The 57,671-nt window shown below is 32.0% G+C and carries 60 protein-coding genes, 2 rRNA genes, 1 pseudogene and 1 other annotated feature (1 of these 64 running past the window's edge); of the genes and pseudogenes, 12 read left to right on the top strand and 51 right to left on the bottom strand.

Annotated features, from left to right (window positions below; genetic code table 11):
• Positions 1–162, bottom strand: partial view of a cold-inducible protein YdjO-related protein gene (locus EV214_RS04545; protein WP_165916235.1) — the 5' portion only. 24 nt of this gene lie to the left of the window's left edge; 162 of the gene's 186 nt are visible here — the first part of the coding sequence; its start codon is at positions 160–162; its stop codon lies off the left edge, out of view.
• Between the two features lie 283 nt (positions 163–445).
• On the opposite strand from EV214_RS04545, the gene EV214_RS04540 reads away from it, so the two are divergent.
• Positions 446–616, top strand: a complete 171-nt coding sequence (locus tag EV214_RS04540; RefSeq protein ID WP_132243448.1) for an aspartyl-phosphate phosphatase Spo0E family protein — start codon at positions 446–448, stop codon at positions 614–616.
• Between the two features lie 54 nt (positions 617–670).
• On the opposite strand, the gene EV214_RS04535 is transcribed toward EV214_RS04540, so the two are convergent.
• The gene (locus EV214_RS04535) at positions 671–1,411 is read right to left on the bottom strand and encodes an SIMPL domain-containing protein (RefSeq protein WP_132243163.1); all 741 of its coding nucleotides are present in this window, start codon (positions 1,409–1,411) and stop codon (positions 671–673) included.
• 316 nt (positions 1,412–1,727) lie between these two features.
• Between EV214_RS04535 and EV214_RS04530 the strand changes: the two genes are divergently transcribed.
• On the top strand, positions 1,728–3,752 hold the full coding sequence (locus tag EV214_RS04530) for a methyl-accepting chemotaxis protein (RefSeq protein WP_132243161.1): 2,025 nt from the start codon (positions 1,728–1,730) through the stop codon (positions 3,750–3,752).
• Between the two features lie 376 nt (positions 3,753–4,128).
• Here the strand turns inward: EV214_RS04530 and EV214_RS04525 are convergent, their stop codons facing one another.
• From EV214_RS04525 to EV214_RS04505, 6 genes are all read right to left on the bottom strand, one after another.
• Entirely contained in the window at positions 4,129–5,658 is a 1,530-nt protein-coding gene (locus tag EV214_RS04525; protein WP_132243159.1) for a hypothetical protein, read from the bottom strand.
• Positions 5,659–5,889: 231 nt separating this feature from the next.
• Positions 5,890–7,014, bottom strand: coding sequence for a YibE/F family protein (locus EV214_RS04520; protein WP_132243157.1), 1,125 nt, complete (start codon positions 7,012–7,014; stop codon positions 5,890–5,892).
• Between the two features lie 103 nt (positions 7,015–7,117).
• On the bottom strand, positions 7,118–7,285 hold the full coding sequence (locus EV214_RS18660) for a hypothetical protein (protein WP_165916234.1): 168 nt from the start codon (positions 7,283–7,285) through the stop codon (positions 7,118–7,120).
• A 9-nt stretch (positions 7,286–7,294) separates the two neighbouring features.
• On the bottom strand, positions 7,295–9,295 hold the full coding sequence (gene feoB / locus EV214_RS04515) for a ferrous iron transport protein B (protein WP_132243155.1): 2,001 nt from the start codon (positions 9,293–9,295) through the stop codon (positions 7,295–7,297).
• Positions 9,296–9,447: 152 nt separating this feature from the next.
• Positions 9,448–9,732 (bottom strand): FeoA family protein, encoded by a 285-nt coding sequence (locus EV214_RS04510; RefSeq protein WP_330571253.1) that lies wholly within the window; start codon positions 9,730–9,732, stop codon positions 9,448–9,450.
• Between the two features lie 306 nt (positions 9,733–10,038).
• On the bottom strand, positions 10,039–10,338 hold the full coding sequence (locus tag EV214_RS04505; RefSeq protein ID WP_132243153.1) for a DUF2325 domain-containing protein: 300 nt from the start codon (positions 10,336–10,338) through the stop codon (positions 10,039–10,041).
• 256 nt (positions 10,339–10,594) lie between these two features.
• On the opposite strand from EV214_RS04505, the gene EV214_RS04500 reads away from it, so the two are divergent.
• Positions 10,595–11,758: a M20 family metallopeptidase gene (locus EV214_RS04500; RefSeq protein ID WP_132243151.1), complete on the top strand. Its 1,164-nt coding sequence runs from the start codon at positions 10,595–10,597 to the stop codon at positions 11,756–11,758.
• A 147-nt stretch (positions 11,759–11,905) separates the two neighbouring features.
• On the opposite strand, the gene EV214_RS18655 is transcribed toward EV214_RS04500, so the two are convergent.
• The 8 genes from EV214_RS18655 to EV214_RS04465 all read right to left on the bottom strand — a co-directional run bounded on the left by EV214_RS18655 (position 11,906) and on the right by EV214_RS04465 (position 19,953).
• The gene (locus EV214_RS18655) at positions 11,906–12,079 is read right to left on the bottom strand and encodes a hypothetical protein (RefSeq protein WP_165916225.1); all 174 of its coding nucleotides are present in this window, start codon (positions 12,077–12,079) and stop codon (positions 11,906–11,908) included.
• 207 nt (positions 12,080–12,286) lie between these two features.
• Positions 12,287–13,264, bottom strand: a complete 978-nt coding sequence (locus EV214_RS04495) for a YeiH family protein (RefSeq protein ID WP_132243149.1) — start codon at positions 13,262–13,264, stop codon at positions 12,287–12,289.
• 165 nt (positions 13,265–13,429) lie between these two features.
• Positions 13,430–14,320 (bottom strand): LysR family transcriptional regulator, encoded by an 891-nt coding sequence (locus tag EV214_RS04490; RefSeq protein ID WP_165916233.1) that lies wholly within the window; start codon positions 14,318–14,320, stop codon positions 13,430–13,432.
• A 2-nt stretch (positions 14,321–14,322) separates the two neighbouring features.
• Positions 14,323–15,789 (bottom strand): sensor histidine kinase, encoded by a 1,467-nt coding sequence (locus tag EV214_RS04485; RefSeq protein ID WP_132243145.1) that lies wholly within the window; start codon positions 15,787–15,789, stop codon positions 14,323–14,325.
• Positions 15,786–16,457, bottom strand: coding sequence for a response regulator transcription factor (locus EV214_RS04480; protein WP_132243143.1), 672 nt, complete (start codon positions 16,455–16,457; stop codon positions 15,786–15,788). Before EV214_RS04480 ends, EV214_RS04485 begins: the two co-directional genes overlap by 4 nt.
• Before the next feature lie 527 nt (positions 16,458–16,984).
• A complete protein-coding gene (locus tag EV214_RS04475; RefSeq protein ID WP_132243141.1) occupies positions 16,985–18,109 on the bottom strand; it encodes a 4Fe-4S binding protein in 1,125 nt (374 codons plus the stop codon).
• A gap of 196 nt (positions 18,110–18,305) precedes the next feature.
• On the bottom strand, positions 18,306–18,722 hold the full coding sequence (locus EV214_RS04470) for a hypothetical protein (protein ID WP_132243139.1): 417 nt from the start codon (positions 18,720–18,722) through the stop codon (positions 18,306–18,308).
• Between the two features lie 109 nt (positions 18,723–18,831).
• Entirely contained in the window at positions 18,832–19,953 is a 1,122-nt protein-coding gene (locus tag EV214_RS04465; RefSeq protein ID WP_165916232.1) for a TMEM165/GDT1 family protein, read from the bottom strand.
• A gap of 911 nt (positions 19,954–20,864) precedes the next feature.
• Between EV214_RS04465 and sstT the strand changes: the two genes are divergently transcribed.
• Positions 20,865–22,100, top strand: a complete 1,236-nt coding sequence (gene sstT, locus EV214_RS04460) for a serine/threonine transporter SstT (RefSeq protein WP_132243135.1) — start codon at positions 20,865–20,867, stop codon at positions 22,098–22,100.
• A 31-nt stretch (positions 22,101–22,131) separates the two neighbouring features.
• Here the strand turns inward: sstT and EV214_RS19620 are convergent.
• Positions 22,132–22,206 (bottom strand): annotated as a pseudogene (locus tag EV214_RS19620) (IS3 family transposase); the annotation flags it as partial.
• Between the two features lie 142 nt (positions 22,207–22,348).
• On the opposite strand from EV214_RS19620, the gene EV214_RS04455 reads away from it, so the two are divergent.
• Both EV214_RS04455 and EV214_RS04450 read left to right on the top strand, forming a co-directional pair.
• The gene (locus EV214_RS04455; protein ID WP_132243133.1) at positions 22,349–22,507 is read left to right on the top strand and encodes a DUF1540 domain-containing protein; all 159 of its coding nucleotides are present in this window, start codon (positions 22,349–22,351) and stop codon (positions 22,505–22,507) included.
• Positions 22,508–22,879: 372 nt separating this feature from the next.
• Positions 22,880–24,760, top strand: coding sequence for a PocR ligand-binding domain-containing protein (locus EV214_RS04450; RefSeq protein ID WP_132243131.1), 1,881 nt, complete (start codon positions 22,880–22,882; stop codon positions 24,758–24,760).
• A gap of 46 nt (positions 24,761–24,806) precedes the next feature.
• Here the strand turns inward: EV214_RS04450 and EV214_RS04445 are convergent, their stop codons facing one another.
• From EV214_RS04445 to EV214_RS04420, 6 genes are all read right to left on the bottom strand, one after another.
• The gene (locus EV214_RS04445) at positions 24,807–25,514 is read right to left on the bottom strand and encodes an ABC transporter ATP-binding protein (protein ID WP_132243129.1); all 708 of its coding nucleotides are present in this window, start codon (positions 25,512–25,514) and stop codon (positions 24,807–24,809) included.
• 1 nt (position 25,515) lies between these two features.
• Positions 25,516–26,274: an ABC transporter permease gene (locus EV214_RS04440; protein ID WP_165916231.1), complete on the bottom strand. Its 759-nt coding sequence runs from the start codon at positions 26,272–26,274 to the stop codon at positions 25,516–25,518.
• Entirely contained in the window at positions 26,246–27,253 is a 1,008-nt protein-coding gene (locus EV214_RS04435; RefSeq protein ID WP_132243125.1) for an ABC transporter substrate-binding protein, read from the bottom strand. The genes EV214_RS04440 and EV214_RS04435 overlap by 29 nt, the downstream gene beginning before the upstream one ends.
• 244 nt (positions 27,254–27,497) lie before the next feature.
• Positions 27,498–28,559 (bottom strand): ABC transporter ATP-binding protein, encoded by a 1,062-nt coding sequence (locus tag EV214_RS04430; RefSeq protein WP_132243123.1) that lies wholly within the window; start codon positions 28,557–28,559, stop codon positions 27,498–27,500.
• Complete coding sequence (locus EV214_RS04425; RefSeq protein ID WP_243116559.1) at positions 28,556–30,292, bottom strand: ABC transporter permease; 1,737 nt, start codon at positions 30,290–30,292, stop codon at positions 28,556–28,558. The genes EV214_RS04430 and EV214_RS04425 overlap by 4 nt, the downstream gene beginning before the upstream one ends.
• Entirely contained in the window at positions 30,243–31,358 is a 1,116-nt protein-coding gene (locus EV214_RS04420; protein WP_165916230.1) for an ABC transporter substrate-binding protein, read from the bottom strand. The genes EV214_RS04425 and EV214_RS04420 overlap by 50 nt, the downstream gene beginning before the upstream one ends.
• Before the next feature lie 375 nt (positions 31,359–31,733).
• On the opposite strand from EV214_RS04420, the gene EV214_RS04415 reads away from it, so the two are divergent.
• Together EV214_RS04415 and EV214_RS04410 are read left to right on the top strand one after the other, a co-directional pair.
• Positions 31,734–32,324, top strand: a complete 591-nt coding sequence (locus EV214_RS04415) for a DUF3793 family protein (RefSeq protein WP_132243117.1) — start codon at positions 31,734–31,736, stop codon at positions 32,322–32,324.
• Positions 32,325–32,449: 125 nt separating this feature from the next.
• Positions 32,450–32,866 carry a flavodoxin gene (locus tag EV214_RS04410; RefSeq protein WP_132243115.1) on the top strand — a complete coding sequence of 139 codons (417 nt, stop codon included), beginning with the start codon at positions 32,450–32,452 and terminating at the stop codon, positions 32,864–32,866.
• Positions 32,867–32,914: 48 nt separating this feature from the next.
• On the opposite strand, the gene EV214_RS04405 is transcribed toward EV214_RS04410, so the two are convergent.
• Positions 32,915–33,982, bottom strand: a complete 1,068-nt coding sequence (locus tag EV214_RS04405) for a YibE/F family protein (RefSeq protein WP_132243113.1) — start codon at positions 33,980–33,982, stop codon at positions 32,915–32,917.
• 202 nt (positions 33,983–34,184) lie between these two features.
• Here EV214_RS04405 and EV214_RS04400 point away from each other — a divergent pair, with 202 nt between their 5' ends.
• Entirely contained in the window at positions 34,185–34,652 is a 468-nt protein-coding gene (locus EV214_RS04400) for a DUF3189 family protein (protein WP_330571252.1), read from the top strand.
• 12 nt (positions 34,653–34,664) lie between these two features.
• Here EV214_RS04400 and EV214_RS04395 read toward each other — a convergent pair whose 3' ends face one another.
• The 4 genes from EV214_RS04395 to EV214_RS04380 all read right to left on the bottom strand — a co-directional run bounded on the left by EV214_RS04395 (position 34,665) and on the right by EV214_RS04380 (position 37,541).
• Positions 34,665–34,934 carry a metal-sensitive transcriptional regulator gene (locus EV214_RS04395; RefSeq protein WP_132243111.1) on the bottom strand — a complete coding sequence of 90 codons (270 nt, stop codon included), beginning with the start codon at positions 34,932–34,934 and terminating at the stop codon, positions 34,665–34,667.
• Positions 34,935–35,144: 210 nt separating this feature from the next.
• Positions 35,145–35,618: a DsrE/DsrF/DrsH-like family protein gene (locus EV214_RS04390; protein WP_132243109.1), complete on the bottom strand. Its 474-nt coding sequence runs from the start codon at positions 35,616–35,618 to the stop codon at positions 35,145–35,147.
• Positions 35,619–35,629: 11 nt separating this feature from the next.
• Positions 35,630–35,854, bottom strand: coding sequence for a sulfurtransferase TusA family protein (locus tag EV214_RS04385; protein WP_132243107.1), 225 nt, complete (start codon positions 35,852–35,854; stop codon positions 35,630–35,632).
• Between the two features lie 37 nt (positions 35,855–35,891).
• A complete protein-coding gene (locus EV214_RS04380; protein WP_132243105.1) occupies positions 35,892–37,541 on the bottom strand; it encodes an FAD-dependent oxidoreductase in 1,650 nt (549 codons plus the stop codon).
• Between the two features lie 246 nt (positions 37,542–37,787).
• Between EV214_RS04380 and EV214_RS04375 the strand changes: the two genes are divergently transcribed.
• Positions 37,788–38,219 carry a rhodanese-like domain-containing protein gene (locus tag EV214_RS04375; RefSeq protein WP_132243103.1) on the top strand — a complete coding sequence of 144 codons (432 nt, stop codon included), beginning with the start codon at positions 37,788–37,790 and terminating at the stop codon, positions 38,217–38,219.
• 61 nt (positions 38,220–38,280) lie between these two features.
• On the opposite strand, the gene EV214_RS04370 is transcribed toward EV214_RS04375, so the two are convergent.
• The 11 genes from EV214_RS04370 to EV214_RS04320 all read right to left on the bottom strand — a co-directional run bounded on the left by EV214_RS04370 (position 38,281) and on the right by EV214_RS04320 (position 49,793).
• On the bottom strand, positions 38,281–39,663 hold the full coding sequence (locus EV214_RS04370; protein ID WP_132243101.1) for a DUF7922 domain-containing protein: 1,383 nt from the start codon (positions 39,661–39,663) through the stop codon (positions 38,281–38,283).
• Between the two features lie 269 nt (positions 39,664–39,932).
• Positions 39,933–40,796 (bottom strand): 16S rRNA (adenine(1518)-N(6)/adenine(1519)-N(6))-dimethyltransferase RsmA, encoded by an 864-nt coding sequence (gene rsmA, locus EV214_RS04365; RefSeq protein WP_132243099.1) that lies wholly within the window; start codon positions 40,794–40,796, stop codon positions 39,933–39,935.
• A 16-nt stretch (positions 40,797–40,812) separates the two neighbouring features.
• Positions 40,813–41,343 (bottom strand): ribonuclease M5, encoded by a 531-nt coding sequence (gene rnmV, locus EV214_RS04360; protein WP_132243097.1) that lies wholly within the window; start codon positions 41,341–41,343, stop codon positions 40,813–40,815.
• Positions 41,344–41,528: 185 nt separating this feature from the next.
• On the bottom strand, positions 41,529–41,939 hold the full coding sequence (locus EV214_RS04355; RefSeq protein ID WP_132243095.1) for a DUF3842 family protein: 411 nt from the start codon (positions 41,937–41,939) through the stop codon (positions 41,529–41,531).
• 111 nt (positions 41,940–42,050) lie between these two features.
• Positions 42,051–43,082 (bottom strand): 3D domain-containing protein, encoded by a 1,032-nt coding sequence (locus EV214_RS04350; RefSeq protein WP_165916229.1) that lies wholly within the window; start codon positions 43,080–43,082, stop codon positions 42,051–42,053.
• A 579-nt stretch (positions 43,083–43,661) separates the two neighbouring features.
• The gene (locus EV214_RS04345; protein WP_165916228.1) at positions 43,662–45,212 is read right to left on the bottom strand and encodes a glycosyl hydrolase family 18 protein; all 1,551 of its coding nucleotides are present in this window, start codon (positions 45,210–45,212) and stop codon (positions 43,662–43,664) included.
• 119 nt (positions 45,213–45,331) lie between these two features.
• Positions 45,332–46,099: a TatD family hydrolase gene (locus EV214_RS04340; protein WP_132243089.1), complete on the bottom strand. Its 768-nt coding sequence runs from the start codon at positions 46,097–46,099 to the stop codon at positions 45,332–45,334.
• A gap of 16 nt (positions 46,100–46,115) precedes the next feature.
• Positions 46,116–48,053, bottom strand: coding sequence for a methionine--tRNA ligase (gene metG / locus EV214_RS04335; RefSeq protein WP_132243087.1), 1,938 nt, complete (start codon positions 48,051–48,053; stop codon positions 46,116–46,118).
• Entirely contained in the window at positions 48,046–48,339 is a 294-nt protein-coding gene (locus EV214_RS04330) for a biotin transporter BioY (protein WP_165916227.1), read from the bottom strand. The genes metG and EV214_RS04330 overlap by 8 nt, the downstream gene beginning before the upstream one ends.
• Positions 48,340–48,381: 42 nt before the next feature.
• Positions 48,382–48,623, bottom strand: a binding site (T-box leader).
• Between the two features lie 62 nt (positions 48,624–48,685).
• Positions 48,686–49,216: a spore maturation protein gene (locus tag EV214_RS04325; protein ID WP_132243083.1), complete on the bottom strand. Its 531-nt coding sequence runs from the start codon at positions 49,214–49,216 to the stop codon at positions 48,686–48,688.
• Position 49,217: 1 nt separating this feature from the next.
• Entirely contained in the window at positions 49,218–49,793 is a 576-nt protein-coding gene (locus EV214_RS04320) for a nucleoside recognition domain-containing protein (RefSeq protein ID WP_132243081.1), read from the bottom strand.
• Between the two features lie 284 nt (positions 49,794–50,077).
• Here EV214_RS04320 and EV214_RS04315 point away from each other — a divergent pair, with 284 nt between their 5' ends.
• A complete protein-coding gene (locus tag EV214_RS04315; RefSeq protein WP_132243079.1) occupies positions 50,078–50,473 on the top strand; it encodes a DUF948 domain-containing protein in 396 nt (131 codons plus the stop codon).
• 202 nt (positions 50,474–50,675) lie between these two features.
• The gene (locus EV214_RS04310) at positions 50,676–50,915 is read left to right on the top strand and encodes an AbrB/MazE/SpoVT family DNA-binding domain-containing protein (protein WP_132243077.1); all 240 of its coding nucleotides are present in this window, start codon (positions 50,676–50,678) and stop codon (positions 50,913–50,915) included.
• 37 nt (positions 50,916–50,952) lie between these two features.
• Here EV214_RS04310 and EV214_RS04305 read toward each other — a convergent pair whose 3' ends face one another.
• The 12 genes from EV214_RS04305 to EV214_RS04255 all read right to left on the bottom strand — a co-directional run.
• Positions 50,953–51,708 carry a tRNA1(Val) (adenine(37)-N6)-methyltransferase gene (locus EV214_RS04305; protein ID WP_132243075.1) on the bottom strand — a complete coding sequence of 252 codons (756 nt, stop codon included), beginning with the start codon at positions 51,706–51,708 and terminating at the stop codon, positions 50,953–50,955.
• 25 nt (positions 51,709–51,733) lie between these two features.
• Positions 51,734–52,348, bottom strand: coding sequence for a TlpA disulfide reductase family protein (locus EV214_RS04300; RefSeq protein WP_132243073.1), 615 nt, complete (start codon positions 52,346–52,348; stop codon positions 51,734–51,736).
• A 145-nt stretch (positions 52,349–52,493) separates the two neighbouring features.
• Complete coding sequence (locus EV214_RS04295) at positions 52,494–52,664, bottom strand: DUF362 domain-containing protein (RefSeq protein WP_132243071.1); 171 nt, start codon at positions 52,662–52,664, stop codon at positions 52,494–52,496.
• 95 nt (positions 52,665–52,759) lie between these two features.
• Positions 52,760–53,656, bottom strand: a complete 897-nt coding sequence (locus EV214_RS04290; protein ID WP_132243069.1) for a PSP1 domain-containing protein — start codon at positions 53,654–53,656, stop codon at positions 52,760–52,762.
• 1 nt (position 53,657) lies between these two features.
• Entirely contained in the window at positions 53,658–54,638 is a 981-nt protein-coding gene (gene holB, locus EV214_RS04285; RefSeq protein ID WP_132243067.1) for a DNA polymerase III subunit delta', read from the bottom strand.
• 19 nt (positions 54,639–54,657) lie between these two features.
• The gene (locus EV214_RS04280; RefSeq protein ID WP_132243065.1) at positions 54,658–54,987 is read right to left on the bottom strand and encodes a cyclic-di-AMP receptor; all 330 of its coding nucleotides are present in this window, start codon (positions 54,985–54,987) and stop codon (positions 54,658–54,660) included.
• Between the two features lie 49 nt (positions 54,988–55,036).
• Positions 55,037–55,714 carry a dTMP kinase gene (locus EV214_RS04275; RefSeq protein ID WP_132243063.1) on the bottom strand — a complete coding sequence of 226 codons (678 nt, stop codon included), beginning with the start codon at positions 55,712–55,714 and terminating at the stop codon, positions 55,037–55,039.
• A gap of 144 nt (positions 55,715–55,858) precedes the next feature.
• Positions 55,859–56,050, bottom strand: coding sequence for a sigma factor G inhibitor Gin (locus tag EV214_RS04270; RefSeq protein ID WP_132243061.1), 192 nt, complete (start codon positions 56,048–56,050; stop codon positions 55,859–55,861).
• A 122-nt stretch (positions 56,051–56,172) separates the two neighbouring features.
• Positions 56,173–56,694 (bottom strand): hypothetical protein, encoded by a 522-nt coding sequence (locus tag EV214_RS04265; RefSeq protein ID WP_132243059.1) that lies wholly within the window; start codon positions 56,692–56,694, stop codon positions 56,173–56,175.
• A 122-nt stretch (positions 56,695–56,816) separates the two neighbouring features.
• Positions 56,817–56,993, bottom strand: coding sequence for a hypothetical protein (locus EV214_RS18650; protein ID WP_165916226.1), 177 nt, complete (start codon positions 56,991–56,993; stop codon positions 56,817–56,819).
• Positions 56,994–57,273: 280 nt separating this feature from the next.
• Positions 57,274–57,390: ribosomal RNA gene (gene rrf / locus EV214_RS04260) — 5S ribosomal RNA — on the bottom strand.
• 82 nt (positions 57,391–57,472) lie between these two features.
• Positions 57,473–57,671: ribosomal RNA gene (locus tag EV214_RS04255) — 23S ribosomal RNA — on the bottom strand; the annotation flags it as partial.

Raw genomic sequence — 57,671 nt, 5'->3', positions numbered from 1 at the left:
TGATGCTGACTGCATATTACTTGCACAAAAAGGACATATTGGCGTTTCTGAAAAGCTAAATTCTTTTTGCATCCATCCAACGCATTGTGTGCATTTCCATATTTCTACATTCTTTACTTCATAAATCTTTTCTTCCAGTTCTTTTTTTTTGTTAAAAAACATAATATTACTCCCCTCCATATGTATGCTAAAAATATGAATTTATTATGTCCATAAAGCAAGAAATGCTATACAGGAAATTTTTTCAACACGTTTCCCTATAGCATTTCACAAATATATTTTTATCCAGCAATCAACAGTTTAAATATCCATAATAAAATATTTTTTAGAAAATATTTACAAATTTCTATTTTTGTAGTATCATATATATAGTAGATAAAAAGAGAATTTGTTTGATTATGCACTATATTTAGTGCCATATATTTTAAAGGAAAGAGATGAGAATATGGTAGAATCAAAAGAGATTAGCACGAAAATAGAAAATTTAAGAGGATATTTGTATCAATTAATCGGACAAAATACAAGTCTCATTGAAAAAGAAGTCGTAATGGTCAGTCAAGAACTAGATAAAATATTAAATGAATATAATGTTATTATTAATAAAAAGATAGCATAAAAGCTATCTTTTTTTTCGCTCTTTTTCATTCAACTACATATGCATATGCTTTAACTATTTTACTTCAAACTCACAAGACACCACTGCTGTAATTTCTTTCTCTAGCGAACTTGTATCATTAATACCATAGTCAGATATTTCATTAGAATATAGTGGTGTTATTTGAAATACACCTACTCTAGCCGAATACAATCTGCCTACTGAATTTCCTGTTGTCTCAAGCATTTTTTCTGCTCTTACTTTCGCATCTTTTGTAGCCAATACAATCATATCTATTTTTAAATCTGAAAGCTTTGTGTAAAAATATTGTGGTGGATTTGATTGAAATTCTACCCCTTCATTTATAAGATCCGTAACACTACGTGAAATACTTGTAATTTTATCTACATCATTAGACCTTATTTCAACATTTTGATAAAGCTTATAGCTTTCAATTTCATTTGTATAATTCCCATTCGGTAAAACGCGATTGTATGTCATTGTATTAATAGAAGATAATATAAGGTCTTCCTCTTTCATCCCTTTATTGACTAAATAAGCTTTTACTTTGTTTGAGCTTTCTTTTAATCTTGTATACGCATCCGATAAGTCAGTAGATTGTATACTAAACGATCCATTCCATACCACAAAATCTGATTTTATCTCCTTTTTTGCTGAACCTTTGACTTCTAAAGTATTCTGTGCACCTTTTGCTTTTACAATGCCATTTGTAACAACCATAGAAGATCCAACCATTCCTACTACTAAAATGAACGCCACCAAAACCCAAGTAACATTTTTGATATTCTTTTCCATTTAGCTTTCCCCTTTCTTTTTTATCTAATATAAAGATATCATATTTCAATATCCAAATGTTTACAAAATTATTACAAATACATTATACTAATTTTGGATTTTGATTGTTTCTATAGTAAATCTTATTTTCCATATTTTTTCGTACTTTAAAGAGTTTATATAGAAATAGGTACAATAATAATCACTTTTTCTATATACTAATGAGATTTTTTGCAGGAAAATCGCAATTAATGTAGAATTTATTAAGTAATACCGCAAACATTTTTTTCTGTTATTTTACATTTTTCGACATTTTCCCAATACAAGGAGGTTTCTCATGAAAACAAAAGGTATGTTTCGCAGGATCATGATATTGGTCACATTTTCTCTAAGTCTAGCAATTTTTACTACATCTTTTATTGCAATCAAAGTATCTACGAATACTTTATCCCAACAAATGGAACAAGCTGGAGATGAAACAGCTAGACTCATTTTATCTCAAATAAAAGTAACCAATCGTATGAATCAAGATGTCGATAATATATTAAATAATTATTTATATGATATTGCTGCTATAATAGACACGCAAACAGATTTTAGTAATAAAATTCTTGTAGATTTGGCAGAAAAAACAAATTTGGCAGAAATTAATATTATTGATGAGAATGGAAAAATCATTTTTTCAAATCTATCTGCAAATATAGACTATATATATGGAGAAAACCATCCCATGCAACAAGTTTTTAAAGGAAATACAGATAAATTTGCTGAACCCTCTATCCGAAAAAGCGAAGTAGATGGACGTTTTTACAAATATGGAGGATTCAAACTGCAAAAGGTCTATACGCAAATTGGTCTTTTAGCAGATACTGTAGCAAATATGAAACAATCTATGGGCTTACAAGATTATTTAGAAAAAATTGTAACCTCTGATAGTATTGTCTATGCATCTATCTTAAATGAAAATTATGAAGCAATTGCTCATAGTAATGTTGAAGAAATTGGAAAATCCTTTGATGATGAAAAATTGCAAATAGCTATCAAATCTGGAAAAAACTATTCATCCATTATCGATAGTGCAGATTATCCATTCAAAATATATACGGTTAGTATTCCTCTAACAAATGCTAAAAATGAAATTTCAGGTGCTATACAAGTAGGGTTATCCATGGAGCAATTGCAAATAGCAGGCAGTCATTTGCTTAAGTTTTCTGCATTTGCATCAATCATTATACTTGCTATTATTGCGCTATTTGTATATTTATTCGTAAAAGTTTCTATTACCAATCCAATTCAAAAATTATTAATTCTAATTGATAAAACAGCAAACTTTGACTTAGTAGATGATGATTCTTTAAAAGACTTGCTAAAAAACAAAGATGAAACTGCAATCATGGCAAAATCACTAGATCATATGCGAAAAGTCTTAAGAGAAATTGTAAATAATATAAAAGGGGTATCCAATGAAATCTCTAATGACGCTACGGCTCTATCTCAAGGAATGCATCAAACTGTTCTGTCTATTGAAGGTGTAGCCTCGGCTACTGATGAAGTGGCTCAAGGAGCTACTGAGCAGAGCAAAAACATGCAAGTAGGCATTGAAAAATTAAATAGTCTTGGTGAAAAAATAAATATTGTCGTAAATCATTCTGAACAAATCAATGAAAATATTCAAAGGGTTATCACTGTAAATCAAGAGGGTAATGCATCTATCAAAGAACTTAAAAATACCTTTAAAGAAAATAATGTAATTACACAAAAAGTTGCATCTCAAATAGCCATTCTCGATGCAAAATCAAATTCTATTGGTGCAATCAGCAATACCATTGCATCTATTGCAGAGCAGACCAATCTTTTAGCATTAAATGCAGCCATCGAAGCCGCACGGGCAGGAGAGGCAGGAAGAGGCTTTGCTGTAGTTGCAGACGAAATCCTAAAATTAGCAGAACAAGTTACTTCAAACGCGAAAGAGATAGACATCACAATCAATGACATGGAAAAAGAAGTAAGTAATACAAAAATACAAATAAGTACTTCAAGTACAATGGTAGATAAAAGTAATCAAGAACTAAAAAACACAGAAGAAAGTTTCAAACAAATTCATAAAGCTATTGAAGATACTGTTGATAAAGTAAAACTATTAATCGTAAATATTGAGGAAGTTCATGAGGATAAAAATCATGTAACATCATCTATTGAAGAGATATCAGCTATTACACAACAATCCACTGCTTCCGCTCAAGAAGTTGCAGCCTCTATAGAAGAACAGACTGCAATGATTGACGACATCTCTAGCAAGGCAGATGATTTACAGACCATATCAGAAAAATTAAAAAAAATTATAAATCAATTTCATATATAAATAAGAATCCTCTCTTGCATGGATACAAGAGAGGATTTCTTATTAAAACTTATTTTTCATGTACCCGATAAAACACTTTGGCATATTATGAATATATAAGCATATAACCAAAATCATCTATTTTGCTCAAGATTCATTTTTTGTATGGAAGGAGGGCTCAATCTATGGGACCTATCCGTAATGATAACTGCTTTACAGACAATCTTTTGTTTTTCTTTTTATTATTGATCATCCTATTAAAAGACACCCCTTATTGTTATGAAAATCCTAGCGTTTTTCTTTTGTTTTTTCTCAATTTGGTAGCGCTCTTTGGTGTATTTTATATATAAACCCTTTAAATATAAATAACCGCCTCTTGGATACAGTCCATAGGCGGTTATTTATATACATCAAATACTAAATCGTCTAGCCAAATTGTAGATTTTCTATTATACATCATGATTTTTATCCCATCAATTTCTTCAATATTTTCATCAATATTTATTAACTCCCAGTTATTTGCGTTACGCGGCTTATATGTCATTGATTTTGTAAAACGTATATTTTCATTTTTATATCCTTCTATTTTTATGTCTATATCCTCTATAGCATCAGCCATCACCCACATAGATATGAAAGTATGTTTATCTAGATTTAGATCCTTTATAGAAAGACTATTGGCAGTTTTTAGATTATTTATAAACTTTATGGCATACTCTCCACTTCTATATATCTCATAATCCTTTATCATGGTTTCTTTATTTTCATATAAAATAGTAAAATGTTTAAGACTTTCATAAGAATGCGTATCTATATCAGCTATCTCCTGTTTTCCTTCTGTGATATTCACTTTTTTTACATATTCCTTACTCCACTGTTCCTTTTGATCTGCTACCTTCAACACAATATCATATTCCCCTGGTTCATAAAAATCTACAATTAAATCTTTTGCATAGGAAATCTGCCGAATTTCATTTTCTTTCTTAACTTCCCAAACAACCTTTTTAATCGTATTATCCTTTCCATATGCTTCGCTTTCGTTAATGAATTGCCATTGATCCTTTATCTGTATTTTTTTGAAAGATGCAGTAGGCATCTTATTAGATGCTTGTTTCTGAATAATGAACAAATTATTTTTATTTTGTAGCATATTCACACATGCAAAAGAAATAGCCCCAAAAACCACTGCACCAATCATGATCTTAGATACTTGCTTTCTCCAACTTTGCTTATTCTTATTTTTTCCTCTACTCATTGATTCATTCATTCTATTCTCATCATATAAATATAAATTTTTAAAATCATCATGAATCTGTTTTAAATTTTTATACGCTTTTGGATTGTTCTCTAGTTCATGAATAAACTGCAGTATTGATGTGGGCACATGTTCTTCAGAATCTCCATCGAACATAGGATAGAAAATTATTTTTTTTACTACTGTACTGATTTTTTTTATGATGGGATCAAGATGATCTACCCTTGTAGCAGTTTCTCCAATAATAATCAATTCATTCAATGCTAATTTCCCTTTTTCTATAACAATTTGAGATTCATTTATTAAAATATTTTTTATAGAATGCTCTAAGTCATCATATCTTTTAATATTTTTAAAATACTGGAATACCATGCTCAATCTTCTATCTATCGTTGGTTTTTCTTTTTCAAGATAATCCTGTAGGGATACTCCTTTTTCCATTTTTGTAACCACAACAAATTTCCCATCTAATCTTTCTGAATACATTAGGTTGATCAATGCTTTTCTTAATTTCGCTTTAGGGTTTCTTCCTAGATTTTTTATATTATGCAATATATTGATAATAACAAGATCATTTGGATTCTCTTTGGTCGATCCAATTAAAATATTTTGATGTACATTGGTCTCCAATGTTTGAAGAATATTAAATTTTCCAATATATGAATTGCTCATTGGCATGACCTTCCTTATGTACATACTTTTGCATTACATGATTAAAATATAAACCCCTTATAAATGATTTTTGTAAAAGTTTCACTCATATTAATATTTTACCATATTCGACAATAATATTAAATCATCTTCCTTACCTATATATACTTTATATATTTTAAAAAATTTTTCTGCAATTCTGTTCCAATTTTTTATTATTCATTAAAGTAAAAATAAGGATGCTTAGCACCCTTATTTTTCATGTTTTTTCATTAATATACTTGCAACAAAAGCTGTCAATGGAATGGTTAAGACTAAACCAATGCTTCCTGCTAGAGAACGAATCACTTCCGTTGCAATAATATCTAGATTCAATATCTTAATGATTGATGTTTCATAAGCCATAAATATGAGTAGTAGTGGAATTGAACTTCCTGTATAGGCAAGAATTAAAGTATTAGTCATGGTTCCCATAACATCTTTTCCTACATTCATTCCTGCTGAAAACAATTCTTTCCTTGTCAATGCTTTATTTGCATTATCAATTTCTTCCATAGCCGAAGAAATAGACATCCCAATATCCATTACTGCTCCTAAAGCACCCATAATAATGCCAGAAAATAAGATACTTTTCAAATCAAAAGTAACGCCTTGTGGAATAAACATTAGCATATTTGCTTCTTCACTACTAAGACCTGTTAGTTTTACTTGACTCCCAATGAAATAAGCAATTAGCCCTGCAATAATCACACCACCACTGGTTCCAATAATCGCTGCAATACTTTTCCCATTAATCCCTCCAATAAGAAACATTGTTAGGATTGTAATAGATACCGATATTGCAATCGTAATAGGAATTGGATTAAAACCTTTTAAAATCATAGGCAGTAGAATTTTTAATATAGCAAACATCGTAAAGCTAAGGCTTATCACAGCCTTTATCCCCTTTGTCCTTCCAATGATAATAATCAATAGTACAAACACAATATATAAATAGATCACATAGTTTTGTCGCATATAATCCGATACAGCCACTTCCACATTTCCATCTAAAAGTTCTTCAATCACAACAACAACCTTATCCCCTTTTTTAACCTTTATATTATATGCATAGTTATCTGATAAATGATGCTTTATTTCAAAAATTTTGTCTTTATATTTTCCACTCGTAGCCTTTAGCTTTATATTTTGGAATTTTTCTACATATCCTTCGTATTCTTCAGTCTCTTCCACTTCGCTTGCTTCTAAAATCAATGCTGTTTCTGTATAACTAGGTATTTCTTCTTCATAATCACTTAAAAAATCTTCTGTCTCTCCATAAACATTTAAAGAGCTTATACCTATTAATAAGATGATCAACAATAGTGTTTTCTTCATACTTTTCCTCCAATGTAATTATTTTTCAACCCTAGTATATCATTTTAAAATTTTCTTGCAAATAAAAAAACCTGTGAAAAAAATCTCCTCAGGTTTTTAAATACTATCTATCTAATTTCGCTGTATTACAACTACAATTACTTTTTTTATTATTGGATCCGGCATGTGGACAACCAATACATTTGACACCTTTTTGCTTTTCACAAATAACCTTCGCAATAGATAAGCCAATAATTGATACGATCACCACTCCAACAATTATATTTGTCATGATTTTCTCCTATGCACTCATTTTTAACTTCTGCTGTGCTTTATTGTTCCCTTTTATCACGAGGTGAACAACATATCCAACCATTACTGCAACAGCAATAAATCCAGTAATGAAACCAGTACCTAAAGAACCTGTTGTTATTAACGTACCAATTTGGTAAGTTAGGAATGCTACAACATAACCCATTCCGAACTGGAATGAAATACCGCCCCAAAGCCATTTTCTATCTTCCATTTCCGCGTTCATTGCACCAATAGCTGCAAAACACGGAGGTGTAAACAAGTTAAACATAAGGTACGCTAACGCCGCCACTGAAGTTAACCCCATAACACTTGCAACATCTGCCCCACCTGATACTAATGCCAATTCTTCAGTATCAATGAAGTTCGTAATCGAATAAACTACAGCCAAAGTGCCAACAACATTCTCTTTTGCAATGAAACCAGTAATAGCCGCTGCCGCCAACTGCCACACACCAAATCCTAATGGAATCAATAGAATAGCAAATGGTGATGCAATACTAGCCAAGATACTTGTACTTTCTGCGCCTTCAGCAACAACTTGGAATTGCCAGTTGAATGTTTGCATAACTTGCACTGCTGCGTTGCAAAGAAGTATAATCGTACCAGCTTTAATAATGAATGCTTTTCCTCTAGAAAGCATTGAAATTGTAGCCCTTTTGATGCTTGGGAATCTATATTCTGGCAACTCCATAATGAAGAATGATCTTGCATTTTTCTCACCAGTGATTCTTACTACGATCAACGCACCAAGAATAATGATGGCGATACCCATAAAGTACATTGTTGTACCAACCCATGCTGCATCGTCAAAGAACGTACCAGCGAATAATGCAATAACCGGTAACTTTGCACCACAAGGCATGAACGGAGTCAACATTGCAGTGGTTCTTCTCTGTCTTTCATTCTTTATAGTTCTAGTTGCCATAATTCCAGGGATCGCACAACCAGTACCGATAACCATAGGAATAATTGATTTACCTGATAAACCCACACGCTTGAAGAAACGGTCCATTACTACAGCAACACGCGCCATGTAACCACAATCTTCAAGTAACGCCAATAAGAAGAATAATACCATGATAAGAGGTAAGAATCCAACTACAGCACCAACCCCACCAATAATACCGTCTAGTAGCAGTGAGCTAAGGATTGGCGATACACCTTCGCCAAGCATACCTTCCGTCCATGCATATAGACCGTCAATCCAGCCAGCAAATGTATCTGCTAACAATGGCCCTAGATGTGTTTGGGAAATGGAGAATACAGCCCACATAACTGCTGCAAAGATTGGAATTCCAAACCATTTATGCGCCAATATTCTATCAGCAGCATCTTGCTTTGTTTGATGGTTACTGCTTACCTTACGATCTTCAACGTTCGAAACAATGCTATTAACAAACTCATAACGCTTTTTATCAGAAGCTTCCACCGCTTTAGCGTTTGCAAAATCAATACGCTTACTATCGTATGGCGCTGTTTGACTTTTCCCTTTAACTTCTACAGCTTTGGAAATTAACGCTTCTAAACCATTGTCGCTTACTTTCGTTGATATGGTTTTGATAACTGGACAGCCTAAAGCTTTGCTTAATGCTTTTACATTAATTGCTGTTTTCTTTTTCTCATTCAAGTCACTCTTGTTAAGTGCTACAACTACTGGAATGCCTAATTCCATAAGTTGTGTTGTGAAGAATAAACTTCTGCTTAAGTTTGTTGCATCAACAATATTGATGATTACATCTGGATTTTCGTTTTTAACGAAATCACGAGTAATTGATTCCTCCGATGTAAATGGTGACATAGAATATGCACCTGGAAGGTCAACTGCCGTAATCTCTATACCTGTCTTGTTCAAATTCTTTTTGATATCCCCTTCTTTTTTCTCAATGGTAACACCCGCCCAATTACCAACATGTTCAATCTTCCCTGTTATGGCGTTGAACATTGTTGTTTTACCACTGTTGGGATTCCCTGTTAGTGCTATTTTCATAATTCCCCTCCTAAATCTTATTTCGTCAGCATCGCTAACTTAAAATAAGTGTAAATTAATAATTTATTATATATGAAATCAAACATCAAAGTTGACTAAAATTAAGTTTATGGCCAATTGAAAAGCTATATCTCTATAGCTTCCAATAAAAATTATACAATGATAGCTTTTGCTAACTCCCAGTCAATACTGTATCTTGCATCTTTTACAGATATAACATAGTTTTCAGCCAATACGGATATTACTGTCACCGTTTCACCTTCGTAACAGCCTAACGTAAATAGGAAACTCTTTAGCTCATTATCATTGGTTTCAATCTCTCTTATTGTATATTCTACATCCACTTTTGCCTCAGATAAGTTTTTCACCGAATCCCCACCTGAATCTTCAAATTCATAAGTTCCAGTCATCACTTCACTTACTAAAATACTAGCCATATATATACCTCCTAATACATATAATTTTAATGAAAATCTTTTTCATTTATCTCAACATCTTACATGATCATAATTATCATTTTCAAATACATTGTATATTATTTGATAATATTTGTCAACAGTTTTATCATTTTTTACAAAGTCCGTAGAATCTTATATTTCGTCTAATTATAGTAGACTCTTTACCTTTTATCTATACGTACTCAATATAGAGCTGAACAATTTATTTCGATCAACAAATAAAAATTAGGCAGAAAATGATTATTCCATTCTCCTTCTAATCTTTTTGATATTGTGAAAATTTCTCTATGTACAACACCTATTACAATGTTTACAAGCATCTAGTTTCATTGCTAAATCACTACCTGCTCTTTTAGAAAATATACAAGGAACCTCCATGCTTCTAGATTCTTTTTTAATAATGTTTGCTAAGTTATGTTCAATAAAATCATATAGCACAATGATCATATCAATATTCGTAGGGATTGTCTTGTTGCGCATTCCTTTTTTTCTACCCACCCAATGAATATAATCATCAATCCCTTTGTCGTTTAACACTTGTGGTATATTTCCTAGCCGATCTCCGCCAACAATTAATGCTGTCATTCAGATCCCTCCTATTGTTATTGATATTGATTATCATTATTATATAGTGGAAACAATTATTTGTCAATATAAATTCTTAAAGTCCATGCACACTTAATTTCTATCATCAAAACATCTATTCTCCATATAGGTACTGTTTCCAATTTTATTCATTATAGACTTTTCTAAAAATTGTTTTTGAAAACGATATAATGCTTTCTAAAGGATTCGGTAGTATAATAAAAAGGAAAAATTTATTCAATCGGAGGGATATATCATGATAAAAAAAGTATCAAATCTTGTTGAAGATATGCATGATGAATTGGTTGTACTAAGTGAATATATTTTGGATCATCCTGAACTTGGCAATGAAGAAATAAAAGCGTGCAAAGCCCATGTTCATTTATTAAAAAAATATGGTTTTACTATTGAAGAAAACTACTTAGGAATAAAGACAGCCTTTCGTGCTGAATTTAAAAGTTCAAAACAAGGCCCTAGCATTGCTTATTTGGCAGAATATGATGCTTTGCCTGAAATTGGCCATGGTTGTGGCCATAATATTTTAGGCACAACAAGTACAGGTGCGGGGATTGTACTAAGTAAAATCATATCAGATATAGGTGGAAAAGTAGTTGTATTTGGAACTCCTGCTGAAGAAACATGTGGTGGGAAAGTAGATATGGCCAATCAAGGTGCTTTTGATGATATTGCACTTGCTATGATGGTCCATCCCGCAGATCATCATTATAAAAGTGGAAAATCTTTAGCAATGGAAGCCCTTCAATTTACATTCAACGGAAAAACTGCCCATGCAGCAGCTTGTCCTGAAGAAGGGGTAAATGCTTTAGATGCAGTCATAAACACATTCAACACTATTAATGCATTAAGAGAACATATAAAGTCAGATGCTCGTATACATGGTATTATCAAAGAAGGGGGTCGAGCTGCAAATATTGTTCCTGATTTAGCTATTGCTCAATTTTATGTACGGGCTACAACAAAAACCTATTTAACGGAACTTGTAGAGAAAGTGAAAAACTGCGCAAAAGGCGCATCTCTCGCTACTGGAACCACCCTCGAAATAATTAATTACGAATATAGTTATGATAATTTGATATCAAACTATACCCTATCAGAAGCATACTGCAAAAACTTAAAGAGCATGGGTATAGAAAATATTCAAGAAGCAAAGGATAGCTATGGATCTTTAGATGCAGGAAATGTAAGTCATATATGTCCTACAATCCACCCTTATTTTGGTATATCTGATGCACCCATCGTAGCCCACTCAAAAGAATTTGCCCAAGCTACAAGAAAACCTCTTGCTTATGATGGTATGAAAAAAACAATCGGTGCATTGGTTCTTACTGCGATTGATGTCATTCAGGATAAAGATCTTCTACATAATATACAGGAAGAATTTGAATGTATCGAGAAATAAATCTAACAAGCACGATTCCTTGCTTTAGTTTTTATGAAAACTAAAAGTTATAATTATGTCATATAAGTACAAAAGAACAAGAGACATCCAATAAGGATCTCCTTGTTCTTTTGTACTTAACGCCAATTCTATCTATTTTTGCTTTATCTAAATTTTAAATTTATTAACCTGTTCCATCATATTCTTTGTCATATCACTTAGTACTTGTGCAGAAGCTGCTAATTCTTCAGTAGATGCATTCATTTCTTGTGATAACGCTGATATCTCTTCTGCTGATGCACCTTCTACTTTTTCTAAAATAATTCTCTTTATTTTTTTCATGATACTCCCTCCAAAGTAACTGAGATATATTTTATAACTATTATTAAGCATTTTACCATATGTCTTTCGCGAAAAATTTCATTATTGATATGCAAAAGTTGTTTTTATTTGTAGGATAAAATCTGTTTATATCGTTTTATAGCGATAATACATCAAAAAAATCGCCCTATCAAATCACTCAACTATTTAAACAATTGTCCTTCATGCTTAGAAAAATTTTAGAATGATAAAATAGGTTGTCACAGATAATGTTAAAAATATAGTACTTCCTAAAAGAATTACTTGTAACCCCTTATCTTTAATAGTTTTAAAATTTACCATGAGTCCCATACTTATCATTGCCATGAGTATACACCAACTGCTAAGGGTTGTAAGTTTCTTTAAAAAATAAATTGGTAGAATTCCTAATGAAGCAATTACACCTACTAGTATAAAATACAATACATACATTGGAAAACTTGCTCTTTTCCCTTCTTTTCCTGAAGTGTTAAACACAAATCCTAAAATAATGGACACAGGTACTAACATAAGTACTCTTGCCATTTTTACAAATGTACCTATTTCTCCTGATCCTTCTCTCGCAAAAGCTGCTGCCAGTGCATGTGCTACCCCTTGTAGCGAAACACCAGACCATATCCCATATTGCATATCCGTCATAGAAGAAACAACAGAAATACTAGAATACATTATCACCCCTATTGCCCCTAGGAAAGAGATTATTGATACAGCCAGTACTGAATCTTCCTCTTTTGCATCAATACACGGTGTAACGGCAACAATTGCAGCTGCCCCACAAATACATGAACCTACTCCAACTAAAGCCGCTAATTTTGTATTTACTTTCAGTGCTTTTCCTAATAAAATTGATAGGGTTAGGGCAATAAAAACAAAAATAACAACCATTACTAATACACGAGGCCCTAAATTAGCGATTGCAGAGAAATTCATCTTAAAGCCTAAGAGTATAATTCCTACCTTTAATAATTTTTTCAAAGAAACTTGTATACCTGGATTGAAGCTTTCTTTTACACCCAATGTATTTTTGATAATCATTCCCAATATAATACCAATAGTTAATGCTTCTAGTTGAATGCTCGGAGACATCCATTCATTCATTAACTTAGATACCACACTAATACAAAATACAAAAATAAGTCCTGGTATATATTTTTTTATATTTTCCATAGCTTCCACCTCCTTTTTATAGGATAGCAGAAACAATCTATTATTAAAAATTATAATTTAAAATAGTTCTATAAGTATAATTTATAGAATATGAATGTACGCATACTCTTTAAATCATTCTTAACTTTTTCTTCCATCATCTATTTAAGAACAGCCCTAAATACTTCATCCATCTATAGCAGAAATAGAAAATCTTATAAACGCCTCCATAAATGTAGACCGCTCTTCCTTTCGCCATACAAAATTGAAATTCCGTTCAATACCTAAATCAACCACTTTTACAATTTTTAAACTTTGCTCCTCTAATTCTCTTTTAATGGCTTCTCTCGAAATAAAACTATACCCTAAATCCCATTTTATTAAAGATTTAATCGCCGTAATATCTCCTATTTCCATAAAAATATTGTATGCTTCTTTCTTATAGCCTTTTTCTTTTAGATACTTTTCTGTGATGGTTCTTGTTCCTGATCCTTCTTCTCGAATAATCAAATTTTCTTTTAATACTTCTCCTAATTTTACTGCTTTCCTTTTTGTAAAAGGATGGAATGAAGAAAAAGTGGCTACCAATTCGTCCCTTTTTAGCAAAGTATAATCATATTTTTCTTTGTTGAACAAACCTTCTACCAGAGCTAAATCAAGTTTCCCATCATCTAATTTACTTAAAATATTTTCTGTATTTGCCACCTCTAAAATTACTTCATGATTTGGAAATTGTTTTTTATATTTCCCTAAAATTTCCGGAATCAAATAAGCCCCTATCGTTTTGGTTGCACCTAGTTTATATCTTTTGATAATGCTATTTTGATTTTTTAGCATATGCGATACTTGTCTCTCCATCGCAAATATTTTTCCAATATGCTCGTAAAGAATTTTTCCTTCCTCTGTTAGACATAGTTTTCTTCCCTCTTTTTTAATTAAATCTACCCCATACATTTCCTCTAAATATTTCACATGCTGCGAAACAGCTGGTTGGGTAATATTTAGTTTTTGGGCTGTTTGGGTAAAACTCTTCACTTGTGCCAGTGTATAAAAAGTTATTTGTCTTATAAAAAGCATTTTCATTCCCCTTTTCTTAATTCAAACCAAAACACCACACCCTCATTTTTATTAAAAACACCAAATGCGCTATTGTGAAGTTTAAGTATTCCTCTTACAATGGATAATCCTAATCCTGTTCCACCATATGTTCTACTTCTTGCTTTATCAACCTTATAAAAGCTATCCCAAATCCTCTCCATCTCTGCACTTGGTATAGCTTCTCCTGTATTATATATTTCGATTCGAACCTTTTCATCCCGATCCTCTATGCATACTTTTAGTTTTCTTTCTCCACTTATATGATTGATCGCATTATTTATAAAATTCACTAATACTTGTTCTATTTTTGATGGATCTCCATTTACTTTCAATCTCTTATCTTCTTTTTCTAAACGATCATGTATATTTTTCTCTTGAAAGATGGGCTTATATTTATTGTAGACTTTTTCAACAAGATCATTTATATGAAAATTTTCTATTTCTAGTTTTTTATTTCCTGATTCCATTTGGGATAATGCCAATAAATCTTTCACCAATTTCCCCATTTTGTCTGCTTCATCCATAATCACTTCACAATAGAAATTTTTACTTTCTTCGTCTTCTGCCACATTCTCATAAAGTCCCTCTGCATACCCTTGTATCAGGGCAATAGGGGTTTTTAATTCATGAGAAACACTGGATATAAATTCTTTTCGCATATGATCTATTTTTCTTTCTCGCGCGATATCTTCTCTCAACTTTTTATTGGCTTCATTCAATTCGAATATAGTAAGGTCTAGTTGATCCGATAAATAATTCATCGTTTCTCCTAGCTCGCCAATTTCATCCTTACTTTGTACTTTATATTTTTTACTAAAATCTAATTTTGCCATTCCTCTAGCAACACGGTTTAATGCTACAATAGGTTTTGTAAATCTTGTTGAAAACAAAAATGCCATCACCGTTCCAATCATTAAAGAAATAATTCCAATATATAGATAAAATGCCTTCGCAATTTTCACACTTTCTTGAATCGATGCAATAGATGTTTGTAATACCAAAATGCTATTGTCTTCTAATGGTACAGAATAAACTAAAAAATTCACCTTCAGCTTTGGATGCTTAAAAATTTCTAAAACCGACTCTCCCATCAATACCCTGTTTAAAACTTCTTTTGTAAGAGGAATATCTTTTCCCATTCCTCCAAAACCATGTCTTCCTCTTCTATTCCCTGCAAATGCATCATATTCATCTTCTTCATTCAATATGATTTTAAGAATATTTCCACCTATTTTGTTTTCTATCTTTGCAATTTCATCCTCTATATTTTCTATATTATCCTTATACATAAGTTGAATTTCTCGTGCATAGTCTATCAGACTTTCCTTCTTCTTATCTAAATAATAATTTTCTAGATATTTTGTATTTAAAATCCAAGATAATCCTACAATGATAAAAACAAAACAAGTCATACCCATAAATAATTTTAGTCCAATAGATTTTCTCATTTCTCCACCTCAAATCGATAACCTACTCCCCTTACAGTTTGAATCACATAATTTTTGTCTCTAAGCTTTATTCTTAATCTTTTTATATGCGTATCTACTGTTCTTAAATCTCCATAATAATCATAGCCCCATACCCCATCTAATAACTGTTCTCTTGATAATGCTTTCCCTTTATTATTGGCCATATAAAGGAGTAGTTCATATTCCTTTGGTGTCATTTCTATTTCTATACCATCTAAAAATACTCTATGTCCTTTTATATCAATTTGAATGGTTTCAAAATTCATTATTTTTTCTTCTTTCATATGCCTCTTTAGTAACGCTTTTACTCTTGCTACCAAAATATTTGGACGAAAGGGCTTTGTAACATATTCATCTGCACCCAGTTCAAAGCCAAACAATTCGTCTGACTCTTCGCTTCTTGCAGTAAGCATGACGATCGGAACATTAGATGTTTTTCTTATTTCTCTACAAACCGTCCAACCATCATATTTAGGAAGCATGATATCTAATATTATCAAATCTATTTTTTCCTGTTCAAATAAATCTAACGCTTCTTTCCCATCTTCAGCTTCAATTATATGCACATCTTCTCTTTTTAAATAATCTCCGATTAGTCTTCTCATTCTACTTTCATCTTCCACAACAAGGATCTTTTTTCCTCGCATGCCATTCACCTCCATGAAGGTTCTCCCTTTATTATGCACCAAATCCACTATATTTCATATTATATAATAAGTGTATAGCATATAAAAAATAAATCATATGATATTATGGATATTTTTCAATCATTTGTAAAAATATAAATCATTTACATATTAGCAATCTATACAACAGCAAACGATCTATGCTCCCTCAAGTAAAAAGTTTCACACTCTCACTTAGTATGTTCATCAGAAGTGGGCATCTTATAAATTGATAAATCGTTGAAACAACAGTCTATATTTTGATCAACAAGCTTTCCAAAAATCTTTGGAATTAATAAAAGAATTCGTGCAGGTCTCCCTACTAGATATTACAGAGATATGGTATTTGAAATTCTAACAGATGAGATCAAACATGCCATCAAATATAACTATATACAGAATTTGAATCTTTCAAAATAATATAGATGTGTCCGCTTTAAAACAAATATTTTTCAAAGGATTATTTTTGAAATATTTGTTTTATTTTTTACGGACACATCTATATCCTTTTATCTATTTTTTAATATTTCTCTCGCAACACTCACTTCAAAATCTTCAACATAATTTTTTATTTCTTTTAATTTTGTATTATGTGGAATGTTCTTAGGTAAATCAAGCTTCGTATATAATTCATCCATAGATATATCCATATATTTTGATACTTCTTCCAAAGCCATATATCCTTTTAGTTCTTCTGAATCCATTATTTGTCCTACCGGAATAGGTGCTGGTAATACTTCATATATTCCCATTATATTGGCAGCGAAAACACCCCCAAAATAAATACCGATAACCGCTATGATCACAATCAATGGGGTAAGTATTTTTTTTCCATGTTTCACTTCTAAAGCCCCTTCTTTGGGACAGGATAGTACACAGGTTTGACAATTGATACATTCAGCTGTTGTAATCACCTTTTCCTTTGCAACCTCTATGTTTACAGGACATTTTTTACTACAGATACCGCAATCAATACATTTTTCTTCATTACGCTCTATTTTATAAGGGCTTACCTTTGATACAATCGATAGAAATGCACCCATAGGGCATAAATACTTACAGAAAAAACGATCATATAAAATAGATCCTACAATAGTAATCATTAAAAGTCCTATCCCAATAGGTGCTTCTACAAATGTTTCCTCTACTTCTCCAAAAATATGTCCATATGCTGACCAAGGATCATAAGGCGCCATCCACATTTCTGCTGTAACCCATGCCCCTATGGTTGTAATGAGAAGTACAATATATTTCAAATATCTCATTGGTTGATCTATTCTCTTTGGCATCACAAATCTTTTGCCAAATAGTTTTTGTCCGATCATACCTAAAAATTCTTGAAGCGCACCAAAAGGACATAAAATACCACAAAAACTTCTTCTAAAAATAATTGCAAGAATAATTGTTAAAGCAAATAGTACAAATGTACCTGAAAATATTTTCTGAATAAATGTTCCTGATGATAATAATGTATAAAAACTTTCCAATCCGCCATAGGGACATAATGCGTGAATCGATGGAGATCCTTCCGTTCCTCCCCCTAATACTTGATGCATGTATGCTCTGTAGCTTATAAATATTAGAAAAATAGCAAGAATCAATCGTCTTATATTTTTTATAGATCTATCTTTCATTTATTTCACCCTTTCTGTAATATCGATTTTTTATTCACGCTAGATAAAATGTTCACTTCTTCAAGTATAAGATAAGCGACTGTATAAAATACAGCCCCCATTTACTATGAAAAAGGATCCTTCTACCAAACCAAGTTTAATTTTTGGTATATAGAAAGAGCAGCCAAACAAGCTCTGCTCCTTCTTTTAAACTAGATTATGATTGGGTTCTACAAAATCCCATGCCACGACCATTTCCTCTGCCTGATTCATCTTTTGCGCCTTGCCCTTGCCCAAATCCACCGCCTCTACCAAAACCAATTCCTAGTCTCTCATGATTTTCTCTGTTTTCGCCTACTGTTGTACAATCTTTCATTCTATCTGTAATAATCTTTTTGTAATTTTCTCCCTCTTCTTTTGTGAGATTCTCATCTTTAACCAATTGATCAATTCTTTTGATCTTTTCCTTTAATAGATCTTCAACAGAAGTAGTTGTTGTACTCAATCTCACACCATTGCCTCTTCCATAAGTAGTAGTATCTACTTTGGTATCTGCCTCAGCAGCAAAAGCAAACCCTATACTAGACACAGTCAAAAGTGCTCCTAATGTTAAACCAATCATTTTTTTTCTCATTCTACGCATCTCCCTTTTTTTTTATTGTTTTTCTTTGATGTGTTTATTATATCTTGCTAATGTGACAGTCTTGTGACAATCCAAGGACGTTCATGTGAAACTATTCTATTCATTTTTCTACACCTTTTATAATTTGATTGCCTATTTTTTCATCTGCTTCTTTTAATGCTTTAAAATAGCTTTCTATGTTTCCATCATAATTGAATGTTTTTCTAAACAATATAAGCTCTAACGTTTCTCTTACTTTATGAATCATTTTACGTTCTTTATCCTCTTTTTCCATATCCTCCATTAAATAAGATATTGTCATACTCAAGCTTTCTATTACTTGTTCTTGATGAAAATTTTTCTTTAGGCTTTCAGAAAAATCTTGTAAATCTTCTAAAGGAATGTTTTCTTTATCTAGGCTCAACTGCTGGAGCATTACTTTTGTATACCCTATAATGCAATACTTTCCTTGGCATTTGCCACAATAAATTTCCCCTAGACATATCTCATCCACACTCTCTTTAATTCTATGTTTATATTCATAAAGGGTTAACGCGGTTTCTTTAAAAACAGATAGCTCTCCTGCCTTTCTTGCTTTTAAAATAGGTTTTAACAAGATATATGTACTAATTCCTAATAAAGTAAAGAATATAATGATCTGAACAGGATGCATATAGTCTCTAGGCATTGCCGTATATAATTTTGTAATCCCAAAGATCATAAATATCCCCGCAGAAACCAATTTTATGATAAGTTCTGGTACTTTATCCCCTATTTTGCTCCCAACAAAAATACCTAGCCCACTGGTTAATACCATTCCAGATACGGTCCCCATCAAAATAAATATTGGAAAACTTGCATCCACAGATAAAGTAATGGCGGCAAGCTGTGTCTTGTCTCCAAGTTCTCCAATAAAAAAAGCTAGTGCAACCGTTAAAACAGGTCCAAATTTTTTTCCTTTATTCTCCTCATCTTCGTCATCATCTATTTTTAATGTCCAAAGGGCAAATCCTATAAATAAAAATCCTGCTACGATTTGTATAGCGCCCATTGGAATAAGGTTAGAAAGATAAGCCCCTAAAGCTACTGCGATCCCATGGTTTAATAAGGAACCAATAAAAACACCTGCCAATACTTCATAAACTTTAAATTGTGTTGCAAATGCCATTGCCAAAATCTGTGTCTTATCCCCCATTTCTGCCATAAATATTAAAAATAATGACCGAATAAACTCTTGTAACATGCTCCATATCCTCCCTTTTCCTCGCAAAAAGGCGAAACCCATAGCTTAATAAAACTATCCTTTATGAATAGCTTTATTAAGCTAAAAGTCTCGCCCCTTTAAAATATAAAGTAAATAGAACCAGGTATTTTCACCAGTATGTTGATCCATATCTATGAAAAATTTCCATGGCTACTCCCTTTTAACCTATCTTTAACATTTTTTCAATATATCATATTTTTCTATTTATTTCAACATGAGAAAATGAATGTCTAAATATTCACAAAATCAAACTACAGATCTTCTAAAAATAAAGGAACCCAATGCCTCTTTTAAAAATACAAGATATTTGGTCTTTATGAATAATATAGGATTAAAACATTTAAATTATTCCAAATCCAAAAAAAATCTTGAAACATCTCAAAACTCATGATATACTGTCCGTGAAATACAAACGATCATAGTAGGAATATCATTTGTTTTAGATGTACGTAGTTGTTTATAAATCCATTCACCCTTCATTTCACAACAAAACATTGTTATTCTCATGTTTTTCAAAATATTGGAAAACGTTTTCAACAGAGAAATGATTGTTTGTCTGTCAAACACACTAACATCCTGGTGCTTTAGGAAAGACGCTTTCGATTATCAGATAAAATTGATTTTCAAATTGGAACATGCTCTAAAACAATCAATCTTTCGATTGAAAGTGCAGCATTGAATAAAAAGTTATGGAAAAATGCAGACTACTTAAAGAATAGTTTAAAAGCCGCTTCACCTTTTTAATGTTAATTTCCACCTCTATGATTAGCAGATGATTTTGTTTTCATAGAGGCGGAAAATATAAAAGCCTAATGGCTAAAAAGTAATCAAACAAATGATTGTATCATACTACAATCGACTACTATCATTTATGTATAAGGAGGAAAAAAATGAGTAATTTTATTAAAAGGTGGAATCAACTCAGCTTAGTGAAACGAATTATTATTGGTCTTATTGTTGGTATCATTTTAGCTGTAACAATTCCTAATGTAGCAAAGCCAATTACTATTTTTGGCTCATTATTTGTTGGTGCATTAAAGTCTGTTGCACCGATTCTAGTATTTTTCTTAGTAACCTCGGCGATCTCGCAACATAAGAGTGGTCAAAAAACGACGATGAAATCAGTCATAATTTTGTATCTGCTAGGAACCTTTTTAGCTGGGCTTGTTGCAGTTATTGTAAGTTTCATGTTCCCAGTAACATTAACGCTTGGAGCAGGTATTGAAAGCATAACACCTCCAGGTGGTGTTGTAGAGGTTCTTAAGACGTTATTATTGAATGTGGTTGATAATCCAGTAAAGGCACTTTACAATGCGAACTACATCGGAATTCTATCATGGGCATTACTTCTTGGTCTTGCTTTAAAGAACGCACCAGAATCTACTAAGACAATGATTAGTAATGCCTCAGATGCATTATCTCAAATCGTAAGATGGGTGATTAACTTTGCACCACTTGGTATTATGGGTCTTGTATTTGACACAATTGCAACACAAGGTATTAAGTCGTTATTAAGCTATGGTCAATTACTACTTGTATTAGTTGGATCTATGCTCTTCGTGTCACTTGTTGTAAACCCAATTATTACGTTTATTATGATTCGTCAAAATCCATACCCACTTGTTCTTAAGTGTTTAAAAGACAGTGGTATTACAGCATTCTTTACACGTAGTTCAGCAGCAAACATTCCAGTAAACATGCGTCTTTGTGACGAGTTAGGCTTAGACAAAGATTCTTATTCTGTATCTATTCCACTTGGTGCAACGATAAACATGGCAGGTGCTGCGATTACGATTTCTATATTAACGCTTGCGGCAGTGAACACACTTGGCATTCAAGTAGATATCGGAACAGCGTTAATCCTTAGTTTACTTTCCGCTGTAAGTGCTTGCGGTGCATCAGGGGTAGCTGGTGGTTCATTACTACTGATTCCACTTGCATGTAGTTTGTTTGGTATTCCAAATGATGTAGCAATGCAAGTCGTTGGTGTAGGGTTTGTTATAGGTGTTATACAAGACTCTTGTGAAACTGCACTGAACTCGTCAACTGATGTACTTTTCACAGCTGTATCTGAATTCGCAGAGTGGAGAAAAGAAGGAAAAAAAATCGTTATTCCTAAAAAATAATTAAAAATTATCCTTTGTTAAAAACAATTTTTTAAAAAAACGATTCTATATTAAAAAGATGATTTCTGTATTGAACAGGAGTCATCTTTTTTAGATTCCATTGATATACTAGATCCTATATTGTCTAATAAAACTGTTTCTGTCGCAATTTCAACGAAAAAGTTATTATATAGCAAAGCATTTTTCAGTATAATTCTTTCTACATTTTCACAAACTATTTTTGTATCTTCCAAGGAGGTGAAATATTAATGCAAGCAAATGATAGCATTGGATGTACTGTAAGTGAATGTAGACATCATGCAAAAAATGTACAACAATGTACGCTTAATCATATTGAGGTTATAAAACATGGTCCTACTGCTACAACAAAAGAATCTACAGACTGTGGAAGTTTCGAAAGATCTTAATAAATTTGAATCCTCACACTGTGAGGATTCTTTAATTTATTCCTTCCATTCATCTCTTTAATATGCTTTTATTATATTTAGTAATTATGAAGGAATTATGGAGGAATTTAGAATAAGTAAAAAGATATAGTAGCTGCTGTATCTTTTTACAAGAAATCCTTTTATATAATTCTTTTTATAAATATACATATCTATCGCAAATTTCTACAAATTATGCCAGTGATATGCACTAAAATATAGTATAATACATTTATTTTTATTATAAGATTCAAAGAAATCATTTCATATCTTACTTAAAAGTTAATGCATACTTTTTATTTATACTTAAATATTACATTTTTATTATTTTTATAATTTTAAGGGGTGCAAATTATGAAATATAAGCTTATTGATCTTATAGATATATCTCAGTTTCAAAAACTTATGGAAACATTTTATAATATCTCAAAAGTTCCTCATGGCCTTCTTGACCCTGATGGAAATGTTTTAAGTGGTATAGGATGGCAAGATATCTGTACAAAATTTCATAGAGTCAACTCAAAGAGTGCTTATAATTGTACAAAAAGCGACCTCTCCATGAAAACTATGGTTAACAAAAAAGAAAAATATACTATTTATCAATGCCAAAATGGATTAATAGAATCGACTATTCCTATTGTTATCGAAGGCGAACATATTGCGAACTTAATTTTAGGACAATTTTTTTATCATAAACCTGACCTAAAATACTTTCGTAAGCAAGCCGAGGAATTTGGCTTTGATGTAGATGCATATCTTAAAGCCCTATCACTTGTCCCTATTATTTCCAAAGAACAACTTAAATCTTATATGGCTTACTATTTGCAAATAGCAGACATGCTTACGAACATAATTTTAAAAGAATTAAAACAAAGAGAAACGGAATCATTATTATTACGTCATAACGCTAATCTAGAAAATATGGTTGCAGAACGTACTGAAAAATTAAAAAAGATCAATGTAGCACTAGAAAAAGATATATTAGAACGAAAACACATTGAAAAAAGCCTTAAAGAAAGCGAAGAAAGGTATCGACTCCTCATAGAGCTCTTTCCTTATGGCATTTGTGTCCGCAACAAAGACACCATTTTATTTGCAAATAGAACTTCTGCAAACTATTTGGGTTTTGAGCATCCAAAAAAAGTTATCGGTAAAAAACTAACAGAATTATTTATCCCTCATCCAGATTATCGAGAAGTTTTTTACGAAAATATGGAAAACATAGAAAAAACAGGTTCCCTGTCATTAACGGAAGAGAAATTTATTCGAATCCTTGATAAAAAAATCTTATATGTAGAAACTGTTTCTTCTTTTATTCCTTATGATAACAATAGAGAAATACTTGTTGTATTTAAAGATATATCCGAGAGAAAAAGACTTGAAGAGCTTCAAAAAAAAGTTGCAGAAAAAGAAAAACTTTTACGAGAAACCATTGAATTGGAGCAATTAAGAAGCGATTTTTTTGCAAATCTGTCCCATGAAATAAAAACGCCTATTAATTTAATTTTTAGTACCATCCAATTGCTAGAATTAGAAATAGAAATAGAAAACAAAGTAATCTCCCAAGACATAAATGTAAAGAAACGTATGCATGTTTTAAAACAAAACTGCAATAGATTAATAAAATTGACAAATAATTTAATAGATATTACAAAAATAGATTCTGGTTATTTAAAGTTGCATTTACAGAATTGTAATATTGTAGACATTATTGAAGATCTAACATTATCAGTTGCAGATTATATAAAAAATAAAAATATAAGTCTTCTATTTGATACGGATACAGAAGAAAAAATTATGCGCATTGATCCTTATGCAGTTGAAAGAATTATACTTAATTTATTATCTAATGCTGTAAAGTTTTCAAAACCAGACAGCAAAATAATAGTAAATATAACTTCATCAAAAAAAGAAGTGATCATATCTGTAAAAGATACAGGGATAGGCATTCCCAAAGAAAAACTACAATTAATATTTGATCGTTTCAGACAAGTAGATAAATCTCTGACAAGAAATCACGAAGGCAGTGGTATGGGGTTATCCATTACGAAGTCATTGGTGTTGATGCACGGTGGTGCGATTATAGCAAAAAGCGAATATGGTAAGGGCAGTGAATTTATTGTAACACTTCCTGCAAAGCCTTTAAGTACAAAGAAAAACATTGTAAACAGTTATGTTCAAAATACTTATACTGAAGTCATTGCTATTGAATTTTCAGACATATATTCATCATGAAAAAAGAGCCTATGGAATAGACTCTTTTTTTGAAAGATTCAATGGATTATTTTAATATTTTGTAAATTTCCTTTTTTATTTCTTTTAATGTTTCTTTTTCCATACTTCTCTTTTCTCTTGGCATAGAAATTTCAAAACACTTTTTTATCTTAACAGGGATATCTCCTAAAACATAAACATGATCTCCTAAAAGTAATGCTTCTTCTATATCATGGGTAACAAAAATCACTGTTCGAAGATCTTCATTCCACAATTTAATAAAAGCATAAAAAAGTGATTCTTTTATCTTTATATCTAATCCTTTAAAAGGTTCATCCATAAGGAGTATGTCAGAAGGATAAGCAAACGCTCTAGCAATAGAAACTCTTTGCATCATGCCTCCACTAAGCTGTGGCGGATAATAATCTTTAAATTCCTTTAAGCCAACCATTTCAATATATTTTGATATAATCTTTTCTCTTTCTTCCTTTTGATAAATATCCTTTAGTATAAATTCAATATTTCCCCAAACAGTTTTCCAATCTAAAAGTCTTGGTTCTTGAAAAAGATAACTAATCACTTTATGCTCTAAGCCTAAAAATGTGCCATCATCTTGCTGTATGATCCCACTGATCATATTTAAAAGCGTTGTTTTTCCACATCCTGATGGTCCTAAAATACAGGTAATATGATTCTCTGAAATTTCCATATGAAAGTTTTGAAACACTTTCATATTTTCATAGCTTTTACACAGATTTTGAATCTTTAGTGTCATTTTATATTCTCCATCTAATGATCTTTTTTTCTAGTATTCTGATCACTTTTTCAAAAACAAAGCTTAAAAATATTGCAACAACAGTCCATGCAAAAACGCTTGCTGTCTCAATATAAATTTTTGATGTATAAAGACTTGTTCCTATCGCATATTTGGGTTGGCTCAAAACCTCCGCTGCAATTACTGCTTTCCATCCTATTCCCATAGCAGTACAAATGCCTGCTACAAAAAAAGAAGCAATAGACGGAAGATAGATTTCAAAGAGTATTCTCCACTTTTTCACTCCATATATTTGAGCCATCTGAATGATTTTTTGATCCACACTTTTCATACCTTCAGAAACATTTACACATATAATTGGAAAGGCTACTAAAAAACTTACAAATATAGGCACATGCTCTGTTTCAAACCAAATAAGTGCCAGTATAATAATAGACATAACAGGGGTAGATTTTATAATAATCAGCCAAGGTGCTACAATTTTTTCGATCACTGAACTTACCCCTGTAAAAATCCCCACAATCAATCCCAAAATACAGGATAAAAAAAATCCTACTAAGCCTCTTCCTATAGTAGTCATTACCACTTTGAAAAAAGTTTTAGATTTCAAAAGAACTATCAAGCTTTTACAGGTAACTTCAGGAGAAGGAAGAATCATCTCCTGATCCACGATTTCGGAGAGGATTTTCCAAGTTATGATTAAGGTTAATACCGATAGAATGGTTGGAAATTTATTGTTGATTATAATAGAAATTCTCATCCGGAAGTTTTCCTCCCACATCTTTTGGTGAAAAATCATAAAGTACTTTTAAATATTTTTGTACAGTTTCTTTTGCGTTTTGTGCATCTTTAAAAGCAATATTACATCTTGGTATGGCTAACTCTGCTATTTTAGCTTTCATCCCAATTCCATGCTTTTCAATAAGTTTTCCAGCTTCTTCTTTATTTTCATTTACCCAATTGATAGACTTTTCATATTCATCTAAAAAGTTCTTAACAGCATCTGGATGCTTCTGCGCAAAATCCTTTCTTACAACAAGACAACCTTGTGCGATCGCCGCATTTTCTCCTAATGCATTTTCCCATTCCTCTTGAATATTCATAGCAACTGTGGCTTCTTTATTCTTCATGCTGACCATGGTAACAAATGGTTCAGGTAATACTGCAATATTTACTTTTCCAGCAATCATGGCTTGTGCAAGCTCAACATGATTAAATGTATAATCTAATGTAACATCCTTCTCAGGATCTAATCCATTTTTCTCTAATAAATATCTAAAAGCCACATCAGGAGTTGACCCTTTTGCAATAGCGTTAATCTTCTTTCCTTTTAAATCTTCCCATGTCTTGATTGTTTCTCCTTGTGTCATTACATAAAGCACCCCCCAGGTATTTATAGCCGCCATTTCATACCCAGCTTCTTTATTATAAAGCTTCGCAGCAACATTTGTAGGCAAGGCTGCGAAATCAACCTCTTTTGATAAAAGCTTAGACACCAAAATATCAGGACTTCCAGCGATTTCATAAGAAGAATCTAAATTCTCCCCTAAAAATGGTTTTTCTTCAAACATTTTTATCATTCCTATAGAGGTAGGCCCTTTTAATCCTACTATTTTTACAAATTCTTTTTCAACTGCTTTATTTCCTTGTACATCTCCGTATGTATTGTCTTTCTTTGAACAGCCTACAACACTAAAAACAAGTAAAAAAAACATCATTAAAGATAAAATCTTTTTCATTTTAGCACCCTCTCTGTTTTTTTATTTACCCCTAGATTTTTTATTAAAAATTCATACTAGCAAAGCTAATTATTTCGTATTTTATAACCCTTTAATCATTGTATAAAATACTTGATTTTACTCGCAATTTGCTTATATTTTTCAATTTTTTTTATATGAACAGTATAGCATACTTTATAATGCAAATATAGTTTGCACCTTTTAGGACTATATTTCTTTCATATTTTCCCTATTTTTCACCATTTTAATTTTTGACACCCTTTATTTGATGTATATGAATCCAAACCTCTTCTCCTATTTTATATTCTTCTTTGGGACTTGTTTGCACCTTCAACTCCTTGTTTTCTATACAAATTGTGTATTCAATAACATTTCCTCTATAAAACATTCTCCTAATCTTGCCTTTACCCATTCCTTTTTCTTTTCTTAAAGAAATGTCCTCAGGTCTAATAGATAGAATAACTTTCTCTCCAATATTTGCTGTAGTATATCTATCTTCAATAAAGACGTGTTCAAATAACGCTAACTTGCTACATCCATTTTCTTCTGTTACATGACTATGGATAATATTTGTTTTTCCTATAAACTTAGCCACAAATTCAGTTTTAGGATGTTCATATAATTCTTTAGGTGTACCCACCTGTATAAGCTTCCCTCTATTCATCACTGCTATTCTATCAGATATTCCCATCGCTTCATATTGATCATGTGTAACGTGTATAATGGTAATTTCCATATCTTTTTGTATGCGTTTTATTTCATATTGCATGTCTTCTCTTAATTTTGCATCCAAATTCGATAAAGGTTCATCTAGCAATAATAGCTTAGGCTTCATTATTAATGCCCTTGCTAATGCTACTCTTTGCTGCTGACCACCACTTAATTCATAAGGATATTGCCTTTCCTTTCCTAATAATCTAACAATAGATAATGCTCTTTCTACCTCATTTTTTATAAGATACTTACATTTTTTTCTTATTCTCAGTGGATAAGCGACATTCTCAAAAACACTTTTATGAGGCCATAAGGCATAGTTTTGAAAAACAAATCCAATTTGTCTTTTATCTGGTGATTTAAAACAATTTCTGTCTGTAGAAAATACAAGTTCATCATCAATAGCAATTTCACCATCATTCGGCTTTTCTAATCCTGCAATACAAGACAAAAGTGTACTCTTCCCACATCCACTTGGTCCAACAATTGATAACATTTCTCCTTTATTGATGTCTAAATCTAAACCATTTATCGCTACCACTTTTCCATATTTTTTAACCAATCCTCTTATTTGCGCCTGTATTATTTTCATACACCTCCATTGTGACATTTTTTTAATTTTTTGAGTAAAATATGTCCTAAAGTAGTCATGAGTATAATCACTACTGCAAGGGTTGATGTCATTTCCAATCCATATGAATTGGACTTTAGCCCAAATAACATAACCCCTATTGTTTCTGTTCCTGGTGAATAAAGCAAAAGTGAAATCGGTATTTCTCTCAATGCTATTAAAAATGCTAAAATCCAACCTGAACGAATCCCAGGCATAATCATAGGTAAAGTAATGTCTTTAAATGCTCTAATTGTAGAAGCCCCTGATATTCTCCCTGCTTTTTCGAGAAAAATATCTTGAGTTTGTATCAATCCATTGATATTTTTTATTGCTATAGGTAAAAACAATACCATATACGTTACAATAATAATCCATCGTGTTCCATATAATCTAAATGGTGGATTCATCCAAGTAAGTGTAGCTGCAACAGCTAAAACAATATTCGGAAATGTCATGGGCCAAGTTGCAACAAATTCAAGAACCCTTCTTCCTCTTATATCTGTTTTATTAGAAATATATGAAATAATTGTACCCATACCTGCAGCAATTGTAGCAGCAATCATCCCATAAAAAATACTATTTTTGAAAGCACTTATCGTCAACTGATTTTCAAACAACAAGACACGATAGTTATTTAAAGTTAAATGATTTAGTGTAAATGCAAGTCCCCACCTTTTTAAGAATGAAGATATAACAATCACGATTAATGGAACCATCGTTGTAGCAGTTTGGAATAGAAAAACAAAAAATATGATTATATTCTTCCATTTTCCCAATTGAATTGGCTTTGCCTCCTGACTATTTGAATTCATTGTTGTAAATCTTCTTTTTCTAAGTGAAAAACTATTGAAAAAAAATATCATTCCAGAAAAAACAACCAATACCATAGAGATTGCTATCGTAAGTCCTAAATCCAAATTGGTTAATGCACTATATATCCTCGTTGTTAATACCTCTTTTCCTACAGGCAATGCTAAAACAGCAGCAACACCGAAATTTGCCATAGTCCGACTAAATACTAATAATCCTATAGATGCAAAGCTAGGGATCATTAAAGGTAATGTGATCGTCATAACTGCTTTCAATTTACTAGCACCACTCATAATAGCAGCATCCTCTAAAGAAGGGTCTGTTTTCTCTAAAGCATTTGTAATTGCCATAAATACTAATGGATACAAATGTATGCTCATAACAATGATAACAGCCTCTAAAGAATACGCCCTAAAATTGTATTTAGATACGCCAAATGCATTTTTCAGTATACGATTCCAGTAACCATTTCTTCCAAGAAGTTCTATCCATGAAATAGATAATACATAAGATGGTATCATAAAAGTTAGAAACGCGAATGCTTTTATTCCTCGTTTATAAATATAATCTGTTCTAGTCACCAGCCAAGCTAGTGTTCCTCCAAATAAACTTGTCAATAAAGTTACGCCCAATGAAACGTAAATCGTATTCTTTATAGCTACGTAGTTTTGTTGATCTTTTAAAATATTTTTATATAAATCTAAACTAAATTTTCCCTCACAAATTAAACTTTTGAAAAGTAAAACCATAAACGGATATAAAACAAACACACTTATAAATACGCCTACAACGAACAGAATTACGGTCTGAGAATCAGACCGTAATCTTCTAAAAATATGCTTTGTAAAATGTTTACTTTTCTTGCATGATCTCTTTGAATCCATCTCGCAACGCATCTTCATGCTCACTTGCGTACCTCCAATCTACAGGTATAACCTTTACATCTTCTGGTACCCCTACAGGCAATGCCACATCTTTTCTTACACTAACAAATCCAAAATTTGTTGTGATATTTTGAACCTTTTTAGATAAAATAAAATCAACAAATTCTCTAGCTATTTTTTCATTAACATCTGGTCTCGCTTCATTTTTTATAATTGCTATTGGTCTTTGAATAGACAAAGCCCCTTCCTCTGGCCAAGCAATTGATACAGGTATTTTATATCCATCTTTTTTTGCTTTTTTGTGTAATCTTAGTACCCCATCATGAGGTGCAATGCCAATATCAAATTCTCCTTCTGAAATCTTAGAAGATACTTCTCCGTTTTTCTTTGTTAAAAATAAATGGTTCTCATGCATTGCCTTTAAATAATCCCAATTTTTTCCGCTCATTTCATATAATGCTGATGTCAGTGCCAATGCAGTAGAAGATTGATTTGCATCAGCCATAATCATTGTTCCATCAAAGTTTTTATCTTTTAAATCTTCAAAAGATTTCGGAACACTTTCTTTTGCTACATTATCTTTATTGTAAATAATCACACCATATCGTTCATTTACCAAGGTATAATGTCCATCTCCAACTTGATATTGAGGCTTAATCGTATCAAATTCTTTTGGTACATATTTTTCAAGATATTTTCCATCTGCTAATGCCATATACATTAAAGGATCTGATCCCCAAACTACATCTGCTTGAATTTGACCAGCTTCTTTTTCTGTCCAAACCTTTTGACGTAATGGTCCACAACCCATATGTAATAAATCTATTACATCTCCTCTTTCAGCTTCAAACTCCTCCTCTATTTTTTTTATCATTGGTTCTGATCCTGATAAATATACAGTAATCTTTCCTTCTTTTCCACTATATATTGATTGATTTGAAGCTATATTTGTTTTCAATGCCTCTTCATTTGTTTCTGACTCTTCTTCAACATTATTAGCACTACAAGCTGAAAATACCATCATCCCCACAAATAGTAATGTTAATAACAAGAAACTACTTTTTTTCATGTTTCTACCCATCATTTTTACACCCCTTTTATTTTTTCTTATTCCTAAAAATATATTTGATAAAGATAATTTATTCTGCATGCTCTACTTAGAATCATTTGATATTGAATTTTATTATTTATTGATAATTCTTTTCGTTAGTTGTAATTATATGACAAAACTATTTTATTGTCAATTTTTTTTGATACATCGAGCTTATTTAAGCTATATCATCTTTTAAAATCTACATATTCAAAATACTTTTAATCCATCCTATTGTTCATTTTTATTTTACCTGTTTTTCCCTATTGCGTCAATAATAATGATAATTATTTTCATTGACAAAGCGCAAAAGCTCTGTTATTATTATGATAGTGATAATCATTATCATGATTGAGGAGTGGAATTATTATGAACGAAAATAAACACATCTGTTTCAAACAAAGCACTGATGATTTTATTAAATGGCTCGTTCAGCTTTTAGGCCCTGTTCTTCTCGGGGCAAAGCCTGCTGAAATTTTAAGCTTTCAAAATCACGACAAAGCACTGTATGAAAAAATGAATAAAATACAAGATTCCTTTAAGAATTGTAAAAAAATTTCATATAAAATATTTCATTTCAATCATAGAAGTACAAAAGTATTTTTTTATAACACTGTATCACTTGATACTGTATTAAGTGATTATCAAAATGCAAAGTTTTTAAGTAGCATGGGTTATCCTAAAAATTACAGCTTAGATCATTACATCGACCATATGATTCATAAAATGATGCACGGTACGATTCCTGATGAAATAGGTATTTTCTTAGGATATCCTCTAAAGGATGTGCTTGGCTTTATGGGTCATCCTTCTTTGAAACTTACTAAGATTAATGGTTGGAGAGTATATGGTGATGCTACATTATCTGATAAAAAATACAATGAATTTATAAATGCCAAAAACAAGATTAAACATTTATTAACTTACTTTAGTATAGATAATGTATTAACTTATGCATAAAGATATCTTTCATAAATTTTATTGCTAAAAAATTATGGAAATTATAATATGATCTTTTGATTTTAACTTTTTATAATTTCTCATAATCATAAAAATAAATAAAAATAATAGAAAAGAGGGTTAATATGAAAAAAGTGACAGTAATTTATTGGAGTGGTACTGGAAATACAAAAATGATGGCAGAGGCTGTAGCAGAAGGTGCCGGAAGTGATGCAAAATTAATAGATGTTGACAGTGCAAAAAAAGAAGATATCATAAATGCTCAAGCTATTGCATTAGGTTGTCCTTCTATGGGAGCAGAAGTCTTAGAAGAAGGTTCAATGGAACCTTTCATAGAATCTATTTCAGGTGTGATTTCAGGAAAACCTGTTGGTTTATTTGGTTCTTATGACTGGGGTGATGGTCAATGGATGAAAGATTGGGTAGAGAGAATGGAAGATTGTGGTGCTAACGTTATAAATGAAGGATTAACTGTACACTTAACACCTGAGGATGAAGGATTAGAAGCATGCAGAGATTTAGGAAAAGATTTAGCAAAATAAAATGATACATATGATAAAAACTCCCTTTTTACACAAAGGGAGTTTTCCTTATTTATCCTCTACCATTATACTTGCAATAAACGAGGTTAGTGGGATCGTCAGTATCAATCCAATACTCCCGCACAATGATCTTATAATCTCAGTTGCAATAATTTCTTTGCTTACAGCCTGACTAAGAGACATATTAAAATTATAAAACATCAAAAACAATGGCATGCTTCCTCCAACATAAGCAAGAACAAGGGTATTCACCATGGTTGCCATCACATCTTTTCCTACTTCTAATCCTGAATGCATCAATTTTATAAATCCTATACGTGGCGATTGACTTTTTAATTCAAAGATAACCGATGTGATAGTCATAGCTACATCCATGACAACACCAATAGATCCTATAATTACACCACTTAAGAAAAGACCCTTAAAGTCTATTTCCATTCCTACTTCCCTAATTAAAAAGGTAACCTCTTCACTTGCCAAACCTGTAATTGCACAAAGGTTCGTAAAAGTTTGTGCTAATATGCCAGCTATAATAGTCCCTCCCACAGTTCCAAGTATTGCAATAAAACTTTTTCGTGTGAACCCCGCAATCAGAATAAAGCTTATTAAAATAATCAGTATGCTACATATGATTGCAACAATAACAGGATTACATCCTTTTAAAATCATTGGCATCATAATTTTTATAATAATAATTCCTGAAATCCCTAGGGACATAACAGAAAGCAATCCTTTCATTCTCCCAAATATAATCACAGCTATCAAAAAAATGATTCCTAATAACTTTAAATGATCCTCTCTACATATATTCATAATATTTGCTTCAATTTTGTTATGCTCATTCTTAGAAATTCTTATCCTTACTTTGCTGCCTCTATGTAATTCAAAATTATATTCCGAATAATCTATAGTAAAATATTCAATATCTATTTCTTGATTTACATAATCTCCTTCTAATACTTTTACCCTTACAATCTGGTTTTTCGATTCATTATAGCTTTGATTTTCTACATCTATTACTTCTGCTTTTACAAAATTACTTTCAAATCCCTCAGCTATAACCACATTCCCTAGTAATATTATAAAGATAATTGTTAACAAAAACTTTTTTCTCATTGTCCACACCTCCTATCATAATATCCTATGAAATTCTTTGGACAATCAGAACAAAACACGAATCAAAAAATTAAAAATAACCTTTTTGAAAATAAGCTGTACTATATGATATGTTAAAATTTTTATAAAAAAGTATATATTTCTCTATACTATCAAATACTATAATTGTGTACACATCAAACTATAGACCTAAAAGGAAAAGGTGATTTGTCTGTATATCTTTTATCATGATGTTAGCGGAACCCATTCTGTTGTCATTGCTGCTGCAATCCATCTAAATTATCTGCCAATAGATCGTGTTCCTAAAAAATCTGAAATTTTAGATATTCCCTTATTTGATCGGTTAGAAAAAAAAGATATAGGTCGATTAATCTATCATGGAAATGATCTCTATAAAAATTCTGTTTATACATTGGGAAGACAATCTGCTTCTCACTTAGTTGTAAATGCCATCAAAACAGTATTTGATATGGCAGATCGGGATAAAAAAGAAGTTTTGTTCGTAGATACTTCTAAAGCAGTCAATAATCTTATGCGCATTGGCGGGGGAAGTTCTAGACTGTTAGGTCTTATTTCTTTTGGTAGACCTATTGTTACTTACGGAACGATAAAAGCATATCCTAAAATTTGTGACATTGTGAAAAAGACACAATTAAAAATAGTACCGTAAGGCTTTTCGGTACTATTTTATAAACTTTACAATTGTCTTTAATACTTTATCCACTTCATCTTTTGTTAAGGTTTCATTCTCCCCAAGTAAACAATCCTTTGTGTGTTCTTCTAATATAATTAAACCAACTTTATGAACAGAAGCTCGTATTGCAGCAATCTGAAGTAATATATCATCACAAGTTTTCGTATCCTCTTCAATCATTTTTTCTATTCCTGCTATATGCCCCTTTATAGTTCTTAATCTATTAATGAGATCTTTTTTTGCAGCTTCTCTAGACATCGTATCTCTCCTTCTATGAAAATATTGTCTTTGTACTTAATATATTGTACCATATTACATATCCTAGTGACTATTATTGATACAGGAATTTAACGTTCCTTATAATAAAAGTGGTTGTATTTTTAACAACCACTTTTATTTATCTATAAGAAAAAAACAATTGAAGTAACGGACAAAATTAGTAAACTTATTTTTGATTATCCGTTAATATTAAATAAATAGATTTACATTGGCTTCATCAGATTCTCCAAGGTAAGTAGCTACCCCAGCAAACTCTATCCCATCAATAAGTTCTTCTTCTCGAATCCCCATTACATCCATAGACATGGTGCAAGCAATCATCTTTACACCCATCAGCTGTGCACTTTCGATTAATTCTGGTAAGCTATTTACATTTTTCTTTTTCATAATGCTCTTCATCATAGAAGCACCCATGCCACAAAAATTCATTTTTGAAAGTCCTAATTTTTCAGAACCCCTTGGCATCATCCATCCAAACATACTTTCCATAAAATCTTTCTTTATCTTAATTTTTTTTGCCTTTCTCAGTGCATTTAATCCCCAGAAAGTAAAAAACATAGTAACCTCACTTCCCATAGCTGCTGCACCATTGGCAATAATAAAGCTTGCCATGACCTTATCCATATCTCCACTAAAAACAATCATTGTTTTTTTATCAGCCATATTTCCCCTCCTTATTTTTTAAGAATTTTCGCAGTAATTTCTGTATCTGTTTCATTTAGATCTAAAAGTTCATTTCCTGTTTTTTTACACCATGCTTGTATATCCTTTGCAAACCCTCTATCTGTAACCTTAACATTAATCACATCGCCAGCTTGTGCTTCCTTTGTAGCTTTAAATATTTGCATAATCGGTCCTGGACATTGTAATCCTTTACAATTTAAATTTATCTCTGCCATTTTTAATTCCTCCTAAATTTTTTATACTTTTCTACTATTATTCTCTTTCAAATGGATAAGCGTTCATACCCCCATCTAAAATTTTTATATCTTCAAACCCTAATTCTTTTAATTTTATATAGGCTAAATATGCATTTTTGCCTAATTTACATACTAAAACAGTTTCTTTCTCTTTGTCTAATTCATCTGCACGCATATAAATTTCTCCTGAAGGAATGTTTATCGCTCCTGGAATGGTTCCAATCATAAAAGATCCTTCATCACGTGTATCAACAATTTGTAACTCACTCAATCTATTTTTAAGTGCAATAGGTCCAATCCCCTTTACTCTTCCTGTTAACTTATTTGTGAGTACACTGGCTGCTACAATCGTTGAACTCATTGCCATAGAAAATGGTGGTGCATACGCTAAATCAAGTTTTTCTAAATCTTCAACCTTTGCGTCAAAAGTTATAGCTGTAGCTATAATATCAATTGGTTTGTCTACAACCCCTTCTCCAACTACTTGTGCCCCTAACACTCTGTGGGTGTTCTTATCTACAATAAGCTTTGTAATAATTTCCCGATATCCTGGATAGTAATGCGCTTTATCATTTGCTGGAACAAGCGCAGTCTCTACTTCAAACCCAGCTTTTTTCGCATCTCGTTCTGATAATCCTGTTTTTGCTGCATTCAATTTAAAAAGCTTTACAACCGTTGTCCCAAGTACACCTTTTAAAGTATCTTTTCCTTCACTACCTATGTTTATCCCTGCAACTCTACCCATCTTATTTGCAGTAGATCCCATTGGGTACCAAGCAGGCTTGCCTGTAACTAAATTTACATGTTCTGCACAATCTCCTACTGCATAAATATCTTTAATATTTGTTTCCATATGTTCATTTACCGCAATCGCACCTGTAACACCTATTTCTACACCTATTTCTTTTGCAATATTTATATTCGGTCGAACCCCTACAGACATGATCACAAGATCTGCTTCAATTTCTCTTTTGTCTGTAACTACCTTTTTAACTTTTTCATCCCCTACTAATGAAAGTACCTTTTCTCTTGTATAAATATTGATTCCTTCTTCGCACATATAGTTTTGTGCATAAAGGGCAACTTCTTCATCAAAAGGAGGTAAAATATGATCTATCAGCTCTACAAGCGCGACCCCAATCCCTCTTTCATGTAGGTTTTCTGCAACCTCAAGTCCTATAAATCCCCCACCAACAACAACCGCTTTTTTTACTGCTCCGTTGTCCACCATTTCTCTAATTTTTAGGGCATCTGATACAGTTCTTACTGAAAATACACCGGATAAATTTTTTCCTTCAATAGGCGGTACAAATGGTGTTGCCCCTGTGGCAAGAATTAATTTGTCATATGGAAATATTTTCATTTCTTCTGTTGTTAAATCTTTCACTTCTACATTTTTTTCTTCTTTATTAATTTTTACCGCTTCGTGTTTTGTAAATACATCAATCCCTGTAACTAATTTAAAATCTTCAGGTGTTTTTACAACCAATTCACGTTCTTCTTCTATTACCCCTCCAATATAATAGGGCAGCCCACAACCTGCATAAGAAATATGTGCATCCTTTGTTATAATCACAACTTCTGCTTTTGAATTTTCTCTTTTAATCTTAGCTGCTGTTTTTGTTCCTGCAGCTACACCGCCAATAACAACTATTTTTTCTGCCATACGATTCTCACCCCTATATAATTTTATAAATCTTTTCTTGCTCATAGATTTCCCTCTATTTTCACAAAGTATGTCTTTTATTTTCCCACCCCCCCAGCAATGGGGATGCTTATTTATAGGATACTAAAAGTTTGACAAAAAGTCAACAAACGAAACGAACAGCTTAAAAAATAAATTTTTCAGTAATAATACAACCTCCGTACAAATATATTATTAGTACGATGTCCATTAGTGAGGTGAATAAATATGCTAAGAATTTTTGTTATGAAAAAACGTAGCCTGTACATTGCTTTAGCCCTACTCGTTATCATGATTATAGGAATCGTTATACTCATGTCAGGCTCAGATGAAACTTTCTCAGAAACAATGAAGTATGCTTATAAACAGATCTCTGCTGAACAAGCGAAGGTACTGCTAGAAAAAAATCCTACTGCCATTGTTTTTGACATTAGAGATGCAGAAAAATATTTACAGAGTCATTTGCCAAGTGCTACACAAATATCCTACAAAGAACTGAAGAAAAAATTAGACTATTATGATCGCGAGGAAATATACATGATCTACGGTAGCAGTGATAAAAAAAGTGCAAAAGCTGCTGATATGCTGGCCAGTAACGGTTTTTGTAAAATATACATGTTAAATGGCGGTATTGAAAAATGGACTTATGAGACAGAATAAGAAACAAAAAGCCTTTCACCCTAATATAGGGTGAAAGGCTTTTTGTTGTTAAAATTTTATTTTAGCGTGGAGGGATTGTTGGTCTTAGAGGGACAGCCACATTGCCTGTTTTAGCATCTATGTGTAAAATCCAATATCCATAGTCTCCTTTTTCCGCTTTTTTGTCTTCTATAGGATGCCAATAGACAAATCCAGTCACGCCTTCATCCGGTTGTTCATTTGCCATAAATCTTCCAGGCATTCCATACAAATAATACATAGGTCCATCATTTTCGTCACGAATAATCCCAAAAATATAATGCTGATACTTATAAATTAAATGCGGACATCCCATCACGTGATTTTTATAAGGCATATTTCCATGCATATTGTTTACATATCCATAGAAAGGCAAGAAATTTCTATATAATGTTTGTTGGTTACAGTCCATCTTCCACCACTTGCAATTCCCTATATTTTTTTCAAAAGGTTTTGCTTCCTTATAATATTTCAGTGTATTTTCAACATATCCACATACCATTTTAAAATATTGCCCATAGTACCCATATGGATTTTTACAATCATAAAATTTCATCTCTCCATACTCTAGCTCATACCCATCTTTCTGCCCTTCACTTCTATATCCTTTTACAAAATGTTCTTTTTCTTCATGCTTCCTCTTCTTTTGTAATGTTTCTTGTTTCATTTTTTTTTCTAATACTTCTTCTTTCATATTCACAGGTTGTGGATCAGACCTCTTCATTTCCTCTATTTTTTCTTCTTTCTCTACTACTTCTTCTGCAATTTTTTCTGCTATATTTATTGATTCTTTAACCGGTTCTATTTCTTCTATTTCTTCTTTCACATCCAAAGACGCTACTTCAATCTCTTTTTCTTCTTTCTCTACATTGCGCATCTGAATCTTTTCCGTTTCTTCCTTATGGGATTCTGCTGTTATTTCTATCGTTTGCTGAACTTTTTCTTCTTGTTTGTGTTCTCGTTTTTCTTCTTTGTACTGATTGGCCAATACATGTTTCCATGCAACTCTTTCTTTATCAATAAATCCGACTAAAGGAGCTGCCATATCTTTTCCTATCACACTTTCCCCAACAGGTTTTGCTACAATAGCAATCACATTAAAATCTCTTATAGAATTTCCTTGTCCATCCACATTTTCAGCATCAAATTTCCAATTTAATTCTCCCTTGCCATTCTCATCAATAGCCAATGCACCATTATCCGCACAAATTTGTTTTCCTTCTTTTGTTCCTATTAAATATCCTTTATAAACATATTCTGCCTGATCAAAATACTTTATATTTTGAATATAATGGTTAAGTACACCCTTTCCATTTTTTGTTTCTATTTTTGTATATCCTTTTAGCTGTTTTCCTCCTATATTCTGAAACCCCTCATCTTCATGATCTAGTATAATAAAATATCTTCTATATCTTTTCCCGTTCATAGTTAACCTCCCCCCTTTTATCACTTACTATTAATATATGTACAATTTTAAAAATAGTTCACTTTTTATAAAAAAAATCGCATGATAGTGCTATCGCTACTCATTTTTCCAACAGAATTTTAAAAAGATTATTTAAACTTTCCGTTACTCGAATTTCTTAAAACCTATGCAATCACGAATGATCCATATTCTAAACAATCTATAATTTTCTTATAAATAAAAAACAACTGTGTTTTGGTATATATATCCAAAATACAGTTGTTTTTTATTTATATATGCGCACACAATGTGTCTGCAAGTTTTGCAAATTCTTCTATAGTAAGGGTCTCTCCTCTTCTTTTTTCTTCTATACCGCTACTTTCCAACATTTTTTTAATGGTTTCTTTATCTATATTTAAACTACTATTTGAAAGAGCATTCAAAAGCGTTTTTCTTCTTTTTCCAAAAGCTGCCTTTACCACTGCAAATAACATCTTTTCATCCGCTACTTTCACTCTTGGCTCTTTTAAAACTTTCAATCGAATAACGGTTGATTCGATTTTCGGTTGTGGAATGAATACAGTTTTTGGCACACGTGCCACGATCTCAGGTTCACAATAATATTGTACTGCTACAGATAAAGCGCCATAGTCTTTTGTATTTGGCTGCGCTTGCATTCGATCTGCAACTTCTTTTTGAATCATGACTACGATATTTTGAATGGGTACCTTTTCTTCTAGAAATTTCATGATAATAGGGGTTGTTACATAATAAGGAAGATTTGCAATCACTTTTACGGGTCTTCCCTCCGATTTTTCCTTGATCAATTTATGTATATCAATCTTTAGTATATCTGCATTAATTACCTCTACATTCTCTTGCTCCCCTAAAGTTTCTGCTAATATGGGTATTAATGTTTTGTCAATTTCAACAGCAACCACTTTTCCTGCTCTTTCTGCCACTCCTTGTGTAAGTGTCCCAATCCCAGGACCTACTTCAATAACCATATCTTCCTTGTCTACTTCTGCCCCATCAATAATTTTATACAATATGTTTTCATCTACTAAGAAATTTTGTCCTAAACTCTTTGTAAATCTAAATCCATGCTTTTTTACAATTTCTTTTGTTACTCTTGGTGAAATTAATCTCTCCATAATCGCTCCTACTCCATTACAATTTTTTTAGTCCTTTTTCAAATTCTTCTCTCGTAATCCCATAATTATTTAATCGATTTAAAAACTGTTTTGCATTTGCATAGCCAATGCCTAATTCTTTTCCAAGTTCATCCCGTCTGTAACTGGCTTCATTAGACCCTACTAAATCATTTTTTATTAAATCAATTTGCTTAAATTCCTTTCTCTCGCTATCACTTTCTGTTCGAACTTTTTTTAGCGCAAGTAAAATATTTTCCGGAGAAGCATTTTCTATACCAATATCTCCATTTTTTGTTGCTTGCTCTCTAGGTAAAAAAGCATGTTTACAGCCTTTTACCCGATCGGCTATTCTTTTTCTTATTTTTTCTCCTGCATGATCTGGATCTGTAAATATAATAACGCCCTTTCGTCTTTGCGCAAATTCTATTCTTTTGAATGTCTCTTCCTTTAATCCAAATCCATGCGTAGTAATCATTTCTGCATCCATTGCCCGTTTAACAGCAATCACATCATCTCTGCCTTCTACTACTATTACTTCTTTAATCATATTGTTCCTCCAACTATTCTTTTCTTATTCTTAAATCATTGTACAATATAGATATATGATAGTAAACCTTAATATTTCCTTCCTTTTCCTTATTCTTTCCATTATAATGAAAATAAATATCACATAGGGAGCGATCATAAAAATAACCATGAAGATGGTCTTTCTATGCACAGACCTTCATGGTTTTAATTCTTATGCCTATTTAATTCTTCAATAATCGCTTGAATCATCTCATTGATCTTAAACCCCTTCGTTCCTACAATGTGTATATTGCACTTATTCATAGGTAACAATATTTTCTTAGCTTGACTATCCGATACATGCTCTGCCATCACTGGTGTTATTTCTCCCATCATTGCATTAGATACAATAATCGCTATAGGCCCAATGATTATATCTACTTTCTTACTCATTACCTTAATAGCATTTTCACCCGTTGCTCCAGCATGAGCCCCACCTTTGATCATATTAGATGTTGCAAGGGAATTTGTTCCCAAAGCAATGATTTCTATATTATCCTTAAAATTTTCTCTAATCTTTTCAACAATTGATCTTCCAAGACCTCCACCTTGCCCATCAATTACAGCAATCTTCATTCTCTACCCCCTTTACAGGATATTGTAGTTTCACATCATTATACCATATTCATAAAAAACATTGTAGATAATCATAAAGGACAGGAGAAAATCCCCTGTCCTCTGTTCTCATTATTGTAAAACATAAACTACAACTTTTCTTTTTCCATATTTTTTAACATCCTTTGGACTTTCAAAATAAAGATCTATTCGATTTCCTTTTATGGCACCACCTGTATCTTCGGCGCTTGCGATCCCATAATCTTTCGATCCATCAAGAGATTTCACATAGAGTTTACTTCCTAAAGGGATTACGTTTGGATCTACTGCCACAACTCCTGGCTTTACCTTTGTTCCACTTCTGGTAATGCCATAATTTTTATCCCCAGGATGTTTCCCGCAACTCTCAAAGGTAGCGTCATAAGCTGTTGCAGTCATCTTGATGGTTTTTTCAACTCTAATATTCCCTCTAGAGGTTGCGACGACCATCGCTGTCCCTTTTTCTACGATTTCCTTTTCAGGACTCTTTAAAATTTTTTCTTCTGTTAATTCTTTAAATACTTCTTTTCCATCCTCATATACAACCTTATACTTCACTTCTCTTTCACCATTTTTCCCTTTTTGAATGATATTCACTTTTCCTTGATCCAATGTATTATTGTATTGAATCATACTTTCAAAAGGGATCTCTTCTTTTTCTGCAACAATTTTTTCATTGACTCGCACGATGGTGATGGTTTCATACTTATTTATTTTTTCATCTCGTGCTGGTTCAATTTTGTCTTTCTCTCCAATAGGAATTGCATATTCTTTTAAGATATCTTCTGTCTTTTCATTTGCAGTCATTACTTCTACTAATTCACCATCTGCTTGTATGTTCACGGGATATGCTCTTTGAACGGTAACAGTCATGCCATCTTTTACCTTACTTTTCAGTGGAATAGATACTTGATCATGATCATTCAATGCTATGTTCCCTTTCTTGATTGCATCTGCTACATTTGAAAAAAACACTTCTACTTTCACTTGTTTTTCTCCATCTTTAATGACAATCTCTTTTTTCAATGCAAAACTTCCACAAAGCATTCCTATTAGCAGAACAATCCCTAGAATCATAAAATTTCTTTTTATAAGCAATTTTATATTCTTAAAATGTGTTTCCATAGGTTTTTTACCCTCCTTATTTTCTCTACCTTCAAAATTATACAGCTTGCTATTCATTTTAGCGGTAGATTACAGCCTTTTTCATCTTATATTATAAAAAAAATCATCAAACTATAATTTGCTGATGCGCTATACCACATATAGTATACATCCTTCGTAAAAATTCTATAAATAGTATATTATATACTAATTAACATTTTTTTGTAGTTTCATCTTGCTATAAAACATATGTCGTTTTAAGATAACTACAGTAGTCTACACAAAAACCTCTCTAAAGTCAAATTTTTGCAGTATTCAGAGTAATTAAAATACAATATTGATTATTATTTACATAATTATAAATATTATACATTGTCAACCTTCGTCATATTTCCCAGGAAATTTTCAAAAAATAAATAAAATAATGCCTATCTTTCTCACACTTTTCTATTATATGATTTTTCTTTTTGATTATGCATATTTTCCTTTATCTTTATTCTTTATATATATGCACGTCCTATGAACTTATTCCTCTAGCCAAAAAAGCACCCAGTACATTTTAGTTTGAATGTACTGGGTGCTTTTTAAATTAGATAATCTCTAATGCTTTTCATATTGATTACAAATCTGTTGCCATGTATCTAAATACATAGACTTTTCATTTTCTCCGTTATATGCTGGAATGTTCCCTAGCCGCCATATAGATATATTCTTTATGCCGAACAATTTTGCTAAATTTATTTTCGTTAATATACTCCGTGTATCTTCATACCAGATCATATTCTCAATATTGTTCGTATCATCATAGTACGTAAAATATGGATTTTCAAATTCCTTATTATATGTCATGTAAAAATCAGTTTTTGTTTTCTGTATTTCTATCCTTTTTTTGATCGCTTCATAGGGTGGATTTTCATGCCACACAGAAAGCATATTGTTTTTTTCTCCTTTTCTCCATTGAACCGCATCAAATGAAATTTGAAGGAAAATCTTACTTTTATCAGAAACGCCTACTTCTTCATCCGTAATATCTTTTAATGCATAATAGATATCAAAATCCTTGTTATAGATATTTTTCATAGGCGTAAGAGGACTCTCTATACGATTAAATTCCTCTATTGGATCTGATACCGTTAAATCTTTAACATCTTTTGGATAATAATCATGCGCCATCAATATAATTTTATCTGCAATTTCTCCAATCGTTTTATAATCATATCCTTTATAGTATTTTCTTGGTGGAACCGTTACATATAATTTTTTATGATCTTTATTTAATTCTTCTTTTAATGCTTTTAAAAAATCATTGAACTTAGGTGCGAGTTCTACGTTAATTATATCTTCAAAATCTATGACTACCCCATCAAAAGCAGCTTCTTCCCCATCTCTTTCTATATGATTTACAGACGCTACGATTTGTTTAATAACAGATTTTTTTTCTTCTTCACTTGTAATAATATGTTCAACAAGCCCTACTCCATATTGATCTTTTGTATATTGTGATGCATACACCATTAAGTTTGTAGACACATTTCCTTCATGTGCTTTGTTTACTATTTTTGAAAAATCTTCTGGTAAATAAAAGGCATTATTTGTATTCATTTCTAACTGGACTTTATTTTCCTCATGCACGCTCAGATGACTCCATCCAAAACCAACAGAATCAAAATTTGGCAGTAGTTCTATTTGTGGATAGGATTTTATGGCATAAAAACCATTTAACCCTTCTAGTGGTTCACGAATTTTTTGATACATATCTATAATCATTTTTTGTGTAGTATTTTGCGGATCTATCGTTACATTTTCAAAAGGCTTATCTAAAAAATTGATCCTTCCTGTAGTGAGATCATATCCCATACTTCTGATAAATATTTCTTCTGCTTCCTCCTTTGAAATAGTTTGATTAACAGTGTCATAATTATCTAGCACTATTCCGTGCTGTTTAGCTAAATCCACATAACTTTCTCCTGATGTGGATTGATTATTGCTTTCATTCCACCCCATCATTTCTACAAGTGTAGAGAGAAATTCTCCTTTTGTAATCCCTTGATCAATAGCCTCATTTAAATAATTCTCCTGTGCATATGTTTGTACAAACATGCATGAAAGAAATAGGATGCATGTACAAATAATAGATTGTAGTTTTTTCATATTTTTTGTCCCCTTTTGTTTAGAAATCTGCTTAAGTTTAGTACATTCTATACAAAATATGTAATTCCTTCTTTCAAAAAAAATAAAGTATAGGATCATGCTATCCTATACTTTATTTTTTATTTAATGCCAAAGAATTTCTTTGCATTCTCTGTCGTTTGATTGGCTACTTCTTCTAATGATAATCCCTTAATTTCTGCAACTTTCTCCGCTACATATCTTACATATGCCATTTCATTTCTCTTTCCTCGAAAGGGTACAGGTGTTAGATAGGGTGAATCTGTCTCCACAAATAAATACTCTAGTGGGATATTCTCAACAACTTCTACTGTTTTTCTTGCATTTTTAAAGGTTACAGGTCCTGCTATGGATATATACGCTCCTAACTTTATATATTGTCTAGCAAGTTCCACACTTCCTGAGAAGCAATGCAGTACCACCCCTGTATCAAAAGCTTTTTCCTCTTTTAAAATACGCATTACATCATCATTTGCATCCCGATCATGAATGATAATCGGTAGATTCACCTCTTTTGCTAACCCAATCTGTCTTCGAAACCATTCTTTTTGGATATCGCGAGGTGAATGGTCATAGTAATAATCTAGTCCAATTTCACCAATAGCCACTACCTTTGGCTTTCTTGCAAGTCCTTTTAAAAGCGCTAATGTAATATCATCCATATTTTCTGCATCATGAGGATGAACCCCTACCGATGCATAGACCCTATCATATTTATGGGCTAACTCTATAGATTTTACAGAAGATTCAAAATCAGCTCCTGCATTTAAAATATAGCTTATTCCATGCGCTATTGCATTCTGAATAATCTTTTCTTGTTCCCCTTCAAATCTTGCATCATTTAAATGGGCATGAGAATCAAACAACATCACTCTTCCCCCTCAACTAGCTTACTTGTGCACCATCTTCAATATCTGCGCTCACCAATGTTAAATCCTCTCCATCAGCTGCTGCTAAGATCATCCCTCTTGATTCTTCTCCTCTTAGTTTGATCGGCTTTAAGTTTGTTACAACGATTACTTTTCTTCCTATTAATTCTTCAGGTTTATAGTATTTTGCAATCCCTGATACAATTTGTCTTACCTCAGAACCAATCTTTACTTGGGATACCAATAATTTATCTGCTTTTGGATGCTTTTTGCATTCTAAAATTTGTCCTACTTTTAAATCTACCTTATCAAAATCATCAATGGTAATTTCAGACTTTTGTACAATTTCTTTTTGTGGTTTCTCTTCTTTTTTTGGTTCTTCCTTCTTTGTAGAAGCTTCTAAGCTTTCTAATTCTTTTGCTACATCAATTCTTGGGAATAATGGTGCAGATTTGTGCACCTTCACACCACTTGGCAGTTTTCCAAATACAAAAGTATCTTCCCACGCGGTTCCTTGACCTGCATCGATTCCTAATTGTGCCCAAATCTTTTTAGATGTATCATGCATAAACGGTTGGATCAGTACCGAAATAATTCTTATCGCATCTGCTAAATTGTAAAGCACTGTATCTAATCGACCTTTATTCTCTTCATCCTTTGCTAAAATCCATGGCATGGTTTCATCAATATATTTGTTGGTTCTTCTTACAATCTTCCATATTTCTTCTAATGCATTACTAAAATCTAATTGATTCAGTTTTTCTTCCATTTTTTTCCAAGCATCAATTGCCACTGTTTTTAAATCCTCATCAAAATCTCCAGCTACCTTTGCCTCTGGAATGATGCCTCCATTATACTTTTCAATCATAGCAACCGTTCTGCTCACAAGATTTCCTAAGTCATTTGCAAGATCAGAATTCATTCGATTTAGTAATACTTCATTTGTAAATACACCATCTTGTCCGAAGGAATATTCTCTTAACAAGAAATATTTTAATGCATCTACCCCATATCGTGCTACAAGTACAACAGGGTCTACCACATTGCCTTTTGATTTAGACATTTTTCCACCTTCAATTAAAATCCATCCATGTCCAAAAACCTTCTTTGGAAGAGGAATATCTAGTGCCATAAGCATTGCAGGCCAGATAATTGTATGGAATCTTACAATTTCCTTTGCCATTAGATGTACATCCGCAGGCCAGTATTTTTTATATTTTCCGTTGACATCTTCTGGATATCCTAAAGCAGTAATATAGTTTGAAAGCGCATCTAACCAAACATAAATAACATGGTTTTCATCGATAGGTACTTTAATTCCCCAGTCAAAGCTTGTCCTTGATATACATAAATCCTCAAGCCCTGACTTTACAAAATTCATCATTTCATTTTTTCTAGATGCAGGTTGTAAAAACTCAGGATTTTTCTCAAATAATTGTAATAAGCGATCTTGGTATTCAGATAACTTAAAGAAATATGCTTCTTCTTTCGTTTTTTCTACAGGTCTGCCACAGTCAGGACATTTTCCATCTACTACTTGTGTCTCTGTCCAGAAAGATTCACAAGGCGTACAATATAATCCTTCATATTCGCCCTTGTAAATATCACCCTTATCATAAAGCTTTTTGAATATTTCTTGAACTCTTCTCTTATGATCTTCATCTGTGGTTCTAATAAAATCATCATAAGAGATTTCCATAGTTTTCCAAAGTTCTTTAATCCCTGCTACAATGCCATCAATATATTCCTTTGGTTCCATCCCATTTTCTTTCGCTACATTTTGCAGCTTTTGCCCATGTTCATCTGTTCCTGTTAAAAACATTACATCATATCCCGTAAGTCTCTTAAATCTCGCCATTGCATCTGCTGCTACGGTTGTATACGTATGTCCAATATGTAAGTTTGCACTTGGATAATAAATAGGTGTGGTAATATAATAACTTCCTTTACTCATAAATCTGTTTCCTCCTCTTTTTCTTTTTTCGTTTGATTTCATTTTTACATTTCATCCATTCAACCATGCCACATAAAACCATTAAAACATGTCCTAATAAACTGATCTTTAGTTTATTATACTCAGGTGTTTTTATATATGTAATAATAAAAATTGAAAATGCCTCTGGATCAAACAAAATGACTGTTATTGCTACAGCAATGTATATGACAGCAACAAAGATATATCCTATCAAATACCCATAAATAAATCGAAAGATTAGCCCGAGTCCCTTCCCAAAGCGCAAATCCATCACCTCTCTTTTTCCATTAAAAAACTCGTCCCCTTATAAAGGGACGAGTTACTCCTCGTGTTACCACCCTAATTTGTCGTGGCTTCACAGCAACGACCTTGGTAAGTGACTTTAATCACTTTGCAAATTAACGGATGCAACCCGGTATACCCTAAGTATTTACACCTCAGCCATACAGTTTAGGGGCCATCTTCAGTATTTTCCTTCGTACCAGCTTTCACCACACCTGGCTCTCTACAACGAATCCCTATACTTACTCTTCCCATCATTACTTTTAATGATTAAACTTAGTATATATATAATTTATAAAAATATGCATATCTTGTCAAGGTATTTTATTCTAAAAAATCCATCTACAAACCCATATAGAAGCAAAAACAGCCGCCACATGAGAAATTAAAGCTGCAAGAAGTGTATGTCTGCTATTTTTAATCCCTACAGCCCCAAAATACACAGCCATTGTATAAAATATGGTCTCAGCTGAACCCATCATGGTTGAAGCTACCCTACCAATAAAAGAGTCGGGTCCATAGGTGTGCAATAAATCCTTTACAACCCCTAATGCCCCACTTCCTGATACGGGTCTCATAATGGCTAGAGGCAATACTTCTCGAGGAATCCCTAAAAAATTAGTAATAGGATATAATATTTTTGTAAATAAATTTAACCCTCCTGAATCTTTAAATATCCCTATTGCTAAAAATATAGCGATCAGATAGGGCATAATACGAATAGCCGTTTGAAATCCTTGTCCTGCCCCCTCTACAAAAGCTTCATAAATATCAATCTTTTTCATCATTCCATATATCAGAATAACCGTAATCATGATCGGGATAATCATAACTGATAATAAATTTAATAAATAAATCATATCAATATGTCCTCTCTAAAATTCTGCATGATACAATCCCTACAATAGTAGAAACCGTAGTCGCAACCAATGACGTTCCGATAATCTCTGTGGCATTTAAGCTTCCTGCATCTGCTCGAATCTTTAAAACAGACAATGGAACTAATTGTATGGAAGACATATTAATCACTAGAAACATACACATAGCATTACTTGCACGCTTTTTGTATGGATTAATATTTTGTAGCTGTTCCATAGCCTTTAAACCTAACGCTGTTGCAGAATTTCCTGCCCCAAACATATTTGCTACCATATTCATAACGATACTGCTAATTGCAGGGTGATTTTTCGGTATCTCTGGAAATAGAAGTCTTATAAGAGGACCCATTATTCTTCCTATTCCTTTAATCAATCCTGATTTTTCTGCTATATTCATCAGCCCTAACCACACGGCCATAATCCCAGTGAGACCGATTGCAAACAACACAGCCTCTTGTGTATTTTGAATTACCACGGCATTAATAATCTGGGTATTTCGGGTAATCACCGCAACCCCTATCCCCGTTATAATCATGAAAATCCAAATCCTATTCATCATATTCCGATCCCCCTATTCCTGCTTTATAGGATAAAGAAAAAATAGATCTCTGCTACTTTGAAGTAAGTTATTATTTAATTATCCCCTATCAAAGTATATGAATAGGAACGAACACTAATGAACTTGTTTTCATAAAGCATATAAAAATTTACATGTGATAATCCATCTGCGTGCCCATAAAATGGTGTATTATGATTTCCTTTTTTATTTCAAAATGGTATAATATACAAAATTCATTATTATTATTATTATTATTATATATATAAAGAAAGGGTTGATGATTTATGGATGTACAAATTTCTTTAGGTGATTTAGGCATTATGTTACTAGGTTTTTCGCTGTTTGTTTTAATCATTTATGCCATATTACTGCTAAAAAACTTAACAGACACTATAAAGGTATTTCGAAGTGTCCTACAAGATAACCAATCCAATATTGAGCAAATATTAAATCAAGTGCCTTCCATTGCACAAAATGTAGAAAGTATTAGTAGTGATTTATCACGTGATGTAAAGGCTGTACAGCATACTTTTGACAATATGATTGGAAAAACAGAAGTAGCAGCAGCTCGTTTAACAAAAAATAAAGATGTATTATCAAGTATTGCTGGTGTTATGCAAGTAATCTATTTTATTAAAAAATTTATGCGTACTTTTCCTTTAAAAAAGAAATCATTTTAGAAGAAGAGAATATTCGCAAGAATTATATCTAAAGATTTCCTAAACGCCCTTTCAAAATCTACAAATATCGTGTTTTTTAGTTAAATTTAGTGAATATTAGATTTTTTTTAAATTTATGGTTGACTTTTATTTACAGTTCTGGTACGATTTAATTACGACAAATTTGTCGAATAATGTTGAAATAAAGGGAGGCAATAATTAGGTGAAATCAACAGGTATTGTAAGGAAAGTAGATGAGTTAGGTAGAGTCGTTCTTCCTATTGAATTAAGAAGAACATTAAATATCAAAGAAAAAGATGCACTAGAAATTTACGTAGATGGCGACCAAATCATATTAAAAAAATATGAACCAGCTTGTATCTTTTGTGGCCAAGCAAAAAATGTAATCAACTTTAAAGGTAAAAACATCTGTCCAGCATGTAATGAAGAATTAAGTAAATAGAAATGAAAAAATACTTGTGTATTATCACAAGTATTTTTTATTTATTATCATGATCTCTTCCATATATTTTATGTATTTCCTCTGTATAACCCCCCTCTTCATTGTAAACATATAAAGGATCCATAAACTTCAATTCAGGTTTTCCATATTTTACACATTCTATTAATAAAATATTTGGTTTCTTATTTTTATTAGGATGAACAAATCTTATTTTCTTTGGCTCCAATCTATATTTCCTGCATAGGTAAATGATATCCACTAACCTATGGGGTCTATGCACCATATAAAAATGTCCACGATCCTTTAGGAGCTTACTAGCTACAGAAATAATATCTTCTAATGTGCATTTTACTTCATGTCTTGAAACAGCTTTCATGCTTTCTGGATTGATAAGCCCTGCCCCTGGATTCATGTAAGGGGGATTAGATATCACTGCATCAAAAGAATAATCTTTCGCATGTTTTGAAATATTTTTCAAATCTTCATGGATAATTTTTACGCGGTCTTCTAATTGATTTAATTGCACACTCCTTAAAGCCATTTCAGCAACTTCTTCTTGAATTTCAACCCCCCAAATTTCTTTAGCATGCGTTTTTCCTGCTAACAGGATGGGCATAATTCCTGTGCCTGTACCTAAATCTATGACGCGCCAATTTTTTCGTATTTCACAGAAATTACTAAGTAGTACTGCATCGATCCCAAAACAAAAGCCCTTTGGATTTTGTATCAGTCTCAGTCCCTCACACTGTAAATCATCTACTCTTTCGTACGCTCTCACTAGTTTTTCATCCATAGCTATCGCTCCTAATTCTACTATATTACTTATTTAATACATTCTCAATTTTCTCTACCATTGTCTTTTTTTCCATGCCTCCTGATATAAAATCAGCAACCATTCCATTTTTGTCAATAATATAGGTAGTTGGAAGTTCGCTAACCTTATATCTAGTAGATACTTTCCCATCTATATCGTATAATACCGGAAATGTATATTTCTGCTTCTCTAAAAACTCATTTACACCTTCTTGGCCTACCTCTTCAGCAGGTAATACATTTATAGCAAGAATCACAATCTCTTTGTCTTTATACTGATCGTATATTTCTTGTATATGAGGCATCTCCTTTTTGCAAAAACTACCCCACGTAGTCCAGAAGTTAATAAATATGACTTTTCCTTTTAAGTCTGATAATTTTATTTCATTGCCTTCTCTATCTAAGAGTGAAAAATCATATGATTCATCCCCTACAAATACGCCCTTTCCTTCATAATTCTGTTCATTATTTTCTATCTCATCCCTATTCTTTTGGGATTCCACAATCTTTAAATTTTGTTTTTCTTCAACTTCTTTTTCAAAACTGGCAAATAGTAATGTACTCCCTAGGAAGATCGCAAGTAATAAATAAGTCAACTTTAAGCCTACCTTTTTATACATACATGTCCCTCCTCAAGTGACCCTTCATTCTCTAAAAATTTATAGAAAATACTTTATATAATATTATACTATACTTTAAAAAATAAATGCAGGTAATTTTATTTTCATGAAAAAGCCCCTCTTACAAGGGGCTTTTCTTTATTTATTATTCTGCTATAGGTGCATCTACAGGACATACATTGGCACAAGCGCCACAATCAATACATCCTGCTGCATCGATTACATATTTATCATCTCCTGCACTAATTACACTTACAGGACACTCTGGTTCACACGCACCGCAACTAATACATGTATCTGTAATTACATAGGCCATTTTGAAGTTCACCTCCATTACTTAGCTAAAATATAACTTCTAGCTAAGTATCTCCTATCGCTATATAAATTATAACCTTATGATTATTTTTATCTTTATTCTTTTAAGCAATAGTGATTTCCGTCTGTTTCGTCTTCTTCTTTTTTCTTGCAACAACAATTCATTCTTTTAACTGCTGTTTTATCATAAACATGTACATCGTCACTTAATTTATCTTCTTTTCCGTTTTTTCCTTCTTCTACGATAAATCGGACCTTTACACACTCTAATAGTATATTGTTTTCTATAACAATTCCTGTGCCATCTGGTGTTAATACCTTTTCCCCTGATTCTGGAAGGTTTTCACGTAAAGATTGATACATGCAATGTTCATATTTTAAACAACACATTAAGCGTCCACAAATTCCTGATATTTTTGTTGGATTAAGCGATAAATTTTGTTCTTTTGCCATTTTTATAGAAACGGGTTCAAAATCTCCAAGCCATGTTGCACAGCAAAGTGATTTACCACAAGGCCCCATACCTCCTATCATTTTCGCCTCATCTCTTACTCCAATCTGTCTAAGCTCTATTCTTGTTTTAAAAATAGATGCCAAATCTTTTACTAATTCTCTAAAATCCACTCTTCCATCCGCAGTAAAATAAAAAATCACTTTATTATTATCAAAAGTATATTCGACATCAATCAACTTCATATCTAATTGATGAATCTCTATCTTTTCTAAGCAAATATCAAATGCTTCCTTTTCCTTGTCCATATTTTGTTTATTCTGTATTTCATCTTCAAGGGTTGCTACTCTTAATACTTTTTTTAGGGGTGCTACAATATCATCTTCTAAAATTTCTTTCGGTCCAACGACAACCTCTCCAAATTCTATTCCTCTTGCAGTTTCAACAACCACATTTTGATCTTTTTCAACGTTTATATCATCTGGATCAAAATAGTATATTTTTCCAGCTTTTTTAAATCGTATGCCAACAACAATTACCATTTTATACCTCCTGTATGGTTAAAAGCATCATTTCAATCGCTAATTGAAAATTAACATTTGCTTTTATATCATTTTTTGTCTTTTCTATTATATTAATAATATTCCCTATTCTTTCATATGCTATATGACCCCTATGCTTTTGTAAAGTATTTTTTTTATCCATATTGATTAAAAATTTGTCTGAACCTGTCTGTATAAGCATAAGTAGATCTCGAAACCAAAAAAGTATATAATCTAATATTTCATTAATATCATCCTTATACTTTTGAAAGAATTCTACTGCATCAAACGCTACTAATGGGTCCTTCTTTAGCACATTTTCAATTACTTCAATAGTTTCTTCTCTCTTTATTCTAAATACATCTGACTCTTTTAGTTGTATTGCTTTTCCTAAAATCCCATCAGAAAATGCTGCTAAAACCCTTCCTTCTTCTTGATTCATGCCATACTTACTCGTTAATATTTGCTCAATATCATTTTGCCCCATCCTGTTAAATTTTAGGATCTGACAACGAGATTTTATTGTAGGTAAAAAACTATTTGAATTGGCACTCATAAGTAGTATTACTGCATACTGCGGCGGTTCCTCTAATGTTTTGAGTAGTCTATTTTGTGCACTAACTGTCATCTGATTTGCATGCTTTATGATATAAATTTTTTTATTTCCTTCATAAGGTTTTCGTAATAAATCCTGTTGCATCTCTTCAATTTGCTTATTTTTAATACTTTTTCCTTCTGGTTCAATCATTTTTATATCTGGATGGTTGTTCCCATTCACCTTTAAACATGATATGCAAATATTACAAGCATCCTCATGATAATTTTTACATTGTATTCCTTTGGCGAAGGCAGTAGCTATTGCAACTTTTCCGATGCCACTTGGTCCTTCAAATATATAAGCATGTGCAATTTTTTCATTGCTTATAGCTCTTTTAAAATAGTTCACTGTCTTTTCCTGCCCTATAATATCATTAAATCCCATTCATAACCTCCCTCTTATCCTATGCTCTTTCAAAACGATCTACGTCCACTACAAAGATCGTTGCGCCTCCTACCTGTACTTCTATTGGGTAAGTTATAAATATCCCCGCATTTCCCATCATGGGTGTAGGCGCTGATGCAATTTCTTTTCGGCTTTTACATGTATCTTTTATGATAGCTATCACAGCATCCACTTTCTCTTTTTCTACACCTACCATCAATGTAGTATTACCACCTCTTAAAAATCCCCCTGTAGATGCTAATTTTGTTACTCTATACCCTTGATTTGTTAATTTTTCAATTGAATTTGGAGCATCTTCATCATGAATAATGGCAATAATTAGTTTCATCCACGCCACTCCCCTCTCGAATAAAAAATTTGCATACTGCGATCACCGTTTAAAGCTTCTCTTTTATGAATTCATAAATCTCTTCATGTATTTCATCAATCGTTTTTAATTGATTATTTTTTATACAATGAATTTTTTCCCAATTATACACATCCGCTATCCATAATGCATTCTTATAGGTTTTTTTTAAATATTCAGTATCCCTTTCATGTATATCTTTTTTCATTTCTCCTGTAATCTTGTTTAAGCGTTTTTCCATTAATTTAAGACTTACTTTCGGATCCATATTTAAAAATATAACGCTATCGGGAACAGGCAATGCCATCTTTGTAAATTCTAAATCCCATAACCAAGCTAAAAAAAGTTTTTTTTCTTCTTCCGAATCAAATTTTGAAGCTTGATGAACCATATTAGATGTAGTATACCGATCTGTAATAATAATCCCACCCGTTTGAAGAAAATCTTTCCACTGGGTAACATACGAAGCAAATCGATCTACTGCATAAAAAGTTGATGCCGTATAAGGATTTACATCATTTGGTTTATTTCCAAATTCGCCATTCAGATACATCTTTACCAGTGCAGAAGATCTACTTTCATAACTAGGAAAAGTAATTTTTTTGACTTTTTTCCCTTCATTCAGTAGTCTTTCATATATTTTTTCTGATTGTGTTGCTTTTCCACTTGCGTCTATGCCTGATTCTATAACAAATAATTTGCCCTTCACGAATGCTTTCCTCCTGTATCCTATATCATGCCAAATCTATTATTATTTTATCATACCTATAAGCATATTTCCAAAATGTTAGGCAACAAAATTTCAAAGAAAACTTTTTAATTAAAAAAAGCCATTAACAAATGCTAATGACTTTTAAGGGTATGCAATTAAAAACTTATGCCACATTTCTTTTAACATTATATTGTAATACGCATACTTTATGTCTTCACTCTGTAATGTACTAATATCGCTTTCACATTCATCACATATGTATTCATTTAATATATTAATATAATCTGATGTATTTTTTTTACACATATAACATGTAATGCTCCGCTGATTCATATAACGCACCCACCTTTTTTAGTCTAATTATTATCCTATATTTATCATTTTATTCAGTTTGAGTATGTCTCGTTATTCTTTTTTTACTTAAAATAAAAAAGTTCATGCAAAAAGAACGCATATCATATTTGATATGCGTTCTTTTGGGATTCCTTAATAAAAGACATAATTCCATTTAGCAATTCTTCATTCGGTTCTATAATAAACATATATCTCTCACCACTCCTAGTAAACTCTCCTACATACCATCTTTGTGTATTTCTTCCTGCTACAAATCGATATAGGTTTACTTTACTTTTCTTTGCTTGCTGTATATTTATTTCTTCATAAAGCTTAAATCTTTGTACTTCATTTAGTTTCAATGCTAAAAATAAATGATTCGCTTTTCCAAAAACTTTTTCCATAATCAGCTCATTATCTATCATCCTGTAATTAAAATATGCTACATGCTTATATATAATGATGATACATCCTATTGCAGCTCCTATAAGTGTGGCTAACCCTCCGAAAGTTGCTATAAGGGGGGTGAATCTACTAAGAATTCTTATTACTATGTTCATAATAAATATTGGACCAACGATCATAGGTACTACTTTCCAAAATGAAAGTGGTTTCTGTTTTATGGTCTGGCGAATAAGTGACATATGCCGTTTCTCCTTATCTCATTGATTTCTGTATTATAATGATTAACCACTATAATATCATCTTATTTTTATTTCTGCAACACAAATAAAAAACCTCCTATTGGAAGTTTTTTATTTGCTCTTTATTTTGCCACTCTAAGATGGTCTTTTTTCGAATACACATCTCTAACAGAAGATTTAATCTCAATAACATCTTTTTTAGCCTTTTTTAAATCTTTGGCTGCATCTAATACTAAATAGCATTGAAAACATCCAATAGGCACACATAACATAATAAGAAATATTAATTTAAAAATCATATAGAATCATCCTTTTCTAGTAAATGCTTCATTATTTTCAATTCACTCTATTCTTTATTTTCAATTCACTCTATTCTTTATTTAGTATTATATATTCTATAGATCTTCTATTTTTCCTTTGTTGTATCCTTAGTTCTTTTGCCCTATTTGTTCTTTTATTGTCTGATTTTGTTATAGACCACACCATATATTGTTTTTTAAATTTTCTCATATACCATATGTATTCGCCTTTTTTCACAAAAAATAAAAAAGTTCAGAAGTAATCTTCTGAACTTTTTTAAACCAGCAACGACCTACTCTCCCAGGCAGTTACCCACCAAGTACCATCAGCGCTGAAGGGCTTAACTTCTGTGTTCGGTATGGGAACAGGTGTAACTCCTTCGCTATTGTCACTAGATAATGTCTTATTCAAATTTAGTTAGTATTGGTACAATTTGTAGAACAAATTGTACCTTCAAAACCGAACAATGCATATGTTTTTGGTCAAGTCCTCGACCTATTAGTATCGGTCAGCTAAAGACATTACTGCCCTTACACCTCCGACCTATCAACCAGATCGTCTTTCTGGGGTCTTACTGACTTGCGTCATGGGAAATCTTATCTTAAGGGGGGCTTCGCGCTTAGATGCCTTCAGCGCTTATCCCGTCCATACGTAGCTACTCAGCTATGCCACTGGCG

This window comes from Marinisporobacter balticus, assembly GCF_004345705.1.
In the GTDB taxonomy this organism is placed as follows: domain Bacteria; phylum Bacillota; class Clostridia; order Peptostreptococcales; family Thermotaleaceae; genus Marinisporobacter; species Marinisporobacter balticus.
Note: the sequence above shows the minus strand (reverse complement) of the source record. Positions and strands in the feature narration are given on the sequence as shown.

What these genes read in the sequence shown, in the direction of transcription:
- EV214_RS04405 (WP_132243113.1), bottom strand. Translation starts at nt 33,982, where the DNA reads ATGAGAAAAAAGTTTTTGTTAACAATTATCTTTATAATATTACTAGGG.
- EV214_RS04325 (WP_132243083.1), bottom strand. Translation starts at nt 49,216, where the DNA reads ATGATTTATTTATTAAATTTATTATCAGTTATGATTATCCCGATCATG.
- EV214_RS18655 (WP_165916225.1), bottom strand. Translation starts at nt 12,079, where the DNA reads ATGAAAAAAATAAAGAGAATTATTTTAGAAAAAGTAGAAGGTGCATCA.
- holB (WP_132243067.1), bottom strand. Translation starts at nt 54,638, where the DNA reads ATGGGATTTAATGATATTATAGGGCAGGAAAAGACAGTGAACTATTTT.
- EV214_RS04485 (WP_132243145.1), bottom strand. Translation starts at nt 15,789, where the DNA reads ATGAGAAAATCTATTGGACTAAAATTATTTATGGGTATGACTTGTTTT.
- EV214_RS04505 (WP_132243153.1), bottom strand. Translation starts at nt 10,338, where the DNA reads ATGACAGCATTAATTGTTGGCGGAGATCGGCTAGGAAATATACCACAA.
- rsmA (WP_132243099.1), bottom strand. Translation starts at nt 40,796, where the DNA reads ATGGAGAGATTAATTTCACCAAGAGTAACAAAAGAAATTGTAAAAAAG.
- EV214_RS04430 (WP_132243123.1), bottom strand. Translation starts at nt 28,559, where the DNA reads ATGAAAATAATACAGGCGCAAATAAGAGGATTGGTTAAAAAATATGGA.
- EV214_RS04290 (WP_132243069.1), bottom strand. Translation starts at nt 53,656, where the DNA reads ATGGTAATTGTTGTTGGCATACGATTTAAAAAAGCTGGAAAAATATAC.
- rnmV (WP_132243097.1), bottom strand. Translation starts at nt 41,343, where the DNA reads ATGATTAAAGAAGTAATAGTAGTAGAAGGCAGAGATGATGTGATTGCT.
- EV214_RS04445 (WP_132243129.1), bottom strand. Translation starts at nt 25,514, where the DNA reads ATGACACTAAAGATTCAAAATCTGTGTAAAAGCTATGAAAATATGAAA.
- EV214_RS04450 (WP_132243131.1), top strand. Translation starts at nt 22,880, where the DNA reads ATGAAATATAAGCTTATTGATCTTATAGATATATCTCAGTTTCAAAAA.
- EV214_RS04350 (WP_165916229.1), bottom strand. Translation starts at nt 43,082, where the DNA reads ATGGAAACACATTTTAAGAATATAAAATTGCTTATAAAAAGAAATTTT.
- EV214_RS04465 (WP_165916232.1), bottom strand. Translation starts at nt 19,953, where the DNA reads ATGTTACAAGAGTTTATTCGGTCATTATTTTTAATATTTATGGCAGAA.
- sstT (WP_132243135.1), top strand. Translation starts at nt 20,865, where the DNA reads ATGAGTAATTTTATTAAAAGGTGGAATCAACTCAGCTTAGTGAAACGA.
- EV214_RS04380 (WP_132243105.1), bottom strand. Translation starts at nt 37,541, where the DNA reads ATGGCAGAAAAAATAGTTGTTATTGGCGGTGTAGCTGCAGGAACAAAA.
- EV214_RS04320 (WP_132243081.1), bottom strand. Translation starts at nt 49,793, where the DNA reads ATGATGAATAGGATTTGGATTTTCATGATTATAACGGGGATAGGGGTT.
- EV214_RS04535 (WP_132243163.1), bottom strand. Translation starts at nt 1,411, where the DNA reads ATGGAAAAGAATATCAAAAATGTTACTTGGGTTTTGGTGGCGTTCATT.
- feoB (WP_132243155.1), bottom strand. Translation starts at nt 9,295, where the DNA reads ATGAAAATAGCACTAACAGGGAATCCCAACAGTGGTAAAACAACAATG.
- EV214_RS04265 (WP_132243059.1), bottom strand. Translation starts at nt 56,694, where the DNA reads ATGTCACTTATTCGCCAGACCATAAAACAGAAACCACTTTCATTTTGG.
- EV214_RS18660 (WP_165916234.1), bottom strand. Translation starts at nt 7,285, where the DNA reads ATGACAAATATAATTGTTGGAGTGGTGATCGTATCAATTATTGGCTTA.
- EV214_RS04385 (WP_132243107.1), bottom strand. Translation starts at nt 35,854, where the DNA reads ATGGCAGAGATAAATTTAAATTGTAAAGGATTACAATGTCCAGGACCG.
- EV214_RS04470 (WP_132243139.1), bottom strand. Translation starts at nt 18,722, where the DNA reads ATGAGAAAAAAAATGATTGGTTTAACATTAGGAGCACTTTTGACTGTG.
- EV214_RS04540 (WP_132243448.1), top strand. Translation starts at nt 446, where the DNA reads ATGGTAGAATCAAAAGAGATTAGCACGAAAATAGAAAATTTAAGAGGA.
- EV214_RS04510 (WP_330571253.1), bottom strand. Translation starts at nt 9,732, where the DNA reads ATGGCTAGTATTTTAGTAAGTGAAGTGATGACTGGAACTTATGAATTT.
- EV214_RS04475 (WP_132243141.1), bottom strand. Translation starts at nt 18,109, where the DNA reads ATGAAAGATAGATCTATAAAAAATATAAGACGATTGATTCTTGCTATT.
- EV214_RS04440 (WP_165916231.1), bottom strand. Translation starts at nt 26,274, where the DNA reads ATGAGAATTTCTATTATAATCAACAATAAATTTCCAACCATTCTATCG.
- EV214_RS04355 (WP_132243095.1), bottom strand. Translation starts at nt 41,939, where the DNA reads ATGAAGATTGCTGTAATTGATGGGCAAGGTGGAGGTCTTGGAAGATCA.
- EV214_RS04315 (WP_132243079.1), top strand. Translation starts at nt 50,078, where the DNA reads ATGGATGTACAAATTTCTTTAGGTGATTTAGGCATTATGTTACTAGGT.
- EV214_RS04375 (WP_132243103.1), top strand. Translation starts at nt 37,788, where the DNA reads ATGCTAAGAATTTTTGTTATGAAAAAACGTAGCCTGTACATTGCTTTA.
- EV214_RS04455 (WP_132243133.1), top strand. Translation starts at nt 22,349, where the DNA reads ATGCAAGCAAATGATAGCATTGGATGTACTGTAAGTGAATGTAGACAT.
- EV214_RS04490 (WP_165916233.1), bottom strand. Translation starts at nt 14,320, where the DNA reads ATGCTTTTTATAAGACAAATAACTTTTTATACACTGGCACAAGTGAAG.
- EV214_RS04520 (WP_132243157.1), bottom strand. Translation starts at nt 7,014, where the DNA reads ATGAAGAAAACACTATTGTTGATCATCTTATTAATAGGTATAAGCTCT.
- EV214_RS04425 (WP_243116559.1), bottom strand. Translation starts at nt 30,292, where the DNA reads ATGAAGATGCGTTGCGAGATGGATTCAAAGAGATCATGCAAGAAAAGT.
- EV214_RS04345 (WP_165916228.1), bottom strand. Translation starts at nt 45,212, where the DNA reads ATGAAAAAACTACAATCTATTATTTGTACATGCATCCTATTTCTTTCA.
- metG (WP_132243087.1), bottom strand. Translation starts at nt 48,053, where the DNA reads ATGAGTAAAGGAAGTTATTATATTACCACACCTATTTATTATCCAAGT.
- EV214_RS04420 (WP_165916230.1), bottom strand. Translation starts at nt 31,358, where the DNA reads ATGATGGGTAGAAACATGAAAAAAAGTAGTTTCTTGTTATTAACATTA.
- EV214_RS04370 (WP_132243101.1), bottom strand. Translation starts at nt 39,663, where the DNA reads ATGAACGGGAAAAGATATAGAAGATATTTTATTATACTAGATCATGAA.
- EV214_RS04525 (WP_132243159.1), bottom strand. Translation starts at nt 5,658, where the DNA reads ATGAGCAATTCATATATTGGAAAATTTAATATTCTTCAAACATTGGAG.
- EV214_RS04435 (WP_132243125.1), bottom strand. Translation starts at nt 27,253, where the DNA reads ATGAAAAAGATTTTATCTTTAATGATGTTTTTTTTACTTGTTTTTAGT.
- EV214_RS04280 (WP_132243065.1), bottom strand. Translation starts at nt 54,987, where the DNA reads ATGAAACTAATTATTGCCATTATTCATGATGAAGATGCTCCAAATTCA.
- EV214_RS04530 (WP_132243161.1), top strand. Translation starts at nt 1,728, where the DNA reads ATGAAAACAAAAGGTATGTTTCGCAGGATCATGATATTGGTCACATTT.
- EV214_RS04395 (WP_132243111.1), bottom strand. Translation starts at nt 34,934, where the DNA reads ATGTCTAGAGAAGCTGCAAAAAAAGATCTCATTAATAGATTAAGAACT.
- EV214_RS04300 (WP_132243073.1), bottom strand. Translation starts at nt 52,348, where the DNA reads ATGTATAAAAAGGTAGGCTTAAAGTTGACTTATTTATTACTTGCGATC.
- EV214_RS04295 (WP_132243071.1), bottom strand. Translation starts at nt 52,664, where the DNA reads ATGGCCTATGTAATTACAGATACATGTATTAGTTGCGGTGCGTGTGAA.
- EV214_RS04495 (WP_132243149.1), bottom strand. Translation starts at nt 13,264, where the DNA reads ATGGAAAATATAAAAAAATATATACCAGGACTTATTTTTGTATTTTGT.
- EV214_RS04390 (WP_132243109.1), bottom strand. Translation starts at nt 35,618, where the DNA reads ATGGCTGATAAAAAAACAATGATTGTTTTTAGTGGAGATATGGATAAG.
- EV214_RS04270 (WP_132243061.1), bottom strand. Translation starts at nt 56,050, where the DNA reads ATGAATCAGCGGAGCATTACATGTTATATGTGTAAAAAAAATACATCA.
- EV214_RS04340 (WP_132243089.1), bottom strand. Translation starts at nt 46,099, where the DNA reads ATGTTGTTTGATTCTCATGCCCATTTAAATGATGCAAGATTTGAAGGG.
- EV214_RS04305 (WP_132243075.1), bottom strand. Translation starts at nt 51,708, where the DNA reads ATGGATGAAAAACTAGTGAGAGCGTACGAAAGAGTAGATGATTTACAG.
- EV214_RS04410 (WP_132243115.1), top strand. Translation starts at nt 32,450, where the DNA reads ATGAAAAAAGTGACAGTAATTTATTGGAGTGGTACTGGAAATACAAAA.
- EV214_RS04500 (WP_132243151.1), top strand. Translation starts at nt 10,595, where the DNA reads ATGATAAAAAAAGTATCAAATCTTGTTGAAGATATGCATGATGAATTG.
- EV214_RS18650 (WP_165916226.1), bottom strand. Translation starts at nt 56,993, where the DNA reads ATGATTTTTAAATTAATATTTCTTATTATGTTATGTGTGCCTATTGGA.
- EV214_RS04480 (WP_132243143.1), bottom strand. Translation starts at nt 16,457, where the DNA reads ATGCGAGGAAAAAAGATCCTTGTTGTGGAAGATGAAAGTAGAATGAGA.
- EV214_RS04415 (WP_132243117.1), top strand. Translation starts at nt 31,734, where the DNA reads ATGAACGAAAATAAACACATCTGTTTCAAACAAAGCACTGATGATTTT.